The organism is Plebeiibacterium sediminum (genome assembly GCF_026013605.1).
Taxonomy (GTDB): domain Bacteria; phylum Bacteroidota; class Bacteroidia; order Bacteroidales; family Marinilabiliaceae; genus Saccharicrinis; species Saccharicrinis sediminus.
This window is the reverse complement of record NZ_JAPDPJ010000053.1, coordinates 1-42532: the sequence shown is the minus strand read 5'-3', so window position 1 is coordinate 42532 and position 42532 is coordinate 1. Positions and strand designations below refer to the sequence as shown.

Below are 42532 nucleotides of genomic sequence, written 5' to 3'. Positions count from 1 at the left end.
ATTATAAATCCTTGTACAAACTATAAGTTCGGCATAGCGTCTCGCTATGTCGTATAAGAAAAGGCCTCTGGCCTTAGCAAAAATCATGCAGATATATTTCATAGGTCAAATAGCAACCTTATTTTTATTATGAAAGTAGAGTTTACTTTAAAGATTATACTCTGGATTAGAGTATTATCATAAGTTACAATAGAAATTGATAAAGGCCAGAGGCCTGAATAAAACAACGAAGCGAGACGCTTCGCTGAACGTAAGGAGAGGTTTGTTGTAAAACACAACTGTTTGTTTTTACCACGGAGATGTTAAGACACAGAATGGTTTACTAACCATTCTGTTGTCTCTTTTTTTATTTATGATTAAGATTCAAAATGTAATCTTGAACCTGACTTGAAATCTTTGAGTCTTGCGTCCTTTGTGGTGTTATTATAACAAAATACGAATAGCCCAAGATCCCTAACTTTCAGCCTTGAAATACATACTTATTCCTCACTAATTACCTCAACCCATTTGCCAGCTCTTCGTGCTGTAATTTCATTATTATACATGGCCTCACATGATACAGATGGCAAGTAATATTTTCCTTGATAAGTAGCATTAAGCAAAATAATAAATGTTTTACTCTTTCCTCTTGCTAAATCAAAATAAGAATATACCCTGTCGTCGCGAATATCTCTATAATCAGGAGCATCAACTTCATAAGGCGAGTTCACATCTTCCATCCTTGTATTTCTGATCTCCCAACCTGAAGGAAAAATCTGAGTTAATGCCATATCTGAATATGATGACAATTGTCCCGGGTGACTTACTGTAACAATGGCCATAAAGTCTGTTCCTTGTTGAATTTTAGACACATCAACCGGAGTACCATTTAAAAGAGTATACTTTACGCTCATTTTTAAATTTGAACTTTCATTCACAGTATCTCCTTTAAAAGGTGTTCCTTCTAAAATCAACCGGGCAAACAGAATACCCTCTGCATTATTTTTAATTTCAACTTCACCTGTTGTACGCTTACTTTCCGGCAACTCAAATTGGTGTATTGGTTTATCAGAAGTAATCTTAGTTCCATTAATAACACAAGTTAGTTTTGAACTACCTGAATTTTGAGCCAATTGACTTAAGGCAATCAACGAATAAGCTGTTGTTTGCGTACTCAACCAACTTTGACTACTTAATTTGTCAGCAACTTCTTTCATTAACGGAGCCGCTTTATCAAGGTCGCCCAATAATGATAAGGTTTCAAGTATCATGGCCTGATCTCGTGTAACAGAGCCATACGAATAATACTTTTGTTTTTCTGTGATCTGAACACTTGTGGTTTCAACCATTTCTGCAGCCACTTCCTTTTGTCCTATAAGCGCATAAGCAGCGGCTAATCTCCATCTGGCCTGAGTGGATAAAGTGTTAATATGCCTCATCCTGTTCATGGCACTCTTATCTGGTTTTCCGGCAAGTGCCAGAGTGTATAATCTATAGGCCTGATTTAAATCTTTGTAATGTCCAAAATTATCAGGTGTCCATGTGCTTGACATCCTTTTTTGGTATTGAACCCATTTTGTTTTAAAGTTTAACGGCAAACTATATCCTTTCTTCTCCGCTTCTAATAAAAAGTGACCAGCATACGAACTTCCCCAGTCATTTGCCTCTGAATTTCCCGGCCAGTAACTAAAGCCTCCATCACTGGTTATAAAAGTTGACAAGCGACTAATACCTGCTTTAATATTTTTTTCAATGGTTTGTTTTGTTTCATCACTTACCTCCATCACATTTTCTAAATAGAGTTGTGGAAAAACAGAACTTGTTGTTTGCTCAACACACCCATGAGGGTATCGCAATAAATATTTTAATCTGCGACCAAAATCAACTGGAGGTATAGACGAAACTTCTACAACTGATTTATTGGTTCCTTCCATTCCAAACAATTCATATGGAATCTTCTCTGTTTGTCCGGCTTGTACAACTTTACTAATTGATGTTATTCTTTCCGGATTAGGATTTCGAACCTGTATCTCAATGACATCTTCTGCACTCTCTGAACCTGATTTAGCAATTACTTTTACTTTTCCAACTCCTAATTTTTGAGGGATGTTAATAGTAAAAGGTACTACCTGATCTCCTGCCTGGTTAAAGGTTATTTTTTGTTTATTACTTCCTTCAACTTTTATCAGATCATTTGTTTCAAGAGACAACTCTACATTTTTAATGTTGTCACTCATTGCAAAAACAGTTACCGGTAGTTTTACTGTTTCTCCGGGACCTAATACCCTTGGAAGCGTTGCCAAAACCATCAATGGCTTTTTAACAGGAGTAGCTTTTTCTGTATTACCATACATCCTTTCGTTTCGGGCTACCACCATTGTTCGAACCGAGCCAATATACTGTGGCATCTTAAATTCATGAGTTCTGGAATCGCCTTTACCTAAAGTAAATGGACCAAATACTTTTACAACCGGCTTAAAGCGATTTGCACTTGGATCTTTTTGTTTATTGTTTAGTTCGCCATCACCACCAATACTAAACACTCTTTCAATTTGTCCGCCATAAGCACCTATTACCTGATTGTAAATATCCCATGTTCTAACACCCAACGCTTCCCTGGCATAAAAATGATCCCATGGCTGCGGTGTTTTAAAGCGGGTTAAATCCAACAATCCCTCTTCAACAACAGCTAAGGTATAGGTCATTGGCCTATCATTTTCTTCACTGACTTTTATCTTCACTGTTTGCTCCGGAACCAAAGTATCTGGCATATCAATCACCAGTTTCAAATGAGTTTCTGCATCTTCAACCAACAATGGCGTTACTCCATACATTCGGATCGGCAAGTTATTAGCTGTTTGTGCATGAGGCTGAAGCAAGGTAACATGAACAAAAATATTCGGAGTCATTTCCTTGGTAATCTCAAACTGGAATGAAGTGTATTCCTTTTCTGTTTTTGCCCAATATTCTTTAATCACCTTAGTACCATTTTCAATGGTTACCAGAGCTCTACCTCCTTCTGATGAAGCAAAATTAACCTGAGCAGTTTCTCCAACATTATACTTATCTTTTTCTGTTGATAAGGTTAACATAGATGCAGCTTCTGGATTATCCCCAACAGGTTTTGCAGCATAACCAGGCCAGTCAACATAAACTGTTTTACCACAAACATGACCACTTGTTGTATCAAATACACGAACCAGATATCTTCCCCAATCCGGATATTTTATTTTAAGATCGAAACTTCCTATTCCATCTTTTGTACTAAAACTACCTCTATCTATAATCTGCTGCGAAGAAGATGAAATATATCTGGCCAGATTATCTTCGCCTGATTCCCACCACCAGCGCCAGTTTACTTTATAAATGATATATTCCAGATTACTTTTTGAAACAGGATTGCCATCTGCATCCACAGAAACCACATCAATTTTATGCGCCTTATCCGTAACCAACATTCCTCTTTTATCTCCCACTGGTATTCGAACGCCCACATAGGATTTATAAGGACTGTAAGGAATTGAAAAACGATCGATACTATAATCACCACTTTCTTCAAAAACTCTGGTTCTAAAAGAAGCTTTCAACATTCCGGGAGCCTGATCGCTCACTTCCATATTTCCCTGAACCATGGCCACTCCCTCAGAATCGGTTTTTCCCTCGTAAAGTGTTACTTCTTCACTGGAGAATTTACATGTGGGGTCATCAAAACTATATTCACTGTACTTAGGAAATTTTGTAGGAATTGAAGTTAAGGTGGCTGTTACATTTGCCTTCAGATTTTTAGCTACAGCTCCATGAAGCCACTTTACTTCCATTTTTGCTTTAACATAAGGCTGTAAAACAGATAGCTTATCTGTTCCAAAGTCCATTTTTATCTTTAACCGGTTGGGTTTAACCGTTTCAATTCGCAATGATTTTGTAAATGAAGTACCACCAACTAAAAAACGAGCCATCCAATTACCTGTAGGAGCATCTTCGTTGGTAGCAACCTTAAATAAGTATACATTATTAACACCCGATGTGCTGGCCACTCTTTTAACCAACTGCCCGTGAGGATTGCTTAATTCAAAAACAACCGGATGTTTTTCCGGTAACAAATGTGCTCTGTCTTCTAAAATAAAAGATACAAACAGTGTATCACCGGGGCGCCAAACACCTCTTTCTCCGTAAATATATCCTTTCAATCCTTTACTTATAGTTTGTCCGGACACATCGAACCGACTTAAAGACAAAGAAGAGCCTTCGTCCAATCGCAGGTAACCTCTTTGATTTTCGAATTTAGCGATAAGTAAATAGGGCTTTTTAGTCACATCTAATTTTACCAGTCCTTCACCATTACTTTTAGAAGATGAGATCAGTTGATTTTGATAATTATAGATTTCAACATCTACGTTTGCAACGGGGTCTGTAGTTCTTAAATCAGTTACAGCAACTACCATTTCTTTGTCGCTTCCTTTTTTAGCGATGATTCCTAAATTTGAAGCCAGAACATTTCTTTGTGCAAAACGGCTACTACGATAATAGGCCTTTTTACATGGATTGTCTCTATCGCGGTAACTGTAATAGTAATAATCATTGTCCCAATAACTATAATCTTCTTCCGGACTATCGTAATAGGCCATGTCCCGATCTGTTATTTCATCCGGATCGGTTACTAAATCTTCATCCTCATCATTATCTTCTCCTGCACAAGGATAAATGGCATTTCGTCTGGAGAACTGAATTTCGATACGGTAAAGCGCTCCTCTGTCCACTTTAATTAAATCATCCAGCTTTAACGAAAATGTATTCCACTTATTTAAATTAATAGTCCTGTCAGCATTTAATGGAATGGTCTTTTTCAGCACTAATCGTCCCGCTCTTTTTAACTGATACTCGCCATCAAGTTTATTAACCTGAAGAAAAGAAGCTACATTATTTTCAAATATTTTAATAACATGTACCTGAACCTCTTTTAAACTAACTGCCTTAAACGGGATATTTAAACCTTCTGATTCCGGTAAAATTGTTCCCTCTCCAATAAACTCAACCTGTGGTTTTAAACTCGTAAATGTCAACACAAAATTCTCATTGTCATCAGTTTTTACACCCAACACATTTTCAATTCCTTCACTAACCATTAATTTAACGCTTCCTGTAATGGAATGGTGAGGCGTTACTTTAATTACATTATTATCTATTGAAGTTGAAAACCCTACGGGAGAATCCCAGGAAATAAGTCCATCTAAATTCTGACTGCTGTTTAAAGGATCTGTAAAAGTAATTTCAATAGCCTGACTTGGTAAAAAGACCTCTTTGGCATCAATCAAATTAAAATCATCAATTCCAGGAATGTTTACTTTTTGGGTATCTTCCTTATCTACACCAATTGACTTTCCATTTAATTCAATTTTTATAGTACCCTGAGCATCTTTTCTTCTTATATGATGCAATACAAAATCGTAATGATTTTGTTTATCTCCGCTTAACCATTCCACCTCAAGATTTTCATTATCCTGAGTTGCAGCTAATATTTTATAAACCTGAGTTGTATCTGCAAAATCTGAAAGAATAAGTGTTCCGGATAGTTTATTATCCGTAAGATTTGCATTATCATAAGGCATTACATCCCCAAGTTCAACTCTAAAATTCTGATTAATGGTTTGAAAGGAAAACTCAAAATCATCTTTTGCATCAGTAAATACCTGGGCCAGATCAACCTTAACTTTATAAACCGTTGCCTGTTTTAGTTTTTCACTGGGTTTAAAAACCAAAGATTGCTTATCCAGCCAGTAAAATTCACCTTTTACCGCTGGTGAAATTTTTACAATACTTGAGGATGCAGTATTCCCGGCCTCTGCAGAAGCAACGTTATCAGAAAACCGGACCATGATCTCGGCCTGATTTGAAACCATTCCTGAAGTAAAAGCGGCTACCTTGGGATTGTATTTAACTTCGGCTAATTTTTGAGAAACTTTGGGCGTATTGTTACACGAAGTGATTAAAAATAAGCTCCAAATAAGAGTTAGGATAAAAATGTTTTTTGTATGCATTTCGTTAGTTAAACAGATTAATCGATAAATATTCCTCCCTAAACTACTAATTACTTTTATATCTGACTCATAAAAGCAATTAAATAATTCAACTCATAATGTTAAATATTCTAATAAACTCAAAAAACATGACAAAATTCAATATCTACAAACAACAAAAAAATATACTTTTGACCTCTACTTTCATAATTACAAACAGGGGTACCGTTAATTATTTAACTATTTATTCAACCTCAACTGTGATTTATAAGGGGCACACTTAAAAAATATTAAAAACAAAACCTTTTCCCTTCATTATAGTACATTTTATTAATGATTTTAAATTTGATTGTGGTATTGGATTAGGGGACACTTTATCACTATTTATAGTTGTCTAAAGTTTTTTGTATGGGTCGATTTAATTTCCGCTTAAAAGGCAGGTTACTGGTTAATGTATTGGTGTCATCCAGTGTTATTTTTGCTATTGTACTGGGATACATTACGTTTAACATGAGAAGTGATGCAATAAACACTTCAGAAGAAATAATTAATGCAAAAGTATTAGAATCAAGAAACCTAATCCAGGGGGAGCTAAATACAGTGCACGAGGGAGCTGTGGTACTTGCTCATACCTATGAAGAATATCTTGATTTAAAAGAAAAACCTAAAGATTCGTTTTATAATACCATGTTGCTTAGCTGGTTAAAAAACAACCCAAGCTTTTTATCTACATGGCAAATCTGGGAGCTCAATGCACTTGATCCAAACTATTCTTTTAAAAATGGAAGAATCAGAAATGTATTTTTTCGTTTAAACGGACAGATCGATCAGTCACTCACAACTGTTGATATGAATAACGATGATCTGAACAGTTTATATTATATAGCTCGTGATGAAAATAAATCTGATATATGGGATCCTTATTACGATGTGGTTACAAAAGAACTGGCTGGAATATTAATGACTTCCATTGTTGTTCCTATTCAAAAAGATGGCGATTTTAAAGGTATTGTTGGTGTTGATATCAGATTGGATAATATGGAACAAATCGTTTCAGACATTCAGCCTTTTGACGAAGCCATTTCATTTTTGTTATCGGATAACAAAAGTATTGTTGGACACACACGTAAAGATTTAATTGGACAATCCATTTATGGCAATTGCGATTTGGACTCCATTGAAATGAATCAAAAAATTCAGGATGCCTTAGATAACGAACAATCTTATTTTGAATACAACCATGACGGACAGGATTGGTATATGTCATTAGCCAGTATTGAGGTAAAAGATTCACAAAAAAAATGGACAATTGGAATTAAAGTTCCGCAAAGTGTTGTATTGAAAGGTGTAAATAAAGTTCTCTACCGAAGTGTTATTATCGGAACAATTGGATTGCTACTATTTTGCCTCATCATTTATTATTTTGCCAATGGCATGGTGAAACCTTTAACTGAAAGTGCCAGATATACCAAATTAATTTCGGAAGGAAACCTGACTGCAAAAATAAATTTTTCCAGAAAAGATGAAATAGGTGATATTATTACCTCATTAAAAGGCATGACCCAAAATATTAAAGGTATTGTTGAAAATATAAAATCGAGCTCTGATCAAATCAATGCTTCCAGCAATTCTTTAAAATCATCGGCATTAAAACTTAATGAAGGAGCCTCAAACCAGGCAGCATCATCTGAAGAAATCAGCTCTTCTATGGAAGAAATGGTAGCTACCATACATCAGAATACCGACAATGCTAAAGAAACAGAAAACATAGCACGAAGAGCTTCTGATAAAATGAAAAAAGGTTATGAGTCCATTAAAATTACAGAGGAGTCGATGGCCAACATTGCCGAAAAAATTGTAATTATTGATGAGATCGCTCAACAAACCAATATTCTTGCACTAAATGCTGCAGTTGAAGCTGCGAGAGCCGGAGAGCAAGGTAAAGGCTTTTCTGTTGTTGCCAGTGAAGTAAAAAAATTAGCTGAACGCTCACAGATTGCTGCTAAAGAAATTATTGAATTAACTAAAAATGGTGTTGTTGTTTCGGAAGAATCAGGAAAACAAATCGAGAGCATTATTCCGGATATTGAAGAAACAGCTCAATTAGTCAGCGAAATCTCCGCATCAAGTATAGAACAACAAAGTGGAGCTCAACAAGTAAACAATGCAATACAAGAATTAAATGAAGTAACGCAACAAAACTCTGTTACTGCAAACATGTTTACAGAAAGTGCTCAAGAGCTTTCATCATTAGCTGATAAATTAAACGAAGTGATCAGATACTTTAAAATATAATTAAATCCTTAATATGGATTAGATATCAATTTTACATTGACACGCTAAAACATATCTTGGTTTAATTTTACCCAATCAATTTGCATCATCAACAAAAAAAGCAGCGATTCTTAATTGAGTCGCTGCTTTTTGTCTTTTATCTTATTATGGAAGTAAATAAAATCTAACCTTTTACTTCTTCATAATCCACATATTCTCCAAGATCAGAAGAAGTCATTTTTTTATGCGGTGCAGTTTGTTTAATTGTAACCTTCCCCTCATCATTCCTTACTCCTTCCGAATATTGTTGCTTTTGAAAATTTGGATTCGTCATTTTATTAACGTATTTCGACAATAAAGTTGGCAATACTAACCTACCAATAAATCGAAATAAATAATAAATGATAATTAAAAAAAGAAATGTTCTTAATAAACCAATAATCATATTCTTGTAATCTTATTATAATCGTTGTAATTACTTATGCATAGTTACAGTTTTTGTGCCACAATTTCAAATGCGCCATTCTGACACCCAACATTTAACATTATTAAATAATCAAAAAAAATAAGCCCTGAACTAAAAAGAACAGGGCTTAAATATATAATTGTAACTGTACTTTTTACTCTGAAAGTTTATTTACGGCAACATCCAGTAGTTCATCTATTTCTCCAATAATTGGGTAAAATCCTTCATTATCCATAATATTTCGGGCAATATAGGCTTTCAATTCAACATCGATAATATTTTTTGAAATATTGAACTCTTTACGATTCATTTTCACACCTTCCTTAGTTGCAAATTTAATAAACTGATCCAACACCGGATTCTTTTCAAGATAAGATTTAATTTCTCCAACGGTTTTAAATCCTTCAATTTTCGCTCTGTTGTTATCTGTATATTCTAATGCAAATCTATAAATCAAACCTCCCTCTCTCACTTTATAATAGTAGGTAGTTAAATCAGTAGTATCGCGAGGAACAAAAATATCCGGCATAATACCTCCTCCTCCATATACAACTCTTCCTTTTTTAGTTTGATATTGTAATGAGTCATTTACATCAATACTATCCTGATTGAAGAATTCTCCATGCTGATAGCGCTCTACTATATCTTTATAATATTCTTCGATACCATTATCATAAGGTTTCTGAATACATCTTCCTGCTGGAGTATAATATCTGGCAATGGTTAATCTTAAAGCTGATCCATCAGGTAATGGAATTTGATTTTGCACCAATCCTTTTCCAAATGAACGACGTCCCATAATAATACCTCTGTCATTATCCTGAATAGCTCCCGCAAATATTTCACTGGCTGAAGCTGAAAATTCATCAATTAACACAGCCACTTCCGTATCCTGACAAGTTCCTTTTCCGTTTGCATGTACTTCCTGACGAGGATTTGCTTTTCCTTCCGTGTATACAATCATATCCTTATCGTGTAAAAATTCATTACACAGATTGATAGCAACATCTAAATAGCCTCCTGAATTTCCTCTGAAGTCAACAATAAGCTTCTTACAGCTCTGAGCTTTTAGTTTTGCCAATGCAGTTAAAAATTCAGCATAGGTATTCATAGCAAAACGACTCACTTTAATGTAGCCTATCTCATCATTAATCATATATGAAACATCTACACTTTCAATTGGAATTTTACCTCTTGTAATATCAAACTTTAAAGGTTCTTTCAAATTACGTCTGATCACTCCAATATTCACGTTAGTACCCATTTCACCTCTAAGTAATTTAAGCACTACAGAATTTTGAATTCCATTACCGGCAATAACACTGTCATTTACACTTACAATTCTATCTCCGGGTAACACACCTACTTTTTCAGAAGGGCCTCCGGAAACAACAGCTACAACCATTACGGTATCTTTTTGAATACTAAATTGTACCCCAATACCACCAAAATTACTTGATAGTTCTTCATTTACATTTTGCAAATCCTTGGCAGGTATATAAACAGTATGAGGATCCAGTTTTTTTAATAATTCCGGAATCATCTCTTCCTGCATTTTTTTAGTATCCACCGTATCAACATATTCTTCATTTATTAAATTCAGAATTGCATCTATTTTGTTTGTCTGCGGATAAATCACCAGCGATTTATTATTCCCGATTTTTCCGGGTAAAACCGCATATCCAATATAAATTCCGGCAATTAATATGATGGAAAAAATAAGCGGTTGTAAAATCTGTTTTTTACTATTATTATAACTCATTTATATTGTATTTTCATTTTTATATTATTCATCCAGTTCAATGTGGATAATTTCAATACCGGCTCGTTTCAATAGGTTTATACCGTCTTCAACGCGATATTTTTCACTAAAAACAACGCGACCAATACCAGCCTGAACAATTAATTTGGCACATTCAATACACGGAGATGAAGTAACATAAAGTGTAGCTCCTTCTGAGCTATTGTTTGAACGTGCTACTTTTGTTATTGCATTAGCTTCTGCATGTAGAACATAAGGCTTGGTAATATTGTTCTCATCTTCACAATTATTCTCAAATCCGGATGGCGTTCCATTGTATCCATCACTAATAATCATCTTTTCTTTTACTATTAACGCCCCAACTTGACGTCGCTTGCAATATGAATTCTCTGCCCAGATGTAGGCCATTCGCAGATATCTTTTATCTAATAGAAATTTTTTTTTCTCAGTCGGCAAATCTTTTTCGCTCATGTATTTGCTATTTATGTCATACAGAATAACAAAAGTAACAAATTATCATAATCAAAAAAGCTCCTGATTAAATCAATGCAACTACAGTATAATTCTGAACATTTTCGACGAACATTAAAATATACCTGATTAAAGTAACATTTTTTTTGAGCAAGCGTATTAAAACTCAACAACACAAACACAACACAACATGCTTAAGCCAAATAGACGCTTACTTAAAAAAGTAAAAGCAAATGGCATACCCCTACTTTTAGGATTGCTATTTACCTTTTCATTCTCAACGAACACATTTGCACAGTCCGACAATAACACACTTAAAGGTCAGGACTGTGTGAATTGTTTCCATACAGAAATACTAAATCAGGAAATAACTGACAACTGCATTTCTGTTAAACTGGAAGTTTCCGCTGGTGATTCTTGTTCCTCTGCCCTATCACACATCACAATTGCAGTTCCTTGTGGAAACATTAGTGATGTTTACAATTCGGAGGGATGGGATATTGAAAACCCAACTAAAGATCCTACAACAGGCTTATCAGGTTTTAAAATTGACAATATTTCAAATTTTGGAGAAGATAAAACTGCAGGATCGTTTATTATTGAATACACAGTATGCTCAAACGACGAAGCATGTTTAAAAGAAATTACCGATAAATTAACTATTGGTTACAAAGCAGGAACTTGTATTTCATATCAGGATATAGAAAATAAAAACACATTAACGGCTTCACTTACCAAAGATGATGTTTCATGCTACGGTGGTAATAATGGGGCAATTTACACTGAAGTGAATGGAGGAACTCCTCCTTATAGCTTTAATTGGAGCAATGGAAGCACACTACAGAATATTACAGGCTTGCGTATTGGGGAATACCAGGTAACGATTTCTGATAGCGAAGGCGAAACAATAGTTTTGGAAGAAGTGCTGACACAACCCGAATCTCCAATTACAATTGAAGGAATTGTAACTGCAGCATCCTGCAACAATAACAATGGCGCTATTGATGTTTCTGTTACAGGAGGAACACCTCCATATTCTTATGTTTGGACGGGTAATAAAACAACTGAAGACATAGCTGATTTATATGCAGGAACCTATTTACTAAGAGTTTTTGATGCTTTAGGTTGTGCTATGTCTGCCTCATTTGTAGTTACCGAAGACAGCAATCTTGATCTTACACTAACACCTAATTATTTACAATGTCATCAAGAAGGTGAAGGTGAAATTACCAGCCATATCTCAGGAGGAACAGAACCTTATGAATATATATGGTCAAATAACAGTACAACAGCAAATATTTCAGGCGTAAATTCAGGTTCCTACAGCTTAACTGTAACTGATGCCATGGGATGTTCTGTTACTCAATCAACCTACATTGGAATTTCGTCCTTATCACTATCAACATCTGTGGTAAACCCTACCTGTAATGGCGGAGCCGATGGAGAAATATCTGTGAAAAACGTATATTATGGAACAGCTCCTTATACCTACCAATGGGATACCGGAGATACTACTGCTACTTTATCAGATATTGCAGCAGGCCGATATCGGGTAACTGTTACCGATGCAAATGGTTGTGAAGTTTCTCGATCTGTAAATTTAGCTGACAGACAAGCTTTAAATATCAATTATTCTATTTCTCCAAGAAACTGTAATTCCGATGATGATATCGAAATAAATTTATCGGGATCAGGAGGTTTAGATCCTTATCAATATTACTTTAACGATAATGAGATCTCTTCAACTTTTAATGTAAATGCAGATGGTGAGTATGAAATTACAATGAAGGATGCTCTTGGATGTGAAACAACTGAAATTATTGTTATTTCAACATCTGAAACTACGCTTGATGTAAATGCGGATATATCTCAGCCGGCATGTGGAGGTGCTTCTACAGGAGCTGCAGAAGTTATCGTATCCGGAGGAAGTGAGCCATATCAATTTAACTGGTCAGACGGTGCAACTTCGAAAACAAGAGATGATTTATCTCCTGGAGCATATCAGGTTGAAGTGATTGATGCCAATGGATGTTATAGCTCAACCAGCTTTACTATTCAGCAAGCAAATATTGTTGAAGCATCAATTATTCCTCCAACTGCAGCTATTAATTGCGAAAGTGGTGCTTTAAATATATATGCAAACTGGAAAGGTTCGGATACCTATACCTGGGAAATCATAGACGAATCAAATTCATGGTATATTGAGGAATCATCTATTGATAGCATATCCTTGTTTGTTGGAACAGGGTCGGCAAAGTTAATTTACACAGTAATGGATGCTGAAGGTTGTTATGCAACAGATTCAATCTCATTATCGTGTAGTATAGCTAATGATAACACTGGTGATACCGATGATAGCTCAGATGGAAATGATCATTCAGATAACGATGAAACAGACACACCGGATGAGAGTAATTTTACAGACTGTTTCTATAGTAAAATAACTTCTATCACATCCACAGACAATGATGGTTGCTATGCCTTTGAGATGTGGGTTTATACAGATGGAACATGTGACCATGAATTATCTCACTTTACTATCGGACTAGAAAACGCAACAATTAATCCTGTTTCAAATTCTGAAGGTTATCCTACTGAAAAGAATTTTACAGACCCTACCACAGGTTTGTATGGATTAAAAATTGACAACATTAGCAATTTTGGACAAAGTGGAGCTGATCATTTTAAAATTGAATTTGAAGCATGCTTTAACTCTGGAATCTTACCTGAATACTTACAAGTGGCTTACAAAGCAGCAAACGGTTATTCTATGCAGTTAATTAATCTGTTTTCTGATGGAAATTCGGATCAGGGTATTGAAATTAAAGCTTTCCCTAATCCATTCAAAGACAATATAAACTTTACCATAGTTAGTAAAGAAACTGCCGATGGTGAGTTAGCCATTTATAATACATACGGAGAGAAAATAAAATCAATATTTTCCGGAACCTTTTTGGCCAATATTGAGTATACATTTACATATCAAGGAGATGATATTAACGATAGATTATTATTTTACAAGTTAACCTCAAACAAAGGAGTCGTTCAGGGCAAACTATTAAAGATTAAATAGTTGCTTTACGCAGGAGGTTAGTGTTGGTTTTTTCATATAGTTAGGTTTAGGTTAGAGAAAAGGGGTTTACCTGAAAAGGTGCCCCTTTTTCTTTTTTTAATAGCAATGGTAAAATAAATTGAAAAAAACTATTTTTGCATTTTAATAAACTGTATACAATGGCATTAATACTTTCAATTGAAACATCAACCAAAGTTTGTTCTGTTTGTCTCTCTGAGAATGACAATATCATTATCAAAAAAGAACTTTTTGAAGCAAATTCTCATGCCACTCACCTAACTGTGTTTATTCAGGATTTATTTAATGATATAAAAGATTATCAAATTAGCGACATTGATGCTGTAGCTGTTAGTAGTGGTCCGGGATCATACACTGGATTACGAATTGGTGTGTCGGTTGCAAAAGGAATTTGTTATGCACTAAACAAGCCATTGATTGCAATAACTTCACTTGAAGCATTGGCCTACGCTGCTATCGACAACGAAAACCTTAAGGAAGATACCTTAATCTGCCCGATGATTGATGCACGCAGAATGGAAGTATACACCACATTGTATAATGCCAAACTTGAGAAAGTAAAAGAAATTAGTGCCGAAATCATTGACGAAAACAGCTTTGCCGAAGCATTACAACAACACCCAATTATCTTTTTAGGAGATGGTGCTGCAAAATGCCAGGATGTAATAAAAGGTGAGAATGCCATATTTATTGAAAACAAAGCACCTTTAGCAGCAAACATGGTAAAAACAGCCTATCAAAAATTTCAGGATAAGCAGTTTGAAGACGTTGCCTATTTTGAACCTTTCTACTTAAAGGATTTTGTGGCTACCACACCAAAGAATAAGGTGCTGTAATCTACTACAAGCATAAATTTAATACAGCCTGAGTTCTGTTTATATAAGAGAATTCAGGCTGACACAACAAACCTCACCTTTCATATCTGAAAATTTCAAATTTCCAGCATTGCCTTGATTTCATCATATTCTACTACTTCTTTATTTTTTATAATGGAGAGTTTAATGATTTCTTCAATCTTATTTTCAGCAATACCCAACTTTATCCCAACCTCTTTGCAAAACTCAATTTCCTCTACATCTACCGACAAATCAACTTTCATCATTTGAATTAAAATATAAAACATGACATATTTTTCTTCCTGATTTACCGGAGGAATAAAATCATATTTATCCGCATCATTGTATATATCTTCAAATTCACTCATTGAAAGATTTAACTTTCTGGCCATAAGTCTAAGGAACATATCTTCAGATCCTTTTACCTCATTGTCGGCTTTTGCCATTTTTACCAATACGGCTAATTGTGCTTTTTCTGAATTGTAGTAATTATTTATTGTTGTCATGCTAAAATATTTATTGCTCGTTCCAAATACATTTCTTTAGGGTTTGAGACACATTGTTAATACTCTCATTGATAGATCCCATACTTTCAACTACCTGCGACATTTGATTATTTCCTCCTGCTTTTAATTTCAGATTTTTACAGAAGGTAGCTTTAATGTCATTCCATCGTTGAAGCTCTTGACCTGTGAGTTTATTGAAAATCTCTTTGAACTTTAACATATTTGCTTCAGCGCCGGAAGTTAAAGTCTGCGATTCACCTTCGTAATGTGAGAGAATCAAAGAATCCAGTTCTTCATCATTCATGATGGCCACAACTTTCTCTGCTATTTTATTCATATTACGATAGGAACCCTGTAATTTAAATGGTGGCTCGGTTCTGTATTCTTCAGCTTGTGCTGCAGAGGCAATATATTGTTGATTTACTTCAGAGATCACATTTCTAACCTTAATCAGCTTTTTAATGATATTGACATAATCACTAATCTGTGCAGGTGTATGATTTGCTTCAAACTCCAGGCCGTCCTTATTTCCTGTTTCGGCCAATTTAAGAATCGGATAAATATCGTTATGACTTTTACTGGCCAGCTGATTTAATACCTGGTTTGAAGTAAGTGAGTTTTCAATATAACTCATATTAAATATATCAGAAGTGTCACCAAGAATATCTCCCAGATTATAAATATCTGCTCTGTTGGCAAGCATATCAGGAATCTGGAACTTATCACCACTTTCTGTATATGGGTTTCCTGCCATAACAACACATACTTTTCTTCCTCTGAAATCGTAGGTTTTACTTTTTCCTTTATATACACCTTCGATTTTTCGCTGAGCATCACACAATGATATAAACTTCTGCAAAAACTCAGGATTACAATGCTGAATATCATCAAGATAAATCATCACATTATCCCCCATTTCAAAGGATAGGTTTAGTTTATTTAATTCTTCACGAGCACTGGCATTACCAGCTTCGGCAGGATCGAGTGAAGTAACAGAGTGACCAATTGCCGGTCCGTTTATTTTCATAAAGATAATTCCCAAACGACTAGCCAGGTATTCCATTAAAGTTGTTTTACCATAACCCGGAGGAGAAATTAACAGTAACATACCCATCAAATCAGTTCGTTTGTTTTCTCCGGCGGTACCCATCTGCTTAGCCAGGTTATCTCCAATAATTGGTAAGTAAACCTTATCTATTAATTTGTTACGCACAAATGAAGACAGCACTCTGGGCTTAAACTCATTTAAACGTAGCGAATCTTCAAAATCATCAATAAGTCCTTTCTTAAGATTAACATACAAATTATATCGACTATAGATATTGATTTCAAATTTCTTGAGACGAGATATAAATTGGTTGTAATCAAATTGATAAGTTCCCTCTTTTATAATTGAATGGTTTCCTTGAAAGCCGGAAAGTTGCTTTGTTAATTGCGCTTTAACAATATTTTTTTTGTCGTAATTACCAAGAAGTAAAAGTACAGATACTTCATTGACATATTGACTGTATTGCAACTTATTGTCTGCAGACATATAAGCTTTTAACCATTTTATGATTAATCTAAATTGAGAAGCAGGCACTTCCTTTAATTCCTGAATCGATTGATTAAATATGTCTGTAGCTGAATTTAGTCTAAGATAATCTGTAAAATCTCTATAAAATGCAGCAGCTTCATTGTCTATGATAAAAGAATCATCATGTATTACCTCATGAAACAGATAGGTAGCAGCCTCTTCCGCAAGAATCAAGTCGAACAACTTTGTTTCAGTAAGAAAAGCTTCAATTTTTGATTTTAATTCATCAATAATATCAGCAAATTCCTGAGAGTCGGGAAATAGTTTAATTAACGCGCCTACACCTTTTAGCTGCTTATAATAATAATCCTTTAAATCGGGATGTGTAAATTTATTCCAAAACAAGCATGCGCATGCCCTTGCGTTAGTAGAGTATTTTAAGAGACCTGCCGATTTATTTAATTCAATTAATTCCTTAACAATAATACCGGCATCCAGATCATGAACTCCCTTTACATATCCTTCATTATATCGTTGCCCCATAAATTCCCTGATATGCTCCAGGGTATCATCTTCTGACAAAGAATTAAGTTTTCCGTTTAAACCCAATAATGAATTATTAAACACCTTACAAGCCAGGAACTCAGAGCGGTATACATCATTATTTTCAGAAGGAATGCTTTGATTCCATAAATCTTTGTAATTACTAAGTTCTGTATGGTTTACTTTTTCGTAAAAATTCGTTCCTGTCAGGTGAAAATAAAGTTCTTCATCTTTAAATACAGTGGTTAACTCGCAAGGTTGTGTATTAACTGAAAATTGATGTACTCCAAACTTTATAATATTAGTTCCATCAACAAAAAGTTCTGTTTTATCCTTGAGCTGTCTGATGGCCTCCTCTTTCATGCTTTTAAGCTGACTTTGTATCGTGTCAGCTTTAACAGAATCATCCAACTCAACCAACTCTTTAACAATATTTCGTAGCTTTTCAATCATCAGATCCGAAGCGTAATAACCATTAATTTCGCTTACTTCCTTGAATTTTGATATTCGGTTTTGAATCGCTTTTAATATCCTGTCTGCTGATTGTAATAAAGTATTCGCTCTTTTATTACGGGCTTCAACCAGACTGATTTTCTTGGATTCAAATGAGTTGTAAATTTCTTCTCTTTTGGTAGTTATCTTATCAATAAACTCATCAAACTCAGAAAATTTCCCTTCTAACTCTTCAATCTGAACCATCAGCTTGGTCTGAAACTCCACACATTTTTCAGGAGAATCTGCCAAATCAATATAATTGGTTAGTCCCTGGCTGATTAATTTGATCTGAGCATTAAATTCTGCAACACCTTCCTGACTAAGCAGTTCTTTTCTTTTGCGTTTTAGTGAAGCATTTACCTGGTTTAAACTGGAATAAAGACTGGATATACTTTCGATGATGCGTGTTGTTTCTGTTGCATCATCAATCTTCAGGTTACTGACAATCTCTATAAGCATTTCGAGCTCTTGTGATGAGTTTGTTAACTCTTCTTCAGTATTATTAATTTCAACAACCTTTTTAGCATCCTGAATCTTATCTTTTAATTCGTTTACCTTGTTTTGATAAGGTTCCAGCGCCTCCTTTTTTAATAAAAACTGAACGCATTTTTTAGAGATATCCTCGTTGTATTGAATTAAGCTGTTTTCTGTTTCTTCTATTCTATTTAAATCAACATATCGAAGTTCTTTTAAAGAAATTGTTTCCCCCTGAATCGATCTGACATCCGCTAATATTTGAACAAAGTCAATAATGCTGGAGAAATTAGACCCTTTAATTTTTTGAGTCAGCTCTTCGTTCAATTTAAAAACTCTTTCAACCTCCTGCTGACTATTTTTTTTGATGGCAACAACTTTGTCGTATTCTTCAATAGCATTGTTGGCCGTTTCTTTTATCTTTTGTAAGGCTTCATTCAGCTTTCCTGTTTCTTCACTATTTATCCAATAATAAGCGTCTAAAACATCTCCGGCAATTTTTTTAATGTCGAAATATAAATTTGCATAGCTGTCTTCTTTTTGAATGAGTTTTAAAACCTCATTACATTCCGACATTCCTCTAACTATATCTTTATTTCCTATTTTGTGCAGATAAGAATCCTGATTGGCTTCCAATTCTGAATGAAAGTCTACATCGAGATAAGGCGTTTTCCATATTTGTAAAACATGGTGCTTCTGGGGTGTGCCATCGGTTTTAAAGTAACAAAGCTCACCATTTTTAAATAGCGAATAACCATGACAAATTATTGGAGTGTTGACTTGCTGAGAAATAATATTATAGGATAATAAAACATATACACCATCCTGTGTATTATAGAAAACGTAAAGATAATCCTCTCCATTGGGTGAAGTAATACGATGAATAAATTGCATATCTGCCAATTCATTATCGAATAACTTCATTTCTCCTGTCTGAAGGTAATATCCGTTTGCAAAAATCAATCCCTGATTATCGGGCAATAAAACGCATGAATTTTCAATGGCATCCACGCGAACTGCCTCCTGCATTTTCTTATTGAAAATGATATAGCGGAATTGCTCTTCCTGATATGGTTTTATTTTTAATACTATCAGATTATCAATAATAGCGTAGTAAAACTCACCATCGTCAAGTGTTTGTGTTTTATTAGCTACTTCCTCTGCGTAAATACCAAAACCGGTATCTGTATTATTCTCTACTTTGATTGTTAAATCTCCATCTGTAGTCTCAACAAAAATTTGATCTTCAATGGAGATATGGGAATATTTTCCTTTAACATGCTGATCCCGTGTAGTCCGGGTCCATTTAAATTCATGTTGATCGGGAAATATTAATTCATGTTCGCTTCGGTTATCAACATATTTAAGCTCATTTTCGTTAATCGCGAACTTAAGGGTTTTGATATCATATTTCCCTTTTCCGGTTTGAAACACCATAAATAAAGATGTTCCAATTTTAGCAAAAACTTTAAATTTTGCCTCTTTGTAATATTTGTATAAGTTTTTAAAATCTTTAATAAATTCATCAGAAAGAATAATATCCAATGAATTTTCTTTAAAAACATGTTTATCTGAGTCATAATGATAAACACTGAATACATCAGAGACTTCAATTTCTGTCTTTAATCCAATTACAACATTATAGCCAAAAATGAAGGAATCTCCTATGGTAATCATATCTGCAGGTATGCAATTATGCATCGTAGAAATACGCTCATTTCCAAGCAAAGCTGATTCAATGGAACCAAAAGCATTTTTTCGTTCTGAATTAAGCCAGTCTAACTTTTGTTGCAGATCTTTACCATATTGATTTAAGCGATTACGAATAATCTCATAAGTACCTTGTTCAAGTTGAGGTTCAGCTACAGCCTGTTCTTTGTCGATTAATTCTTCAGGATTGGCCATGATAATCAGATTTATATGAAGATGGTAAATTAATTACCTGATGTAAAACAAATAGTGGATAATTAAAAAAGACAACTAATAAAATTTATGACTTGTTATGGTTAGATAATATAGTTTCTGCACATATGAATATGCCCAACAACCTATTATTTTCAATCTGAGATCTGTTTCTTAATACACCTGATAAAGTATGCTATCCATAAATTAAGAGCTAATAAAACAGCACCCTAAATACATATCGTGTAAAAAATCCAAACCATAACATACCTTGGTAATTATGGATTTGGATTTTTAACCACAACTTAATAGTTAAATTTTATTTTGACATTTTATTAAAAAGGATCAATTCCTATTTCAGACGCAGATTTATTGGAAAGACCTAAAGACTTGGCAATATCCAACATATTAAAAATAGATTTTTTATCTCCCTCTGAATCTGCAGCATTACCTAATTTATATAACAGATTCGAAAGTGTCATATTCTTAATATCTTCTGAATTTACTCCAAACTGATCAATAAATCTTCTAATATTATCTTTAAATGAAGTTCCATCCTCAGTTGAAAAGAAAGTATCTTTTACTTGTTTAAGTACAGTGCTGTTATTAACCACCTTGTCAATACTTTTACCATTTGAAATCGCTCCCATAATTTGCTCGAAGAACATTGTTTCTCCACCTACAATTTCAATATTGGCAGCTTTTAGTGCTTCACTAATAACCTTAGCCTGTGCAGCAGCAATATCTTTCTGAATATTGATTTTTGCTAACTCTATTTCTTTGTCTTTGTTTAATCTTAATTTGAATTCTTCGTGCTCTTTACCTACACCATCGAGTTTTTTCATGGCAGCAGCTTTTTCCTCAATACCTTTGGCTTCCACAGAGAATTTTTCACTGTTCACTCTGTTTTGTGTCATGCCTTCTTTTTCAGTAGCTGTTGCTCTGGCTTCAATTATTTCAGCTTCTGCCATTCCTTTGGCTTTAATGGCTTCTGCTTCTGCTTTAGAAGAGGATAAGATGATTCTTGCATCAACATCTCCTTCTTTCTCCTTAGCAGCAGCTTTGGCTTCAATAACCTGTGCTTCCGAGATACCTAATGCTGCAGCTTCAGCAGCTTTGGCTTCGGCAAGTATTTTTGTGGCGGATGCTTCCTTGTCTGCAGCTTCCTGTGCTGCCTTAGCTTCAAGAATACGTTGTTCGGTTCTGAATTCAGCAGCCTTTCTGTTCGCTTCTGCACTCTTGATTTCTGTTACTAATTTAGTTTCCGCTTCTTTCTCAGCATCTTTGATAGCAACAAGCTTATTACGTTCTGCTTCTGCCTGAGCCTGTGTATCTTTTATTTTCTCTTCTGCAATCACTACTGATTTCTGAACTTCAACTCGTTCTTTAATCACTTCCTGCATTATTTTTTGCTCAGCTTCAAGAGCTTTGTCTTTTTCAATTTTAGCAAGACTAACAATTTTCTCTCTTTCATTGGCTTCCAATTGTTGATCTTTCAGTACAGCTTCAGATTCGATAGCTTCAGTTCTTTCTTTATTTTTCTGAGCTACAATTACCTGACGTTGTTTATTTTCTTCTGCAATCTGAATTTCTTCCTCTGCTGCAATACGTGCATTTTCACTGATACGACGTTGTTCCTCTCTTACTTTAGCAATATCAGCTTGTTCCCGAGCTTTAATATTCTCAATTTCACGTTTTTGTTTTTCTTCTGTTTCAGCCAGTTGCTTTTCTAACTGCAGCACAGTTTCTCTGGCTTCAACATCCTGTTTGGTAACCGTTTTTTCTTTGTCCCTGCGTATTTGATTTGAAAGGATCTGTTGTTCAGAAGTTATTTTAGTAATTTTTTTGATACCCTCAACATCCAAAATATTATCTGGTGATAATTGCTCTATTGGTGTTTGCTCCAAAAAGTCAATTGCACAGTCATCCAAAACATAACCGTTTAAGTCGGTACCGATAGTTCTTAGAATTTCTAATTTAAATTTTTCCCGAGAATTATAAAGCTCTACAAAATCAAATTGTTTACCTACTGTTTTTAATGCCTCCGAAAATTTGGCATCAAATAAATCGACTAAACTTTCAATATCAGAAGCACGTTTACAGCCAATTGCCTGAGCTACCTGAATTACATCTTCAGATGTTTTATTTACTCGCACGAAGAAGTTAACTTTAATATCAGCTCGTAAATTATCTTTACATATTAATCCTTCTTTTCCCTGACGAGATATAACCACTGTTTTAAGTGTAATATCCATTACTTCCATTTGATGCAGAACCGGGATGACAAATAATCCGTCAAATGAAACTTTGGTTCCTCCCTGTCCGGTTCGGACTAACGCTTGTCCCTGCGTTGCTTTTCTATAAGTTTTAATCACCAAAATGATGATTCCTATCAATACGACGGCTCCAATAATAACGCCCGTCTGAAGTACTCCTTCTAGCATAATCTTTTAGTCTTTATAAGGTTCAATTAGATAAAGTTTTTTATCAGATATATAATCTATCACAAGGCACGAATCCCCTTTGCTTAAAATATATTTCTCTTCCGTTGCTATAATATTAATTACATAAGTAGATCCATTATCATTAATAACTGCCTGCCCCATTTTATCATGAGTGGCCCCCAGTGTTACAGTACAAATTTTTCCTGTAAGGCTTTTATTACTTTGGATTACATTTTCTGCTTTTGCAAAAAGACTTACTAAAGGAGTGGTAAGGAATTTAGTTACAAACGCACTAACAAAGATGTTTGGTATTAAATAAACGAGCGACAGTATAACCGATGTATTGTTTAAGTAATAATTGGCAAGCAACGAAATCATCCACATTACGATAATAAAAAAACTTAATATTATCATTAACGGAATTTTGCCTAAATTAAAAAAGGATAATGCTGAGTTAAGCCAAATTAAACTATCTCCGGCATTAATATCTACATCTGCATCCAAATCTGCATCTGCATCAATATCAAAAGAATCAACATTAAAGATTCCAATAATAACTGTAATCCAATAAATTAATATTAAAATAAGTAGTGTGGTTGGTATTATATTTAAAATGGTAAATGCAGCGTTCAGGGTTTCTTTCATCAGTATTATAGATGTGTAATAATTTGGTAAAATGTTTAAGTCTCTCAAAAATAATTAATATTATCATAATTTGTACTAAGTACACAACAAAAGTTTAAAATATTATTCTAATTTGTTCAAATACTTCGATAATATAGGATAGCCTAAACAACAACCACAAACACTCTGCAGATAAACTTTTCAACTTTCATTTATTGGTTAATCATAATAACCAATCAGTTGATCCTTATCTTTTACAACTCTATATATAAATTATTATATTAATGGCTCAATAATTGTTATTTTTCTACAACAATTTAATGCCGAAACTATATGACTAACTATAAGGAACTTTTTCTCATAACTATTTTGTGTGCGATACCCTTTTTCACTTTTTCGCAAAGAGCACCAATTAAGAATTCAGATGCTTATAAATCTGGTGAACACTTAAAATACAGTATTCGATACAGTTTTATTACAGGTGGTTATGTAACCTTTTCTGTTAAGGACACAAGTTTTAATAACACATCCTGCAATTATGTAGAACTGAGCGCTAAGGCCACTGGCATTGTTGATGCACTGTATAAGATAAGAGACAGGTATATTAGTTTTATTGATAAGAAAACAGATCAACCAGTAAAGTCTATCAGAGACATTAACGAAGGAAGTTATAAATACTATAATGAAGTTATATACGACTATGATAGTTTATTGGAAGACTCTATTACTATTGACAGTAAAAAATCCGGCGAAGTTAAAGTGCCTTATAATATACAGGATATTTTGTCTGCTTTTTACTATGCCAGAAAATATGATTTCAACGACAACCTGAAAAAAGGTGATGTTTTATTTTATACAACTTACTTTAGTGATGAAATATTCCCTCTTCGTATCAAATATATCAGAACAGAAACTATTTCTACCGAATATGGCAAAATGGAATGCTATTTATTTCATCCGGTAACTGAAGTTGGAAGAGCTTTTAAAACGGAAGAAGACATGAAAATCTGGATATCGAGAGATAAAAACAGAATTCCCATAAAAGTAAAAATTAATTTAAAAGTTGGTTCTTTCGTTTGTGATTTAATAGAATTTAAGGGACTTAACAACTCTTTTAGCTGCATCAGACATTAAAAAAAACCAAAAAACAGACCTTTATCAACATTAATTACTCCTTATAAACGAGCTATTTAAAGTATTTGATTATTTTTGCAAAACTTTAATTTACATAAAGATAATTTTTAAATACTTTTACAAATACTATGGCAACAACAGCTGATATTAGAAACGGGATGTGCATATCTTTCAAAAATGATTTATATGCAGTTGTGCAGTTTCAGCATGTGAAACCTGGGAAAGGACCTGCTTTTGTGAGAACTAAACTTAAGAGTATCTCAACTGGAAAAGTAATTGATAACACCTTTTCAGCAGGACATAAAATTGATGAACAACGTGTAGAACGTAGATCTTATCAATATTTATACAAGGATGATATGGGTTACATATTCATGAACAATGAAACTTATGAACAAGTACCTATTGAAGAAAAATTAATTGAAAACTACGACTTATTAAAAGACGGTTTAAATTGTGAAGTTGTATATCACGCTGACACAGAAACTCCGTTATTAGTTGACCTTCCAATGCATATTGAGTTCGAAATTACTTATACAGAGCCAGGCATCAGAGGGGATACTTCTTCAACAAATTCATTAAAACCAGCAACTATCGATACAGGAGCAACTATTATGGTTCCTTTATTTGTAAATACTGGTGACTGGATTAAAGTTGACACTCGTGACAGATCGTATGTAGAAAGAGTAAAAAAATAAATCACAAAACATACAAGGAGCCCTGTTTATGCGAACAGGGCTTTTTTATTCATAAACAAACTGTTTTCGCATTAAAAAATTTAATAACTTACCAATTAAAGATTTTAAGTATAGCAAATGGTAACCCAGCTTCAGAAAAAAAGACTAAGACTTTTTAAAGACAGGTTAAATATTTTGTTGGATATTGCTCAAACTATAAATGAGGATCACAGCATTGACGACCTGCTTTCGGAGTTTGAAATACTTCTAAGAGAAGAGTTAGAAGTTGGGAAAGTATTGGTATTCACTCAGATTAATGGTAAATGGAAGAACCTGTTAAATTCCGGAGTGAATAAGAATGAAGTTTTAGATATTAATGTTGACAGAGACCTCACACAATACAAAAACATTGAAAACATTACCATTTCTCATCCTCCACAACTTAAAGGATTTGATGCAGTAATTCCACTTTTTCACAGATTTAAAGCCATTGGTTTTGTTTTAATTGGTGATGTTGATGAAGAGCATCAGGGCATTAGTCCAACCATTAAACATCTCAAGTTAATTCAAATTATATCAAACCTGATCATTGTTTTTATTGAAAACAAACGAATGCAGGAAGAATTACTTGAACAAGAGGTCATGCGCAAAGAGATGGAACTGGCTTCAAGAATTCAAACGCAATTGGTTCCGGCTGATAATCATTTACCGATTAGCACCAAATATAGCATACACACCTTTTACCATCCTCAATTTGAAGTTGGAGGTGATTATTATGACTTTATTAAGTTATCGAAAAATGTGTTAGGATTTTGTATTGCTGACGTTTCCGGAAAAGGAATCTCTGCAGCAATGCTAATGTCAAATTTTCAGGCAGTTTTTCGTGCATTATTTACACCTGGCATTAACCTTAAGAAGTTAGCACATATGCTCAATCAAAAGGTTAACCAAAGTGCCAACAGCGAAAAGTTCATCACCATGTTTTTGGGTAAATACAATACAATTACCCGAAAGTTATCCTACATTAATGCTGGTCACCTGCCTCCAATGCTATTTGACCCTAAAAAAAGACAATTGGTTAATCTTGATAAAGGTTGTATCGGTTTGGGTATGCTAGACGAAATTCCAGCTGTGGAAGTTGGTAAAATCAAGATTCCTCACGAAGCTAAATTTTTAGCTTTTACAGACGGGTTGGTTGAGCTTGAGACTGGAGGCGAAGTTGAGTCTGGAATGCAGGCCATTGAAGACATCATCTCGAATAAATATGATGTTGAAAAGAACATGCAGCAACTTAAAAATTTAATCAACGAACAACTTGAGATTGGTTCCGTATTTGACGATATTTCAATAACCGCCATTCAATTTAAATAAAAAAAGGAAGCTGACTGAATCAACTTCCTTATCACTTTTCTCTCAACCTGAATTTACCTTAACTGGTAAAAGTATTTGTTATAATTTCTTTTCTTTCCATAATTTAAATCCAACAACAGCTACAAGCAGTATTACTATTAAGGAACTAATCAATGCTAAAAGTTGTCCCATCTGATATGATTTTGGCTCAAACTTAAACACTAACTCGTGATTTCCTGAAGGAAGTTTAACTGCACGCAAAATATAGTTTGCTCTGTAAATATCAACAGGCTTACCATCTAAATAAGCATTCCATCCTTTAGGATAGTAGATTTGCGAAAATACCGCTACCTGACTTTGCGCTGCCTCATATTGATATTTTAAAAGATTAGGTTCATATTCAGTCAGCTTAATGCTTCCCTGAATTGAATCTACCTTATAATCATTTAGCGCAGAAAATTCAGAAACATTTACGATAGCTTTGTCCTTTAAATCAACATAGCCAATCGCATCAATAGCGGCATCAGGGGATTGAACCGGATAGGTTTCTTTTACAAACCAAACATCACCCCATGTATTTGTATTTACAATAGGTTCTACATTAGGATTATAAACAATATACTTACCATTCAGCATATTTAAAGCAGGCATTTCTGAAAGCTTTTGCTGAATAGTTTGGTCATCTCCTTGCGTTTGAAGTGTTGATGTAAGCGTTTGCCAGTCTTTAGCCAGGTAATAATCAATGATATCCTGATATCTTCTTAATTTAGCCCCATGGAAACCTCCAATCGATTGGTGATGATAAGAGGTATTAACTTCCGTAAAAGGATTTCTGTAAATGGTGAAAACCCGATCTCCCTCTTTTTTATCAGCATTAATAGCAATATCGGAAGGTGTTAACTCGAATGTTTTATTAACTTTTCTTGCACTTTGAAAATGATCGTTATTTAAATATCTCTTATCTACACTCCATAAATCGATAATAATCAGCAAACCTAAGCCCCAAATCACATATTTTTTAGGTAGCTTATTGGTTGCATACAACCATAAAGATCCTGAAGCAATTAAAATAAAAGCAAAACTTCTAAAGGCATCAGCCTTTAACAAGGCCATACGAGCTACTTTCAAATTATAAAGTAAACCATTAAAGTACTCTGTTACCTGTGCTGCCTGAGCTGCATTTTGCTGAATATATTGCTGCTTCTGTTGTAATATGGCACTTAATTCCATATCGCTAATAAAATCAAAGAATACGGCAGGGAATAAATAAAACAACAAACTAACTCCACCTGTTAATCCAAAAGCAGCTAGAAACTTCCAACTTTTTTCTTTAATCAGGTTTGGATTATTATACACCTCTCTTAAACCTAAAAATCCTAATGTAGGAATTGTGAAAGATGCGATAACCATAGCCATTTCAACAGTCCTAAACTTATTGTACAACGGAAAATGGTAAAACATAAGGTCTGTAAAACCTGAAAAATGCTTACCCCATGCTAAAAAGAATGAAAAAATAGTTCCGGCTATTAACCACCATTTATCTGGCCCTCTAAAAAAGAAAACACCTAGCATAAACAAGAAACAAATAATGGCTCCGGCATACACTGGTCCCGAAGTAAAGGTTCTTCCTCCCCAGTATTGACTTTGTCCTGCAACAGTTTCTCTAAACTGACTATCAACTTTTTCCAGGATCTGCTTATTATTTCCAATAGCCTCTGAAGCTCCTCCTACGGCATTAGGAACTAACAAAGTCCATGTTCCGATCGGCTCTAAACTCCAGTCCAAGGCATAATCTTTATCCAAACCACTGTGGGCTTTATCTCCGTCTTTTGCTTCCAAATCAGACTTCCCTCTAATACTGTATTTTCCGTATTCATAGGTTGTCCACAAATTTGAAATATTAGGTAATATGGCTAAAAAAGCAGCTACAACAAGCACAGCTGTTGATGTTGCAAACTTTGGCAACGATTTTTCAATCAAAGCATAAATAAATCTCGATATTACAATGATGCCGACCAACAAAGCCAGGTAATATGTAATTTGAACGTGATTATAAGCAATCTGTAATCCCAGTGCTATTGCTGTAAACAACCCTCCTATCCATTTATTTCTGTTATATGTGAATAGAACTCCTGCAACTACAGGTGCCATTAAACCAATGGTATAGGCCTTGGTGATATGACCTGCTATTATTATAATAAGATTATAGGACCCAAAGGCAAAGGCAATAGCCCCTATCAAACTCATCCATTTATCAACCTTACAGCTCAATAAAAAGATATAAAACCCTAACAGATATAAAAACAATATGGCTACAGTTTTATATGGTAAGCCCAATCGTGTTATTCTATTGATATATGAATAAATATTTTTGGATGAATCGCCTTTTATTTGGTATGCAGGCATTCCTCCAAACATACTATTTGTCCATTGCGATTTTTCTCCGGTTTTTGCTTCATAGGATTTAAGCTCTTGCGCCATACCAATGGCATGACTTTGATCTAATTGAGGCAATTCCTTATTCTCCAATACAGGACTAAAATAAGCAAAACTCAATACCACAAACAATACAACCGAACCAATATAAGGAAGTAGTGATTTAAACTTGTCTATCATGATTTTACATTTTTGAAGTGCTAAAAATATACAAAAACCCAATACTCTGCAATTATCGCAGAATTCTATTCTTGCATTACTTGTTCAACCTATAATTAGATGTACAAATTATATTTCAAATGATTACACCACTATTTATTAACTGATGTTAATTGAATGGATTTCATATTTTATGGCATGCTCTTTGCAATATTCATATTTGAAAGGCAAAAGCGTTTTTCACACATTAGGTTAGGGTTTAAGTTTATTAGCCGAAATGAATGTCATTTCGGCTAATTTTAAACAACATTATTTTTGATCATACTTTTTCAATGATAGTTTAAACATAGTCGAGTTAACAAAAAAGAGGGATTATTCATCCCTCTTTTTATTTACTATCTTTTCTCGTATTGACTTTCGTAATACTTTTCATATGTTCCATCGGTAATCCGGTTCATCCATTCTTCATTTTCCAGATACCATTCAATCGTTTTTTCAATACCTTCCTCGAACTGTAATGATGGTTTCCATCCCAATTCTTTCATTAACTTAGAAGAGTCGATTGCATATCGCATATCATGCCCTGCTCTATCTTTAACAAAAGTGATTAATGAAGCAGAAGTTCCAGGCTCTCTTTCTAATTTTCGATCCAATACTTCACACATCTTTTTAATTAGATCAATGTTCTTCCATTCATTGATTCCTCCAATATTATATGTTTCACCAGTTGTTCCCTTATGAAAAATCATATCTATAGCATTGGCATGATCGATTACATAAAGCCAATCCCGTATATTTTCACCTTTACCATATATTGGAATAGACTTCATTTTTTTAATATTATTGATAGCAAGTGGAATTAATTTTTCCGGAAACTGATTTGGTCCATAATTATTGGAACAATTTGATACTACAACCGGCATTCCATAAGTATGATAATAGGCTCTAACTAAATGATCACTACTAGCTTTTGAAGAAGAATACGGACTTCTTGGATCATAAGCTGTTGTTTCCGTAAACAAACCTTCTTCACCTAAAGATCCATATACCTCATCTGTAGAAATATGATAGAACAGTTTCCCTTCAAAATTGCCATTCCAAACGGCTCTGGCTGCATTTAGGAGATTTACTGTCCCTAAAATATTTGTTTTAATAAACGATAGTGGATCAGATATAGAACGGTCGACATGAGATTCAGCAGCCAAATGAATCACTCCATCGAACTGATACTGCTCAAACAGATCTTTCATCAAGGCTTCATCAACAATATCAGCTTTAATAAATGTATAATTTGGTTCAGCCTCTATATCTTTTAAATTTTCTAAATTACCAGCATACGTTAATGCATCCAAATTAAATATTTGATATTCGGGATAATTCTTTACAAATAATCGTACAACATGAGAACCGATAAAACCAGCTCCTCCAGTAATTAAAATCTTCTTCATTAGTTTATTTTATATTTACATGGGACTTAAATTCTCTGCAAGATATGACTATTGAGGATAAAAAAAAAGGTTGTTCTGCAATAGAACAACCTCTTAAATATTTATCTGAAGAATTTTAGTTTAATCCTCTTACATTTTTTTCCCATTTCCATGCAGAAGCCAATGTTTCTTCAAGTGTCTTTTCTGATTTCCAGCCTAACTCTGTATTTCCATAAGTTGTATCGGCCCAAATCTTTTCAATATCACCACCTCGTCTTCCAACGATTTTATATTTTAAATCAACTCCTGTAACTTCAATAAAAGCTTTCACCAACTGCATTACAGAATAACCTTCACCAGTACCCACATTGAAGAATTCATAATTACTTTTCTTTTTATCTTCAATTAATCTGTTAATTGCAACAACATGTGCTTTTGCTAAATCAACAACATTAATATAATCGCGAATTGCTGTTCCATCCGGAGTATCATAATCATCTCCAAAAATGCTTAACTCTTCTCTCAAGCCAGCTGCTGTTTGCGTAATAAAAGGTACTAGGTTGTTTGGAACGCCTACAGGGAATTCACCAATCAATCCTGATTCATGAGCTCCAATCGGATTAAAATAACGAAGAGCAATACAATTTAAATCTTCATTAGTTTTACAGAAATCGCGCATAATATCCTCACAAATAGCTTTTGTGTTTCCATAAGGCGATTCGGCTTCTTTTCTCGGAGTAGCTTCTGTTACAGGTAATTTATCTGGCTGTCCGTAAACCGTACAAGAAGAAGAAAATACCATATGTTTCACACCATACTTCTTCATTCCTGTTAATAAATTAAGCAAGGAATTAATATTATTTCTGTAATATTCCAATGGTTTTTGAACTGATTCACCAACCGCTTTAAATGCAGCAAAATGAATAATTGCTTCAATATTTGTATACTTATTAAAAAATTGATCTGTTAAAACACTGTCAGACAAATCAAATTTTTCAAATGCAGGTCGAATTCCTGTAATCTTCTCAATGTTATCCAAAACCTCTATTTGAGAATTTGAAAGGTCATCTACAATTACAACATCAAAACCTGAATTTTGTAATTCAACCACAGTATGTGAACCAATATAACCAGTTCCACCAGTAACTAATATTTGCTTGCTCATATATTTAAAATTAAAACTTCTGTTAATTATGAACGTAAAAGTAATAAAATACTCGTCATTACAAACATGTTTTACAGAATATATATTTATAACACACTGTTTATAAATATTATAAACAGGTGGGTACTAGTCGGTTTTATCTTATTTTCAACATATTATCAACAGGTGTTAAAAAGAGGTATGTACATTCATCTATAATTTTATTATTTTTGCATTATGCTTAATCTTGAAAAACACATATCAGAACTATTATATCAGTACGACTGTGTAATTGTTCCAAATCTAGGTGGATTTGTTGCAAATAATATTTCAGCACAGTTCAATGAGAAAACCGGGATTTTTAATCCCCCAAGTAGAGAAATTGGATTTAATAGAAGCTTATCGCACAACGATGGACTTTTAATTAATTACATTTCTAAGTGCGAAAAAATGCCTTACGAGGAAGTCCAGGACTTATTACTAAAACACATTAGCATCCTTAAGTATCAACTCGTTAAAGGTGAAACACTTCGATTTGCTACCATTGGTAATTTAAAAGCGGATAACCAGGGTAATCCATACTTTATTGCAGAGAAAGAAAATTCGTTTGCAACTGAAAGTTTTGGTTTAAGCACCTTCCATTTCAATACTCTTGAACAAGAAAAAGAACTGAACGACAGATCAAGACATCTGGTAAGAAAGACCTTACAATCCAGAAGCGTTCGTCAGATTGCTGCTAGTATTACTTTGGTTTTAGGTTTAATGTTTATTTCTCCTGAAATAGAAAAAACATCTCAGTTTAGTTCATTTTCTGACATGATTCCTCAACTTGAAACTACCACTGCAAATACTCCTTCTATTACAGAAGTAGTTACACCTGTTGTAGAGCCTACAAACGTAGTTAAGGAAGAAACAACCCTAACTGAACCTGCTGAAACGAAAATAATACCAGAAAACAAATACTTTATTATTGGCGGAAGTTTTAAGTACGAAAAACCGGCTTTAGACTTCATCAATAAACTTAACAAAAGAGGTATTAATTCCGCAGAAATTTTAAATAGCAACAAAGGCCGATTCAGAGTATCACTTGAAGCATTTTCAGATAAAGACGAGGCAAGTGAAGCACTAGACAAATACCGTAGAGTTAATGGCTACAGCTCGGCCTGGTTATTTACTAAACAATAAAAAGTAAAATACTGAAATAACGTAATATTCTATATACAACAAAGGCTGCTAAAATTAGCAGCCTTTGTTTTTATATCCTGTTTTGTACGATAATTATCTTACTTCTGAGCCAGCTTTTATATCTTTTGATGGTTGTACAAATACCAATTCGCCATTAGCATCCTCTCCCATTAAAATCATTCCCTGAGATTCTATACCTTTAATATTTCTTGGAGCAAGATTTACCAAAATACTTACTTGTTTTCCAATAATATCTTCAGGTTTATAATATTCTGCAATACCCGAAACAACAGTTCTTTTATCAATACCTGTATCGATCAATAATTTTAAAAGCTTTTTAGTTTTTGCTACTTTTTCAGCTTCCAAAATGGTTCCAATCCGAATATCCATCTTCGTAAAATCATCAAATGAAATATTCTCTTTAGCTGGCGCAGCTGTTTTTGCAGCTGCTTCATTTGCTGTTTTTGTGGCCTGTAATTTATCTAATTGCGTTTGAATGGTTTCATCCTCAATTTTAGCAAATAACAATTCAGGCTTATTAATCACATGACCAGCTTTCAATAAATCAGTTTTTCCCAGATCTGACCAATTTACGTCAGATAAATTAATCATATTCTGTAATTTAACAGCACTAAATGGCAAGAATGGTTCCATTAAAACAGATAGATTTGCAGTAATTTGTAATGACACATACATAATTGTCTTTACTCTTTCCTCATCTGTTTTAATCAATTTCCAAGGCTCTGTATCTGCCAAATATTTGTTACCTAATCGAGCCAAATTCATCATTTCTTTGATCGCTTCGCGGAAACGATATTGATCCAGGCTAGACTGAACTTTATTAACGATTACTGAGATTTCTTCAAGACTTTGCTTGTCAAAATCCTCAACAACAGAACCCATTTCAGGCGTTTTACCATCATAATACTTATGTGTTAAAACAATTGCTCTGTTCACAAAGTTTCCTAAAATGGCTACAAGCTCATTATTATTTCGGGCCTGAAAATCTTTCCAGGTAAAGTCATTATCTTTTGTTTCAGGAGCGTTTGCTGCCAAAACATAACGCAATACATCTTGCTGATCTTTAAAATCTTCAAGATACTCGTGTAACCATACTGCCCAATTTCGTGAAGTTGAAATTTTATCTCCTTCAAGATTTAAGAATTCGTTAGCAGGAACATTTTCAGGTAGATTAAATGATCCTTCAGCTTTTAGCATTGATGGAAATACAATACAGTGAAACACAATATTATCTTTACCAATAAAGTGAAGCAACTTGGTTTCTTTATCTTTCCAGTATTTTTCCCACTCCGGAGTTAATTCCTTTGTAGCTGAAATATATCCAATCGGAGCATCGAACCAAACATAAAGCACTTTACCATCCGCTCCATCAACAGGAACCGGAACTCCCCAATCCAAATCACGACTTACTGCACGAGGTTGCAAACCTTGATCAATCCATGATTTACACTGTCCGTAAACATTTGCCTTCCATTCTTTATGATCCTCTAAAATCCATTTCTTTAAAAACGGCTCGTGCTTATCCAAAGGCAAATACCAGTGTTTGGTTTTTCTAACAACAGGTACACTACCAGAGATAACCGAAACCGGATTTATTAAATCAGTAGCATTTAAAGAAGTTCCGCAACTTTCACATTGGTCGCCATAAGCCCCTTCGTTCCCACAATGCGGACAAGTTCCTGTAATATATCTGTCAGCTAAAAACTGCTTTGCTTCTTCATCGTAATATTGATCTGATTCTTTTTCAATAAACTCACCTTTATCATAAAGCGTTTTAAAAAATTCAGATGCTGTTTTATAATGAGTTTCTGTAGTCGTTCTGGAATAAATGTCAAAGGTAATACCAAACTCCTGGAAAGACTTTTTAATAATTCCATGATATCTGTCTACGATATCCTGAGGGGTTACTCCTTCGTTTTTAGCTTTTAAAGTGATAGGAACACCATGTTCATCAGAACCTCCAATAAGCAATACATCCTCTCCCTTCATTCTAAGATATCTTACATAAATATCTGCAGGTACATAAACTCCTGCCAGGTGACCTATATGAACCGGTCCATTTGCATATGGAAGTGCGGTGGTAACAAGTGTTCTTTTAAAATTATCCATTGGTACGATTAATTAACGCATGACAAAAACAAAATCCGGCTATCAAAAGCACGGATTACAAAATAAAATTCTGTTATTGGCGCAAAGATAAGGAAAATGAGAATATTTTGTAGTTTTGATTTTTATTAAAAAAAGTGAACTCATGATATATCCTCCATCGTTAAAAAAAGGAGATACGATTGGTATTGTTGCTCCGGCCGGCAGAATGGACAAAAACATTATTGAGCAGGCAGCACAAAGAATAATAAAGATGGGATACAAAGTTAAATTTGCAGACCACCTCCATCAACATTATTATAACTTCTCATCAACAGACGAAAACAGAAAAAATGATCTTCAGGCTATGCTTGATGACCAAAACATAAATGCCATATTATGCACAAGAGGCGGATATGGTGTAATTAGAATTATTGACCAACTTGATTTTACATCATTTAAAGCACATCCCAAATGGGTAATTGGTTTTAGCGACATTACCGCTTTACATGCTGCAATTCAAAATCAAGGAATTGCAAGTATTCATGGCCCCATGTGTAAGAGTTTTTTAAATTACACCGATACCGGGATTGATATTGATATACTATTCTCTTTTCTTGAAGGTGAATCACCTGAATATATTATCAATCCTTATCCTTTTAACAGGATTGGAAAAGCAAGCGGAGAACTGATTGGAGGAAACTTATCTTTATTACACGCTCTAAGAGGAACTAAATTTGATTTAGATACCAAAGGTAAAATACTATTTATTGAAGATCTTTCTGAATATCTCTACCATCTCGACAGAGTAATGTATAATTTAAAATTGGGTGGATATTTAGAAAATCTTTCAGGGCTGGTTGTTGGACAATTTACCGATATGAAGGATAATGAAACTCCTTTTGGGGAAACGGTAGAAGAAATTATTTACAAAAGCGTGGCTGAGTACCATTATCCAGTAGCTTTTAATTTCCCTTCAGGACATATAGAAACAAACTTCCCTCTTATTTTAGGAGATAATATCAATCTTAATGTTGAAGAAGATCAGGTAAGTTTAATCTCCATATAGATGAGTTCTTTGTCCATTTAAAAATATAATTGTATTTTAAAAAGAAAAATGGCCAAGCATAACGAACTGGGAAAACTAGGAGAACAAAGAGCCGCAGAGTATTTAATATCAAAAGGATATCAGATACTAGAGCAAAACTGGAGCTATAATCATAAAGAAATTGATTTAATAGCATTAAAAAATGATATGCTCATTATTGCTGAAATCAAAACCCGCAGCAACGAAAACTGGGAACATCCGCAAGAAGCCATTACCAACAGAAAGATTCGTTTTTTGGTTGATGCTACAGAAGCTTATATAATGACCAATGATATTGATTTAGAGGTAAGATTTGATGTAATTGCTGTTATAAACGAACATAACAATTGGAAAATCGAACATATTGAAGATGCTTTTTATCCACCGGTGAATTGAATTAATATTAACTTTGACAACAGAAATATCCTTTAATTAACATGATGAATATTGAAGAACTAAGAGAATATTGCTTAAGTAAAAAAGGAACAACAGAAGAGTTTCCTTTTGATGATGTTACCTTAGTTTTTAAAGTATCAGGAAAAATGTTTGCCCTAAGCAACCTGGATGGAGATCTCTATGTTAATTTAAAATGCGATCCGGAAAAGGCTATTGAGTTAAGAGAGTCATATGAGGCCATTAAACCAGGTTTTCATATGAACAAAAAACATTGGAATACAATTGAAATGGATGGAAGCTTAAAACCAGATATAGTTAAAAGTTTAATAGATCATTCTTATGATCTTGTGGTTTCAAAGCTTACTAAGAAACAAAAAGAAAGCCTGTTACAATGAAAAAGTTAATGCGATTTTTCTTCCAGGGATTACTTTATGTAGTTCCTATTGCTGTTACTATTTACGTAATTGCTATTGCTATTATATGGACTGATGGTTTAATTATGGACAGAGAATTTTTTCATAAAGGATTTCTGGCTCAATATAATTTCCCGGGACTTGGACTGGTAATTATATTAGTATTGATTACACTTATTGGTTTTATTGGTCAAAAACTGATATCATCCCCTATTTCAGAAGCTTACGATAAATTAATAAAAAAAGCCCCTCTTATAAAAATGATATACACTTCTGTTAAAGATCTTATGTCGGCATTTGTGGGAGGAGAAAAGAAATTTAATACTCCGGTTATTGTAAGAATGGATGAATCCGGTGTTTTAAATCGTTTGGGGTTTATTACTTCATCAACACTTGAAGATTTAGGATTAAAGGATATGGTTGGTGTTTATTTACCAAGTTCTTACGGTATGCTTGGAGAGTTATATTTAATTCCGAGTAAGAATATCACCAAACTAGATGCAAACTCAGCAGATGTTATGAAATATATTGTATCCGGGGGGATTTCTAAAATTAATGGTTAGTCTTTAAAAAATAATCTGCTGTTTCTTTTACTGTATCTTCTATTGGTCGATATTTAAAACCTATCGTATCGGTTATTAACTGACCTGAATACAATGTTGTTTTCAATGATGTTCTGGCTGAATCTTTAGTAATCAAGGGATCAGATCCAAACATCATATTTTTCAGCTTTTCAAAACGCCAAGCCATACCGGTTAGTACTTTACCCGCTACCAATGTTGGAGCTTTCACTTTAAGTGCTGTTGCTATACTTGTAAAAAGCGATTGATACGATAAATTAGCACCATTAAGCAAGAAACGCTGATTAACAATATTTGCATCACATAATTGAATCAATGCATCAACCACATCACGCACATCAACAAAACCAGTTCCACCAGGAGTGTAAAACTTAAGTCCTTTATAAATGGTTTTTATAATTTTTGCACTACCCAAATCCCAGTCACCAGGTCCAATAATTACAGATGGATTCACAATTACAGCATCCAGTCCTTCTTTAGTTGCTCTCCAAACCTGCATTTCAGCCCGAAACTTACTAATACTATAGGCAGAATGATTACGACCTCCCTGCCAATAAGACATTTCATCAATCACCTCTCCGTTTTTTGAGTTTCCCAAAGTAGCGATTGAACTAATATAACAGAACTTCCGTATTTTATTTTCGATACAGATATTTACCAGGTTAGCAGTGCCTTCTTCATTTACATTTAGCATCTGATCTTTCAAAGATGGATTAAATGAAACCAAAGCTCCTGTATGATAAACAACATCTACACCTTGTGCAGCTTTTTCCAATGACTCGTAATCCAGTAAGTCTCCATCAACCCACTGAATTTTTTCAAATAAAGAATCTGCTGAAACCCCATAAAAATCAAAAACGAACTTTGTTTTTTGAATATCTGATGTTTCCCGCTTTAATGCCCTAACCTCTTTACCTTCTTTTAAAAGACGATATAGTAGATGCGCTCCAACCAGCCCCGTTCCTCCTGTTACTAAAACCATAAATCGTTACTACCAATTAAAAATAATGGTCTGTTTTAAATTTTCGTGAACACTTAACGGAACCGGACTTACACCGGCAACACTCTCTATCATTTGTTTTTCTTCCTGAGAATAACCTTTATCCGGAAAATTAAATTCCATAATTACTTCAGCAACCCGTCTTGGATCACTGGCCATTATCTTAGTGATATTTAACTCCGTACCTTCTATGTCTATGTTATTATCCATCGCCTTAATTCCCATGATAGTCATTATACAGTTACCTAGCGACGTAGCCAATAGGTCAGTTGGAGAAAAGGCCTCTCCCTTACCTCTGTTATCAGTTGGAGCATCAGTAATAATTTTACTTCCCGACTGCAAATGAATATTTTCGGTTCTTAGGTCTCCCAGGTAGGTTGTTTTAACTGTTATTCCCATAACTTAATGCTTTAAACATTGTATGTTCAAAGAAACAAAAAAATGCGTTCTCATGAAACGAGCAGTCGAAAGTTTTTCGCACAATGGAAATTATTATAATTTTGTTACCAAATTATTTATACAGAAAATCATTTAAAAGTTTGGATATGTTTTCAGGAATAGTGGAAGAGGCAGCTGTGATTACAGGCCTTGAAAAAGACAAAAGTAATCTTCACATTACAATGGAATGTTCTTTTGTTGATGAATTAAAAATTGACCAAAGTATTGCTCACAATGGCGTTTGTTTAACTGTTGTAAAAAAGACAGATAAAACATATACTGTAACAGCTATTCAGGAAACACTAGATAAAACAAATTTGGGTGTATTAAAAGTTGGCGACAAAGTGAACCTGGAAAGAAGTATGATTATGAATGGCCGTTTAGATGGGCATATTGTTCAGGGACATGTGGATCAAACAGCAAAATGTATTGAAGTAAAAGAAGCTGACGGAAGTTGGTATTACACTTTTCAATATGACATTAACAAAGAAAAAGCTGCCCAAGGGTATATGACTGTTGAAAAAGGTTCTGTTACTGTTAATGGAGTTAGCTTAACTGTTGTCAATAGTAAAGATGATCGTTTTTCTGTAGCTATCATTCCTTATACTCATGATTTCACAAACTTTCATCAAATAGAAGAAGGAAGTATCATTAACATTGAATTTGATATTTTAGGCAAATATATCAGCCGAATTATGGCTCTTAAATAGTAATTTAAGATTAAAAGGAAAAGGGTTAAAGGTTAAAGGAAGACTTACAGACTAATTAGTAAATATTTATTTAAACTTTCAACTACTCTAAGATAAAAAACAAGGGGCTGCTATATTAACTATAACAGCCCCTTGTTGCATTTATGAAAAAAAGATCTACTGTGCAGGATTAACACCTTCTGTGGTCATCACTACTCGTTTTAATGATCCATCTGAATTATATTTTAGATAATCAATACAAACAGATCTTCTAAAACTCATTCCGTCTGTTTGAATTCCTCCATTATGATAGATAAAATAATCTTTACCTTTAAATTCAATGATTGCCTGATGATTGGTATTACAGTTACCTGCCAACTCATTTAAAATACCTTTAAATTCCCAAGGTCCATCAATGCTCTTACTCATAGCATAAGCAGTTTTTTCAGGGAATTGATAAGCATAACTTAAATAGTACCAATCGCCTTTTTTATGTACCCAAGGGGCTTCTGTATAATTAGGAAGTTCAATCTTTTTAATCGGGCCATCTAATTCAACCATATTATCCTTTAGCTTGGCATAATGACATTGTGTATTCCCCCAAAAAACATACGTTTGCCCATCATCATCAGTAAATAAAGCAGGGTCAATATCATCCCAATCCATATCTCTTTGTCCACCTTGACCATCAGGAATTTGAAATGGAGCCGGAGTCATATCATTAGTAATTAAAGCCTCACCTATAGCATCTTTCCATGGTCCTACAGGATGATCAGCAACAGCTACACCAATGGCCTTACCTGACTTTGTGGCATGCGTTACTGTAACAAACCAGTAAAACTTACCATTTTTTTCAATTACATGAGCTGCCCATGCATCACCTCTGGCCCATTTAAAAGCTGATACCGGAAATGAAGCTCGCTCTTCCCAGTTTACCATATCAGTTGATGAATAAATCAACCAATCGTTCATTTCATAGAAATTCCTATTGGGAGGACAAACATCATGACCTGCATATAAATAAACCGTGTCATTAGAAACGAAAGCAGCAGGATCTGCAGTGTATTTATCTTTAATGATTGGATTTCCTTCTTTAAAAAGATCTGTTGCTACGGTTTGATCTTCTTCTGTTGTAGATTTTAAATTGCTTGTGTTGTTACACGAAAACAAAATAGAAGTGGTTAATAAAAGGCCAAATACCTTTGTAACGCCAAATTTAAAATTGTTCATGAGATAGTAGATTAAATACTGTTATATTTTATGATATCATTTCTTTAATATTCGATCTCACAAAAATCAAAAATAACAGTATTATAAAGGAGGATATATCATTTTTTAGAGCGGAGAATTAGATACAAAACAGCCTGCTTAATTAATTTCTTATAATGTGAATTAGTAAACACTTTGTCATCATGTCCGTTTTGAATATAGACAACCTCTGCATTTTTTACCCGATGAATCCATGCAGCATAAGGCATATTATGAGAGTCTTCACAAATTAGCAAAGGAGTTACTTCTGGAAGAATTTCACAATTATTGTAGGCTTCTCCAATTATTGAAAAACAATCTAAATCCATGGTTATAGGATGTTTTTTATTTGACACAGTAAGGTTCAGTTTATAATCATGAATATATGCAGAAGGACCTAATATTGGATGTTGCCTATTATACCTCCCTCCTATAATATTTATAAAATTCGGCCATTTCTGATAAGACACTAAAGTGTGATGAAGAAATAACATGGGTTTTCCTTTTTCCAACAAATCCCAATAAGCATCCTTTTGTAGTTCTGTAATTGAATCATTTAAATCATAAAATACGATTAAGGCATACTGATCAACATCTCCATTTTGAATAAACTCATTTGCTTGTGGTTGCTTCATTTCTATTGCATCAATACCATCTATTAATGCAAACAACTCATAAAATCCTGAAGAAGGGACCTTTCGATTGCTTGTAACAAGTAGTATACTTGCTTTTTCTTGTGCGTACAATTTATTTGTAATCACGCAAACCTGAAAAAATATTAATACAACTAAAACAACAATTGTCTTCATCTACATTGAATTTACATATCAATACACAATAGACCTTACCCAGAGACTATGCTATTAACTAAGTACTATCATCACATGGCTAGCTTTATTTCGCCGATTTAAAAACATAAGTTATCCATAAACAAAATCAATTGCAACCGAAAACGAAGTACTACTTTTATACGATTCAAATTAAAATATAGTATCAGCCTTATTTCAGAATTAAGCAATCGCTCTGATTATGGCAGATTTGCTCAAACTATATTCTGTTGAACAAATGGTGAACCTGATATGGCAAGCTTTAAATTTCAAATACGATGAATACCTAAAAGGTATGAGAGATAAAAATCATACTGCTAATACCATTAAATACACTTGTCTGAACTTTGGAGAATCTAAAAGAAGGAGAAATCAAAAAGTCCAATGCTTTAACAGACCTGCACAAATTCCTCAATCAGAATTATCAAAATATCTTTTTAATGATGTATTGAAAATTGGAGATGTTGGATTTAGAGAAATTCCTTCTGAAATGGAATTAATTAAAGATCTGATTACAATCAAACAAGGAGATATTCACACATTTTAATAATATAAAATTTAACAATTTACCATTGGAATGCATATATGTATTCCAATACTTTTGGGTTTTCAAGGGAGGTAACGGCCTCCCGATTTTTTTAGTCTCAATTATTTAATTGATAAAGTATGTGTAATTAGTTAATCCTTAATAACATCATAAGTCATTAGTTATCAACAGTAAATGTGAATAAATATTGATATTCATTCGTTCTTAATTGCAAGGATATTAGTAAATTAGAGGAAAACCTTGCAGAAATAATGAAAGGAAAACTACCGAATCAGAATCAGAGAAATTTGT

The 42532-nt window shown here is 33.9% G+C and carries 29 protein-coding genes; 13 read left to right on the top strand and 16 right to left on the bottom strand.

All coding sequences use genetic code 11. From position 1 onward, the window contains the following. Window positions 1-479: 479 nt before the first annotated feature. Window positions 480-6014: an alpha-2-macroglobulin gene (locus OM075_RS18370; protein ID WP_301192003.1), complete on the bottom strand. Its 5535-nt coding sequence runs from the start codon at window positions 6012-6014 to the stop codon at window positions 480-482. Window positions 6015-6401: 387 nt separating this feature from the next. On the opposite strand from OM075_RS18370, the gene OM075_RS18365 reads away from it, so the two are divergent. Beyond that, a complete protein-coding gene (locus OM075_RS18365; protein WP_301192002.1) occupies window positions 6402-8288 on the top strand; it encodes a methyl-accepting chemotaxis protein in 1887 nt (628 codons plus the stop codon). Between the two features lie 163 nt (window positions 8289-8451). Here the strand turns inward: OM075_RS18365 and OM075_RS26115 are convergent, their stop codons facing one another. The 3 genes from OM075_RS26115 to OM075_RS18350 all read right to left on the bottom strand — a co-directional run bounded on the left by OM075_RS26115 (window position 8452) and on the right by OM075_RS18350 (window position 10966). Beyond that, the gene (locus tag OM075_RS26115; RefSeq protein WP_363321639.1) at window positions 8452-8712 is read right to left on the bottom strand and encodes a DUF4834 family protein; all 261 of its coding nucleotides are present in this window, start codon (window positions 8710-8712) and stop codon (window positions 8452-8454) included. Window positions 8713-8887: 175 nt separating this feature from the next. Continuing rightward, entirely contained in the window at window positions 8888-10495 is a 1608-nt protein-coding gene (locus tag OM075_RS18355) for a S41 family peptidase (RefSeq protein WP_301192000.1), read from the bottom strand. Window positions 10496-10519: 24 nt separating this feature from the next. Beyond that, window positions 10520-10966 carry a deoxycytidylate deaminase gene (locus OM075_RS18350; RefSeq protein ID WP_301191999.1) on the bottom strand — a complete coding sequence of 149 codons (447 nt, stop codon included), beginning with the start codon at window positions 10964-10966 and terminating at the stop codon, window positions 10520-10522. A gap of 190 nt (window positions 10967-11156) precedes the next feature. On the opposite strand from OM075_RS18350, the gene OM075_RS18345 reads away from it, so the two are divergent. Then, a complete protein-coding gene (locus tag OM075_RS18345) occupies window positions 11157-14039 on the top strand; it encodes a SprB repeat-containing protein (RefSeq protein ID WP_301191998.1) in 2883 nt (960 codons plus the stop codon). A 158-nt stretch (window positions 14040-14197) separates the two neighbouring features. Beyond that, complete coding sequence (gene tsaB / locus OM075_RS18340) at window positions 14198-14893, top strand: tRNA (adenosine(37)-N6)-threonylcarbamoyltransferase complex dimerization subunit type 1 TsaB (protein ID WP_301191997.1); 696 nt, start codon at window positions 14198-14200, stop codon at window positions 14891-14893. 95 nt (window positions 14894-14988) lie between these two features. Here tsaB and OM075_RS18335 read toward each other — a convergent pair whose 3' ends face one another. From OM075_RS18335 to OM075_RS18320, 4 genes are all read right to left on the bottom strand, one after another. Beyond that, window positions 14989-15399, bottom strand: coding sequence for a tellurite resistance TerB family protein (locus OM075_RS18335; protein WP_301191996.1), 411 nt, complete (start codon window positions 15397-15399; stop codon window positions 14989-14991). A 10-nt stretch (window positions 15400-15409) separates the two neighbouring features. Then, entirely contained in the window at window positions 15410-20332 is a 4923-nt protein-coding gene (locus OM075_RS18330; RefSeq protein WP_301191995.1) for a DNA repair ATPase, read from the bottom strand. Between the two features lie 332 nt (window positions 20333-20664). Beyond that, a complete protein-coding gene (locus OM075_RS18325; protein ID WP_301191994.1) occupies window positions 20665-22773 on the bottom strand; it encodes a flotillin family protein in 2109 nt (702 codons plus the stop codon). A 6-nt stretch (window positions 22774-22779) separates the two neighbouring features. Further along, on the bottom strand, window positions 22780-23418 hold the full coding sequence (locus tag OM075_RS18320) for an OB-fold-containig protein (protein WP_301191993.1): 639 nt from the start codon (window positions 23416-23418) through the stop codon (window positions 22780-22782). A 312-nt stretch (window positions 23419-23730) separates the two neighbouring features. Here OM075_RS18320 and OM075_RS18315 point away from each other — a divergent pair, with 312 nt between their 5' ends. The 3 genes from OM075_RS18315 to OM075_RS18305 all read left to right on the top strand — a co-directional run bounded on the left by OM075_RS18315 (window position 23731) and on the right by OM075_RS18305 (window position 26579). Then, on the top strand, window positions 23731-24531 hold the full coding sequence (locus tag OM075_RS18315; protein ID WP_301191992.1) for a DUF3108 domain-containing protein: 801 nt from the start codon (window positions 23731-23733) through the stop codon (window positions 24529-24531). A gap of 128 nt (window positions 24532-24659) precedes the next feature. After that, window positions 24660-25229: an elongation factor P gene (efp, locus tag OM075_RS18310; RefSeq protein ID WP_301191991.1), complete on the top strand. Its 570-nt coding sequence runs from the start codon at window positions 24660-24662 to the stop codon at window positions 25227-25229. A 117-nt stretch (window positions 25230-25346) separates the two neighbouring features. After that, entirely contained in the window at window positions 25347-26579 is a 1233-nt protein-coding gene (locus tag OM075_RS18305; protein ID WP_301191990.1) for a GAF domain-containing SpoIIE family protein phosphatase, read from the top strand. A 78-nt stretch (window positions 26580-26657) separates the two neighbouring features. Here the strand turns inward: OM075_RS18305 and OM075_RS18300 are convergent, their stop codons facing one another. The 3 genes from OM075_RS18300 to galE form a co-directional block, all read right to left on the bottom strand. Continuing rightward, on the bottom strand, window positions 26658-29174 hold the full coding sequence (locus OM075_RS18300) for a YfhO family protein (RefSeq protein ID WP_301191989.1): 2517 nt from the start codon (window positions 29172-29174) through the stop codon (window positions 26658-26660). A 374-nt stretch (window positions 29175-29548) separates the two neighbouring features. After that, the gene (rfbB, locus tag OM075_RS18295; protein WP_301191988.1) at window positions 29549-30601 is read right to left on the bottom strand and encodes a dTDP-glucose 4,6-dehydratase; all 1053 of its coding nucleotides are present in this window, start codon (window positions 30599-30601) and stop codon (window positions 29549-29551) included. 115 nt (window positions 30602-30716) lie between these two features. After that, window positions 30717-31745 carry a UDP-glucose 4-epimerase GalE gene (gene galE, locus OM075_RS18290; RefSeq protein WP_301191987.1) on the bottom strand — a complete coding sequence of 343 codons (1029 nt, stop codon included), beginning with the start codon at window positions 31743-31745 and terminating at the stop codon, window positions 30717-30719. Window positions 31746-31961: 216 nt separating this feature from the next. On the opposite strand from galE, the gene OM075_RS18285 reads away from it, so the two are divergent. Further along, entirely contained in the window at window positions 31962-32909 is a 948-nt protein-coding gene (locus OM075_RS18285) for an HU domain-containing protein (RefSeq protein ID WP_301191986.1), read from the top strand. A gap of 93 nt (window positions 32910-33002) precedes the next feature. Here OM075_RS18285 and metG read toward each other — a convergent pair whose 3' ends face one another. Next, window positions 33003-35039: a methionine--tRNA ligase gene (metG, locus tag OM075_RS18280; protein ID WP_301191985.1), complete on the bottom strand. Its 2037-nt coding sequence runs from the start codon at window positions 35037-35039 to the stop codon at window positions 33003-33005. 142 nt (window positions 35040-35181) lie between these two features. On the opposite strand from metG, the gene OM075_RS18275 reads away from it, so the two are divergent. From OM075_RS18275 to OM075_RS18260, 4 genes are read left to right on the top strand one after another with little or no spacing between them, the layout of a single operon-like run. After that, window positions 35182-36084 (top strand): S66 peptidase family protein, encoded by a 903-nt coding sequence (locus OM075_RS18275; protein WP_301191984.1) that lies wholly within the window; start codon window positions 35182-35184, stop codon window positions 36082-36084. Between the two features lie 48 nt (window positions 36085-36132). Beyond that, complete coding sequence (locus OM075_RS18270) at window positions 36133-36498, top strand: YraN family protein (protein ID WP_301191983.1); 366 nt, start codon at window positions 36133-36135, stop codon at window positions 36496-36498. 41 nt (window positions 36499-36539) lie between these two features. Beyond that, window positions 36540-36893 carry an MmcQ/YjbR family DNA-binding protein gene (locus tag OM075_RS18265; RefSeq protein ID WP_301191982.1) on the top strand — a complete coding sequence of 118 codons (354 nt, stop codon included), beginning with the start codon at window positions 36540-36542 and terminating at the stop codon, window positions 36891-36893. Then, window positions 36890-37474, top strand: coding sequence for a DUF502 domain-containing protein (locus OM075_RS18260; protein WP_301191981.1), 585 nt, complete (start codon window positions 36890-36892; stop codon window positions 37472-37474). The genes OM075_RS18265 and OM075_RS18260 overlap by 4 nt, the downstream gene beginning before the upstream one ends. Here the strand turns inward: OM075_RS18260 and OM075_RS18255 are convergent. Next, window positions 37464-38474, bottom strand: a complete 1011-nt coding sequence (locus OM075_RS18255) for an NAD-dependent epimerase/dehydratase family protein (protein WP_301191980.1) — start codon at window positions 38472-38474, stop codon at window positions 37464-37466. The genes OM075_RS18260 and OM075_RS18255 overlap by 11 nt on opposite strands. A 9-nt stretch (window positions 38475-38483) precedes the next feature. Beyond that, window positions 38484-38891 carry an OsmC family protein gene (locus OM075_RS18250; RefSeq protein WP_301191979.1) on the bottom strand — a complete coding sequence of 136 codons (408 nt, stop codon included), beginning with the start codon at window positions 38889-38891 and terminating at the stop codon, window positions 38484-38486. 146 nt (window positions 38892-39037) lie between these two features. Here OM075_RS18250 and OM075_RS18245 point away from each other — a divergent pair, with 146 nt between their 5' ends. Beyond that, window positions 39038-39640: a riboflavin synthase gene (locus tag OM075_RS18245; RefSeq protein ID WP_301191978.1), complete on the top strand. Its 603-nt coding sequence runs from the start codon at window positions 39038-39040 to the stop codon at window positions 39638-39640. Between the two features lie 156 nt (window positions 39641-39796). On the opposite strand, the gene OM075_RS18240 is transcribed toward OM075_RS18245, so the two are convergent. Together OM075_RS18240 and OM075_RS18235 are read right to left on the bottom strand one after the other, a co-directional pair. After that, window positions 39797-40849 (bottom strand): glycoside hydrolase family 43 protein, encoded by a 1053-nt coding sequence (locus OM075_RS18240; protein ID WP_301191977.1) that lies wholly within the window; start codon window positions 40847-40849, stop codon window positions 39797-39799. A gap of 98 nt (window positions 40850-40947) precedes the next feature. Then, window positions 40948-41676: a ThuA domain-containing protein gene (locus OM075_RS18235; RefSeq protein ID WP_301191976.1), complete on the bottom strand. Its 729-nt coding sequence runs from the start codon at window positions 41674-41676 to the stop codon at window positions 40948-40950. Between the two features lie 220 nt (window positions 41677-41896). Here OM075_RS18235 and OM075_RS18230 point away from each other — a divergent pair, with 220 nt between their 5' ends. Further along, a complete protein-coding gene (locus OM075_RS18230) occupies window positions 41897-42241 on the top strand; it encodes a hypothetical protein (protein WP_301191975.1) in 345 nt (114 codons plus the stop codon). Window positions 42242-42532 lie beyond the last annotated feature (291 nt).

What these genes read in the sequence shown, in the direction of transcription:
- OM075_RS18245 (WP_301191978.1), top strand. Translation starts at nt 39,038, where the DNA reads ATGTTTTCAGGAATAGTGGAAGAGGCAGCTGTGATTACAGGCCTTGAA.
- OM075_RS18355 (WP_301192000.1), bottom strand. Translation starts at nt 10,495, where the DNA reads ATGAGTTATAATAATAGTAAAAAACAGATTTTACAACCGCTTATTTTT.
- OM075_RS18300 (WP_301191989.1), bottom strand. Translation starts at nt 29,174, where the DNA reads ATGATAGACAAGTTTAAATCACTACTTCCTTATATTGGTTCGGTTGTA.
- efp (WP_301191991.1), top strand. Translation starts at nt 24,660, where the DNA reads ATGGCAACAACAGCTGATATTAGAAACGGGATGTGCATATCTTTCAAA.
- OM075_RS18265 (WP_301191982.1), top strand. Translation starts at nt 36,540, where the DNA reads ATGATGAATATTGAAGAACTAAGAGAATATTGCTTAAGTAAAAAAGGA.
- OM075_RS18235 (WP_301191976.1), bottom strand. Translation starts at nt 41,676, where the DNA reads ATGAAGACAATTGTTGTTTTAGTTGTATTAATATTTTTTCAGGTTTGC.
- rfbB (WP_301191988.1), bottom strand. Translation starts at nt 30,601, where the DNA reads ATGAAGAAGATTTTAATTACTGGAGGAGCTGGTTTTATCGGTTCTCAT.
- OM075_RS18305 (WP_301191990.1), top strand. Translation starts at nt 25,347, where the DNA reads ATGGTAACCCAGCTTCAGAAAAAAAGACTAAGACTTTTTAAAGACAGG.
- OM075_RS18275 (WP_301191984.1), top strand. Translation starts at nt 35,182, where the DNA reads ATGATATATCCTCCATCGTTAAAAAAAGGAGATACGATTGGTATTGTT.
- tsaB (WP_301191997.1), top strand. Translation starts at nt 14,198, where the DNA reads ATGGCATTAATACTTTCAATTGAAACATCAACCAAAGTTTGTTCTGTT.
- OM075_RS18365 (WP_301192002.1), top strand. Translation starts at nt 6,402, where the DNA reads ATGGGTCGATTTAATTTCCGCTTAAAAGGCAGGTTACTGGTTAATGTA.
- OM075_RS18230 (WP_301191975.1), top strand. Translation starts at nt 41,897, where the DNA reads ATGGCAGATTTGCTCAAACTATATTCTGTTGAACAAATGGTGAACCTG.
- OM075_RS18240 (WP_301191977.1), bottom strand. Translation starts at nt 40,849, where the DNA reads ATGAACAATTTTAAATTTGGCGTTACAAAGGTATTTGGCCTTTTATTA.
- OM075_RS18370 (WP_301192003.1), bottom strand. Translation starts at nt 6,014, where the DNA reads ATGCATACAAAAAACATTTTTATCCTAACTCTTATTTGGAGCTTATTT.
- OM075_RS18315 (WP_301191992.1), top strand. Translation starts at nt 23,731, where the DNA reads ATGACTAACTATAAGGAACTTTTTCTCATAACTATTTTGTGTGCGATA.
- OM075_RS18250 (WP_301191979.1), bottom strand. Translation starts at nt 38,891, where the DNA reads ATGGGAATAACAGTTAAAACAACCTACCTGGGAGACCTAAGAACCGAA.
- OM075_RS18350 (WP_301191999.1), bottom strand. Translation starts at nt 10,966, where the DNA reads ATGAGCGAAAAAGATTTGCCGACTGAGAAAAAAAAATTTCTATTAGAT.
- OM075_RS18270 (WP_301191983.1), top strand. Translation starts at nt 36,133, where the DNA reads ATGGCCAAGCATAACGAACTGGGAAAACTAGGAGAACAAAGAGCCGCA.
- galE (WP_301191987.1), bottom strand. Translation starts at nt 31,745, where the DNA reads ATGAGCAAGCAAATATTAGTTACTGGTGGAACTGGTTATATTGGTTCA.
- OM075_RS18325 (WP_301191994.1), bottom strand. Translation starts at nt 22,773, where the DNA reads ATGCTAGAAGGAGTACTTCAGACGGGCGTTATTATTGGAGCCGTCGTA.
- OM075_RS18285 (WP_301191986.1), top strand. Translation starts at nt 31,962, where the DNA reads ATGCTTAATCTTGAAAAACACATATCAGAACTATTATATCAGTACGAC.
- OM075_RS18255 (WP_301191980.1), bottom strand. Translation starts at nt 38,474, where the DNA reads ATGGTTTTAGTAACAGGAGGAACGGGGCTGGTTGGAGCGCATCTACTA.
- OM075_RS18260 (WP_301191981.1), top strand. Translation starts at nt 36,890, where the DNA reads ATGAAAAAGTTAATGCGATTTTTCTTCCAGGGATTACTTTATGTAGTT.
- OM075_RS26115 (WP_363321639.1), bottom strand. Translation starts at nt 8,712, where the DNA reads ATGATTATTGGTTTATTAAGAACATTTCTTTTTTTAATTATCATTTAT.
- OM075_RS18320 (WP_301191993.1), bottom strand. Translation starts at nt 23,418, where the DNA reads ATGAAAGAAACCCTGAACGCTGCATTTACCATTTTAAATATAATACCA.
- OM075_RS18335 (WP_301191996.1), bottom strand. Translation starts at nt 15,399, where the DNA reads ATGACAACAATAAATAATTACTACAATTCAGAAAAAGCACAATTAGCC.
- OM075_RS18330 (WP_301191995.1), bottom strand. Translation starts at nt 20,332, where the DNA reads ATGGCCAATCCTGAAGAATTAATCGACAAAGAACAGGCTGTAGCTGAA.
- OM075_RS18345 (WP_301191998.1), top strand. Translation starts at nt 11,157, where the DNA reads ATGCTTAAGCCAAATAGACGCTTACTTAAAAAAGTAAAAGCAAATGGC.
- metG (WP_301191985.1), bottom strand. Translation starts at nt 35,039, where the DNA reads ATGGATAATTTTAAAAGAACACTTGTTACCACCGCACTTCCATATGCA.